Annotated in this window: 53 protein-coding genes (1 of these 53 only partly in view); 22 read left to right on the top strand and 31 right to left on the bottom strand. The window is 53.7% G+C overall.

All coding sequences use genetic code 11. The features are described from left to right. From folC to fabB, 7 genes are all read right to left on the bottom strand, one after another. Positions 1–914, bottom strand: the 5' portion of a protein-coding gene (gene folC, locus R3196_RS05335) for a bifunctional tetrahydrofolate synthase/dihydrofolate synthase (protein WP_318935623.1). The gene continues 376 nt to the left of window position 1, outside the view; 914 of the gene's 1290 nt are visible here — the first part of the coding sequence; its start codon is at positions 912–914; its stop codon lies off the left edge, out of view. Next, the gene (gene accD / locus R3196_RS05330) at positions 914–1777 is read right to left on the bottom strand and encodes an acetyl-CoA carboxylase, carboxyltransferase subunit beta (RefSeq protein WP_318935622.1); all 864 of its coding nucleotides are present in this window, start codon (positions 1775–1777) and stop codon (positions 914–916) included. Before accD ends, folC begins: the two co-directional genes overlap by 1 nt. 98 nt (positions 1778–1875) lie before the next feature. Next, positions 1876–2691 carry a tRNA pseudouridine(38-40) synthase TruA gene (gene truA, locus R3196_RS05325; RefSeq protein ID WP_318935621.1) on the bottom strand — a complete coding sequence of 272 codons (816 nt, stop codon included), beginning with the start codon at positions 2689–2691 and terminating at the stop codon, positions 1876–1878. After that, positions 2688–4595, bottom strand: coding sequence for a FimV/HubP family polar landmark protein (locus R3196_RS05320; protein WP_318935620.1), 1908 nt, complete (start codon positions 4593–4595; stop codon positions 2688–2690). Before R3196_RS05320 ends, truA begins: the two co-directional genes overlap by 4 nt. Positions 4596–4690: 95 nt before the next feature. After that, a complete protein-coding gene (locus R3196_RS05315) occupies positions 4691–5707 on the bottom strand; it encodes an aspartate-semialdehyde dehydrogenase (protein ID WP_318935619.1) in 1017 nt (338 codons plus the stop codon). After that, the gene (locus R3196_RS05310) at positions 5691–6881 is read right to left on the bottom strand and encodes a 4-phosphoerythronate dehydrogenase (protein WP_318935618.1); all 1191 of its coding nucleotides are present in this window, start codon (positions 6879–6881) and stop codon (positions 5691–5693) included. Before R3196_RS05310 ends, R3196_RS05315 begins: the two co-directional genes overlap by 17 nt. A 106-nt stretch (positions 6882–6987) precedes the next feature. Then, a complete protein-coding gene (fabB, locus tag R3196_RS05305) occupies positions 6988–8199 on the bottom strand; it encodes a beta-ketoacyl-ACP synthase I (protein ID WP_318935617.1) in 1212 nt (403 codons plus the stop codon). 151 nt (positions 8200–8350) lie between these two features. Between fabB and mnmC the strand changes: the two genes are divergently transcribed. Further along, the gene (gene mnmC, locus R3196_RS05300; RefSeq protein ID WP_318935616.1) at positions 8351–10216 is read left to right on the top strand and encodes a bifunctional tRNA (5-methylaminomethyl-2-thiouridine)(34)-methyltransferase MnmD/FAD-dependent 5-carboxymethylaminomethyl-2-thiouridine(34) oxidoreductase MnmC; all 1866 of its coding nucleotides are present in this window, start codon (positions 8351–8353) and stop codon (positions 10214–10216) included. Here the strand turns inward: mnmC and R3196_RS05295 are convergent. Next, entirely contained in the window at positions 10213–10575 is a 363-nt protein-coding gene (locus R3196_RS05295; RefSeq protein ID WP_318935615.1) for a YfcL family protein, read from the bottom strand. The two genes, mnmC and R3196_RS05295, sit on opposite strands and share 4 nt — an antisense overlap. A 17-nt stretch (positions 10576–10592) precedes the next feature. Between R3196_RS05295 and fldB the strand changes: the two genes are divergently transcribed. Then, entirely contained in the window at positions 10593–11129 is a 537-nt protein-coding gene (gene fldB, locus R3196_RS05290; RefSeq protein WP_318935614.1) for a flavodoxin FldB, read from the top strand. Here the strand turns inward: fldB and R3196_RS05285 are convergent. Then, entirely contained in the window at positions 11126–11599 is a 474-nt protein-coding gene (locus tag R3196_RS05285; protein WP_318935613.1) for an HIT domain-containing protein, read from the bottom strand. The genes fldB and R3196_RS05285 overlap by 4 nt on opposite strands. A 39-nt stretch (positions 11600–11638) precedes the next feature. Here R3196_RS05285 and R3196_RS05280 point away from each other — a divergent pair, with 39 nt between their 5' ends. Then, the gene (locus tag R3196_RS05280; RefSeq protein ID WP_318935612.1) at positions 11639–14035 is read left to right on the top strand and encodes a zinc-dependent metalloprotease; all 2397 of its coding nucleotides are present in this window, start codon (positions 11639–11641) and stop codon (positions 14033–14035) included. Here the strand turns inward: R3196_RS05280 and R3196_RS05275 are convergent. Next, positions 14024–15673, bottom strand: coding sequence for a M28 family metallopeptidase (locus R3196_RS05275; protein ID WP_318935611.1), 1650 nt, complete (start codon positions 15671–15673; stop codon positions 14024–14026). The two genes, R3196_RS05280 and R3196_RS05275, sit on opposite strands and share 12 nt — an antisense overlap. A gap of 180 nt (positions 15674–15853) precedes the next feature. On the opposite strand from R3196_RS05275, the gene R3196_RS05270 reads away from it, so the two are divergent. The 3 genes from R3196_RS05270 (at position 15854) to R3196_RS05260 (ending at position 20770) form a co-directional block, all read left to right on the top strand. Continuing rightward, the gene (locus R3196_RS05270) at positions 15854–17968 is read left to right on the top strand and encodes a TonB-dependent receptor (RefSeq protein ID WP_318935610.1); all 2115 of its coding nucleotides are present in this window, start codon (positions 15854–15856) and stop codon (positions 17966–17968) included. Between the two features lie 97 nt (positions 17969–18065). Further along, positions 18066–20324 carry a S9 family peptidase gene (locus R3196_RS05265; protein WP_318935609.1) on the top strand — a complete coding sequence of 753 codons (2259 nt, stop codon included), beginning with the start codon at positions 18066–18068 and terminating at the stop codon, positions 20322–20324. A gap of 47 nt (positions 20325–20371) precedes the next feature. Next, a complete protein-coding gene (locus tag R3196_RS05260) occupies positions 20372–20770 on the top strand; it encodes an acyl-CoA thioesterase (RefSeq protein ID WP_318935608.1) in 399 nt (132 codons plus the stop codon). 13 nt (positions 20771–20783) lie between these two features. Here R3196_RS05260 and R3196_RS05255 read toward each other — a convergent pair whose 3' ends face one another. Genes R3196_RS05255 through cysS form a run of 3 tightly spaced genes read right to left on the bottom strand, consistent with a single transcriptional unit; the run spans position 20784 to position 24641 of the window. After that, on the bottom strand, positions 20784–21656 hold the full coding sequence (locus R3196_RS05255; RefSeq protein WP_318935607.1) for an MBL fold metallo-hydrolase: 873 nt from the start codon (positions 21654–21656) through the stop codon (positions 20784–20786). Positions 21657–21693: 37 nt separating this feature from the next. Then, positions 21694–23229 (bottom strand): leucyl aminopeptidase family protein, encoded by a 1536-nt coding sequence (locus R3196_RS05250; protein ID WP_318935606.1) that lies wholly within the window; start codon positions 23227–23229, stop codon positions 21694–21696. Between the two features lie 14 nt (positions 23230–23243). After that, the gene (gene cysS / locus R3196_RS05245) at positions 23244–24641 is read right to left on the bottom strand and encodes a cysteine--tRNA ligase (protein ID WP_318935605.1); all 1398 of its coding nucleotides are present in this window, start codon (positions 24639–24641) and stop codon (positions 23244–23246) included. Positions 24642–24778: 137 nt separating this feature from the next. Here cysS and R3196_RS05240 point away from each other — a divergent pair, with 137 nt between their 5' ends. Both R3196_RS05240 and lpxH read left to right on the top strand, forming a co-directional pair. Continuing rightward, on the top strand, positions 24779–25276 hold the full coding sequence (locus R3196_RS05240) for a peptidylprolyl isomerase (RefSeq protein WP_318935604.1): 498 nt from the start codon (positions 24779–24781) through the stop codon (positions 25274–25276). 6 nt (positions 25277–25282) lie between these two features. Beyond that, complete coding sequence (gene lpxH, locus R3196_RS05235) at positions 25283–26014, top strand: UDP-2,3-diacylglucosamine diphosphatase (protein ID WP_318935603.1); 732 nt, start codon at positions 25283–25285, stop codon at positions 26012–26014. Here lpxH and miaE read toward each other — a convergent pair. Further along, positions 26009–26806: a tRNA isopentenyl-2-thiomethyl-A-37 hydroxylase MiaE gene (miaE, locus tag R3196_RS05230; RefSeq protein WP_318935602.1), complete on the bottom strand. Its 798-nt coding sequence runs from the start codon at positions 26804–26806 to the stop codon at positions 26009–26011. The genes lpxH and miaE overlap by 6 nt on opposite strands. 133 nt (positions 26807–26939) lie before the next feature. On the opposite strand from miaE, the gene R3196_RS05225 reads away from it, so the two are divergent. Then, positions 26940–27536, top strand: a complete 597-nt coding sequence (locus R3196_RS05225; protein WP_318935601.1) for a Yip1 family protein — start codon at positions 26940–26942, stop codon at positions 27534–27536. Positions 27537–27614: 78 nt separating this feature from the next. Continuing rightward, positions 27615–28916: a dicarboxylate/amino acid:cation symporter gene (locus R3196_RS05220; protein WP_318935600.1), complete on the top strand. Its 1302-nt coding sequence runs from the start codon at positions 27615–27617 to the stop codon at positions 28914–28916. 15 nt (positions 28917–28931) lie between these two features. Here the strand turns inward: R3196_RS05220 and R3196_RS05215 are convergent, their stop codons facing one another. From R3196_RS05215 to R3196_RS05200, 4 genes are all read right to left on the bottom strand, one after another. Next, on the bottom strand, positions 28932–29633 hold the full coding sequence (locus R3196_RS05215; RefSeq protein ID WP_318935599.1) for a hypothetical protein: 702 nt from the start codon (positions 29631–29633) through the stop codon (positions 28932–28934). A gap of 12 nt (positions 29634–29645) precedes the next feature. Then, positions 29646–30281: a DNA endonuclease SmrA gene (gene smrA, locus R3196_RS05210; RefSeq protein WP_318935598.1), complete on the bottom strand. Its 636-nt coding sequence runs from the start codon at positions 30279–30281 to the stop codon at positions 29646–29648. Further along, positions 30238–31233, bottom strand: a complete 996-nt coding sequence (gene sohB / locus R3196_RS05205; protein WP_318935597.1) for a protease SohB — start codon at positions 31231–31233, stop codon at positions 30238–30240. Before sohB ends, smrA begins: the two co-directional genes overlap by 44 nt. Before the next feature lie 108 nt (positions 31234–31341). Next, the gene (locus R3196_RS05200; RefSeq protein WP_318935596.1) at positions 31342–33729 is read right to left on the bottom strand and encodes a VolA/Pla-1 family phospholipase; all 2388 of its coding nucleotides are present in this window, start codon (positions 33727–33729) and stop codon (positions 31342–31344) included. A gap of 249 nt (positions 33730–33978) precedes the next feature. Between R3196_RS05200 and R3196_RS05195 the strand changes: the two genes are divergently transcribed. Together R3196_RS05195 and R3196_RS05190 are read left to right on the top strand one after the other, a co-directional pair. Beyond that, on the top strand, positions 33979–34716 hold the full coding sequence (locus tag R3196_RS05195; protein ID WP_318935641.1) for a YciK family oxidoreductase: 738 nt from the start codon (positions 33979–33981) through the stop codon (positions 34714–34716). 53 nt (positions 34717–34769) lie between these two features. Beyond that, the gene (locus tag R3196_RS05190; RefSeq protein ID WP_318935595.1) at positions 34770–35789 is read left to right on the top strand and encodes a hypothetical protein; all 1020 of its coding nucleotides are present in this window, start codon (positions 34770–34772) and stop codon (positions 35787–35789) included. On the opposite strand, the gene nqrM is transcribed toward R3196_RS05190, so the two are convergent. The 11 genes from nqrM to R3196_RS05135 form a co-directional block, all read right to left on the bottom strand. Further along, positions 35786–35998: a (Na+)-NQR maturation NqrM gene (gene nqrM, locus R3196_RS05185; protein WP_318935594.1), complete on the bottom strand. Its 213-nt coding sequence runs from the start codon at positions 35996–35998 to the stop codon at positions 35786–35788. The two genes, R3196_RS05190 and nqrM, sit on opposite strands and share 4 nt — an antisense overlap. Positions 35999–36014: 16 nt before the next feature. Beyond that, complete coding sequence (locus R3196_RS05180) at positions 36015–37037, bottom strand: FAD:protein FMN transferase (RefSeq protein WP_318935593.1); 1023 nt, start codon at positions 37035–37037, stop codon at positions 36015–36017. A gap of 6 nt (positions 37038–37043) precedes the next feature. Then, positions 37044–38270, bottom strand: coding sequence for an NADH:ubiquinone reductase (Na(+)-transporting) subunit F (gene nqrF / locus R3196_RS05175; RefSeq protein WP_318935592.1), 1227 nt, complete (start codon positions 38268–38270; stop codon positions 37044–37046). A gap of 42 nt (positions 38271–38312) precedes the next feature. Then, positions 38313–38921, bottom strand: a complete 609-nt coding sequence (gene nqrE, locus R3196_RS05170; RefSeq protein ID WP_318935591.1) for an NADH:ubiquinone reductase (Na(+)-transporting) subunit E — start codon at positions 38919–38921, stop codon at positions 38313–38315. 10 nt (positions 38922–38931) lie between these two features. After that, positions 38932–39564, bottom strand: coding sequence for an NADH:ubiquinone reductase (Na(+)-transporting) subunit D (locus R3196_RS05165; RefSeq protein ID WP_318935590.1), 633 nt, complete (start codon positions 39562–39564; stop codon positions 38932–38934). Beyond that, positions 39557–40336, bottom strand: coding sequence for a Na(+)-translocating NADH-quinone reductase subunit C (locus tag R3196_RS05160; protein ID WP_318935589.1), 780 nt, complete (start codon positions 40334–40336; stop codon positions 39557–39559). Before R3196_RS05160 ends, R3196_RS05165 begins: the two co-directional genes overlap by 8 nt. Next, on the bottom strand, positions 40329–41528 hold the full coding sequence (locus tag R3196_RS05155; protein WP_318935588.1) for an NADH:ubiquinone reductase (Na(+)-transporting) subunit B: 1200 nt from the start codon (positions 41526–41528) through the stop codon (positions 40329–40331). Before R3196_RS05155 ends, R3196_RS05160 begins: the two co-directional genes overlap by 8 nt. Positions 41529–41530: 2 nt before the next feature. Then, on the bottom strand, positions 41531–42871 hold the full coding sequence (locus R3196_RS05150) for a Na(+)-translocating NADH-quinone reductase subunit A (protein WP_318935587.1): 1341 nt from the start codon (positions 42869–42871) through the stop codon (positions 41531–41533). A 191-nt stretch (positions 42872–43062) separates the two neighbouring features. After that, positions 43063–44241: an enoyl-ACP reductase FabV gene (fabV, locus tag R3196_RS05145; RefSeq protein WP_318935586.1), complete on the bottom strand. Its 1179-nt coding sequence runs from the start codon at positions 44239–44241 to the stop codon at positions 43063–43065. Positions 44242–44337: 96 nt separating this feature from the next. Continuing rightward, positions 44338–44658 (bottom strand): BolA family protein, encoded by a 321-nt coding sequence (locus R3196_RS05140; protein ID WP_318935585.1) that lies wholly within the window; start codon positions 44656–44658, stop codon positions 44338–44340. Next, positions 44658–45122, bottom strand: a complete 465-nt coding sequence (locus R3196_RS05135; RefSeq protein ID WP_318935584.1) for a hypothetical protein — start codon at positions 45120–45122, stop codon at positions 44658–44660. Before R3196_RS05135 ends, R3196_RS05140 begins: the two co-directional genes overlap by 1 nt. A gap of 309 nt (positions 45123–45431) precedes the next feature. Between R3196_RS05135 and R3196_RS05130 the strand changes: the two genes are divergently transcribed. Next, positions 45432–46352, top strand: a complete 921-nt coding sequence (locus R3196_RS05130; protein WP_318935583.1) for a hypothetical protein — start codon at positions 45432–45434, stop codon at positions 46350–46352. Positions 46353–46627: 275 nt separating this feature from the next. Here R3196_RS05130 and R3196_RS05125 read toward each other — a convergent pair whose 3' ends face one another. After that, positions 46628–48439 (bottom strand): sodium:proton antiporter, encoded by a 1812-nt coding sequence (locus R3196_RS05125; protein WP_318935582.1) that lies wholly within the window; start codon positions 48437–48439, stop codon positions 46628–46630. Positions 48440–48604: 165 nt separating this feature from the next. On the opposite strand from R3196_RS05125, the gene R3196_RS05120 reads away from it, so the two are divergent. The 3 genes from R3196_RS05120 to R3196_RS05110 are packed head-to-tail and all read left to right on the top strand — an operon-like array spanning position 48605 to position 52384. Further along, positions 48605–49618: a Fe(3+) ABC transporter substrate-binding protein gene (locus tag R3196_RS05120; protein ID WP_318935581.1), complete on the top strand. Its 1014-nt coding sequence runs from the start codon at positions 48605–48607 to the stop codon at positions 49616–49618. After that, a complete protein-coding gene (locus R3196_RS05115) occupies positions 49618–51285 on the top strand; it encodes an iron ABC transporter permease (RefSeq protein ID WP_318935580.1) in 1668 nt (555 codons plus the stop codon). The genes R3196_RS05120 and R3196_RS05115 overlap by 1 nt, the downstream gene beginning before the upstream one ends. Then, positions 51272–52384, top strand: a complete 1113-nt coding sequence (locus R3196_RS05110; protein ID WP_318935639.1) for an ABC transporter ATP-binding protein — start codon at positions 51272–51274, stop codon at positions 52382–52384. The genes R3196_RS05115 and R3196_RS05110 overlap by 14 nt, the downstream gene beginning before the upstream one ends. Here R3196_RS05110 and R3196_RS05105 read toward each other — a convergent pair. After that, positions 52361–53323, bottom strand: coding sequence for a zinc transporter ZntB (locus tag R3196_RS05105; protein ID WP_318935579.1), 963 nt, complete (start codon positions 53321–53323; stop codon positions 52361–52363). The two genes, R3196_RS05110 and R3196_RS05105, sit on opposite strands and share 24 nt — an antisense overlap. A 120-nt stretch (positions 53324–53443) precedes the next feature. Here R3196_RS05105 and R3196_RS05100 point away from each other — a divergent pair, with 120 nt between their 5' ends. The 6 genes from R3196_RS05100 (at position 53444) to R3196_RS05075 (ending at position 57113) form a co-directional block, all read left to right on the top strand. Then, positions 53444–54415: a calcium/sodium antiporter gene (locus tag R3196_RS05100; RefSeq protein ID WP_318935578.1), complete on the top strand. Its 972-nt coding sequence runs from the start codon at positions 53444–53446 to the stop codon at positions 54413–54415. Next, entirely contained in the window at positions 54412–54843 is a 432-nt protein-coding gene (locus tag R3196_RS05095) for a DUF3429 domain-containing protein (protein WP_318935577.1), read from the top strand. Before R3196_RS05100 ends, R3196_RS05095 begins: the two co-directional genes overlap by 4 nt. 70 nt (positions 54844–54913) lie before the next feature. Further along, a complete protein-coding gene (locus R3196_RS05090) occupies positions 54914–55135 on the top strand; it encodes a bacterioferritin-associated ferredoxin (protein ID WP_318935576.1) in 222 nt (73 codons plus the stop codon). 37 nt (positions 55136–55172) lie between these two features. After that, the gene (gene bfr / locus R3196_RS05085) at positions 55173–55646 is read left to right on the top strand and encodes a bacterioferritin (protein ID WP_318935575.1); all 474 of its coding nucleotides are present in this window, start codon (positions 55173–55175) and stop codon (positions 55644–55646) included. A gap of 8 nt (positions 55647–55654) precedes the next feature. Further along, a complete protein-coding gene (gene bfr, locus R3196_RS05080; RefSeq protein ID WP_318935574.1) occupies positions 55655–56128 on the top strand; it encodes a bacterioferritin in 474 nt (157 codons plus the stop codon). A gap of 4 nt (positions 56129–56132) precedes the next feature. Further along, the gene (locus R3196_RS05075; protein ID WP_318935573.1) at positions 56133–57113 is read left to right on the top strand and encodes a mechanosensitive ion channel family protein; all 981 of its coding nucleotides are present in this window, start codon (positions 56133–56135) and stop codon (positions 57111–57113) included. Positions 57114–57246: the final 133 nt, after the last annotated feature.

Below are 57246 nucleotides of genomic sequence, written 5' to 3'. Positions count from 1 at the left end.
ACATCAAGCAGCGTATCAGGCTCGCCCTGCAAGAGCTGCAATCGCCCCGGTTCACGGGCCTCGCGCAAGCCCTTATCAATGGCTTCGCGACTGACTGGCAAGGGTAACTGCTGCAGCGCAGCCAGTGTGGTGGCGGCGTTTGGCAGCGGCAATTGCGGCAGAGGCAAAGCGCTCAGCTCTTTATCCTGGTCGCGCCAGAACCAGTCGCCCGTTTCAGTCATTCCATAGTCAAAATCAAAACCAACGCGCAGCAATTCAATGCCGCGTTGCTGTAATTCGTTGCGCACCACCTCAGGAAAATCAGGTTCGCCGCATACAGCTGGCCGCCCGGGGCGAAAAATACCGGCTTTTTCACGGGCAATGCCCGTGCGGTCCGGGCCGAGAAAGCCGATATGATCGATACCAACACTGGTCAATACGCCAACGTCGGCATCGATAATATTAACGGCATCCAGTCGTCCGCCCAGCCCAACTTCAAGTATCCAGACATCCAGTTGGTGCTGTTGCAGCAACCAGAAAGCCGCCAGGGTGCCAAATTCGAAGTAGGTCAGCGACACCTCGCCGCGAGCCGCTTCAATAGCGGCAAATGCATCGACATGGCGCGTCTCGTCAAGCTCGGCTCCGGCCACCCTAACCCGTTCCTCATAACGCTGCAGGTGCGGCGAGATATAAACACCGGTCTGATAGCCTGCCGCGCGCAGGATAGTCTCCAGATAGCGCACGGTGGAGCCCTTGCCGTTGGTGCCAGCAACGGTGATCACTTTGGCATCGGTGGTGGTCAGTTGCAGGCGTTCAGCCACCCGCTTAATGCGGTCGAGACCGAGTTCAATAGGTTTGTGGTGGAGCCGTTCAAGATAGCTCAGCCAGGCATCGAGCCCGGCTGACGGGTCAGGAGGAGTAACCGCTGTAGTCATTAAAATTCATCAGCAAGAGGGGCATGATGTTGAAATTTTGACAGCAGCGCGGCAATCCGGTTACGCAATTGGCGACGATCAACAATCATATCGATCGCCCCGTGATCCACCAGAAACTCAGCACGCTGGAAACCTTCGGGTAAGGTTTCGCGAACTGTCTGCTCGATGACTCGCGGGCCGGCGAAACCAATCAGCGCTTCAGGCTCGGCGATATTCACATCGCCAAGCATCGCAAGACTAGCTGAAACACCCCCCATAGTCGGGTCGGTCAGTACCGAAATATAAGGAATGCCTTCTTCACTCATGCGCGCCAGTGCGGCTGAGGTTTTCGCCATTTGCATCAGGGACATTAATGCTTCCTGCATCCGCGCCCCACCTGAGGCTGAGAAGCAAACCAGCGGGCAACGCTCACGCAGGCACTCTTCTACAGCTTTGACAAAGCGAGCGCCGACTACCGAAGCCATAGAGCCGCCCATAAATTCAAATTCAAAAGCAGCAACAACTATCGGCATTCCTTTAAGCTTGCCCTTTTGCACCACTAGTGCGTCTTTCTCACCGGTGGCTTTCTGAGCCGCCGCCAGCCGATCTTTATACTTTTTCGAGTCGCGGAATTTGAGGATATCTTTTGGCTCAAGCTCAGCGCCAATTTCCGTTGCTGAACCGGTATCCAGGAAGCTATCCAGTCGACGCCGCGCCGGCAGCCGCATATGATGATCACATTTAGGGCATACACCTAAACTGCGCTCCAGATCGGCGCCATAGAGAATGGCATCGCAACTCGTGCACTTTGACCAGACCCCCTCGGGTATATTGCGACGTTTACCGCTCTTGGGTTTTGCAAGAATCCGCTCAATCCAGCTCATAAAATCCCGTTATGTTGATAGTTGATTGCAGCTATTTCAGCCTGAACATACCTTATATTAAAGCATATCAGGCCAATTGAAGGGAGTAAAAAGTGGTCTTAACTGTGCTCCGACGCACCGGTTCCCGGTAACCATAAGGGCCCGGGTGGCATTACCGGGATGCTAAACTCATCAGGATAGTACACCTGTACCAGATACAGCCCGTGGGCTTTAGCTGTTGCCGCTGCCAGATTGCGATCCCGGCCAGCCAGCAGTTCACCGGGCCAGCTAACAGATTGCTCGCCTTTACCGACTTCCAGCAAGCTACCGACAATATTGCGCACCATATGGTGCAAAAATGCGTTAGCAGTAATATCCACGACCACATAATCGCCATAACGGCTCACGTTAAGTTTGGTTACGCAACGATTCGGCGAGTGCGATTGACACTGTGCAGCGCGAAAGGCACTGAAATCATGCTCGCCCAGCAGCGCCTGAGCTGCTGCATGCATGTTTCCTACCGCCAGCGGCTGATGGTAATGGCTGACGCCCCGTGCCAGAATCGCAGGCCGTAGGCGGGTATTACAGATAATATAGCGGTAGCGTCGGGCGGTTGCACTAAAGCGGGCGCTGAAGTTCTCACTGACGTGCTGAGCCCAGCGAACCGCAACACCATCAGGCAGATTACTGTTCACCCCCATCGTCCAGGCGGGCAGATTACGCGCTTCCGTAGTATCGAAGTGTACCACCTGACCAGTAGCATGCACTCCGGCGTCCGTACGCCCGGCGCAGGTTACTTGAACAGGGTGATTCGCTACCTTACTCAGCGCCCGTTCGAGCACTTCCTGCACACAGATAACTTCCCGTTGCCGCTGCCAACCGTAAAAACTGCTGCCGTCGTACTCAATACCGAGCGCTATGCGCGTACTACTCATCGACCTGCCTGACCGTCCAACTGTTGCAACAGCTGCTGTGCATCGCGCTGCGCTTCATCATCATCGGCTTTGACAATCTTTACCAGCAGATCACGGGCATCATCCAGTTCACCCATATCAATATATGCCTGGGCCAAATCCAGCATCGCCGCCGGCGATTTGCTTTCATCGGCAGAGGTTTCATCGTCATGGTCAGCACGGTCTTGCTGATCACTATCTTGCTGATCACTATCGATATCACCTAATGCATCGCTGACCCGTTGCGGATTATAAGGATCATCCTCATCGTCATCAGCCTCGCTCGCTTCTGCCTCATCAATGAGTTCATCAATAGACACATATCGACTGCCCGCTTCAGGCGCTTCTTCGTCTTCCAGCTTCAGTCCGCCGAAAGAATCCAGGCCAGCCAGATCGTCATCCAGCGAGGTTTCTTCCTTACTTGCGGTCTTATCTGTTGCTGCTGTTTCTTCCTCTGGCTCTGGCTCAGCCTCAGTCTCTGGCTCGATTTCAGCTTCCGGCTCTGATTCTGGCTCTGTTTGCAGCTCAACTTCGGCGACTGACTCTGCATCTATTTCAGGTTCAAGCTGAGTTTCAACCTCGGCATCCAGCTCAAAATCGCTTTCCAGATCTGCCAGTAGCTGTTCGTCAATATCTGCCGCCGGAACGTCTTCATCAGCCTTCAGCTGATGCTCACCGCGCGCTTCAACTTCAGCCACCGCGTCTGCTTCATCTTCCTGTGGCTCATCCTTAGCATCAATCTGGGGTTCACGGCTCTCTTCAACTTCAGCCACCGCGTCTGCGTCATCTTCCTGCGGTTGATCCTCAGCATAAATCGGGGGTTCACGGCTCTCTTCAACTTCAGCCACCGAATCCGCTTCAACTTCCGGCTCGTCCTCAGGCTCAGTTTGTACTTCCGTGTTTGTCGCCAGCGGTGCTGCCGCCGCTGCTGCCGGGCTCTCTTCTCTCGCACCACCAGACCGCTCGCGCGCTGCTGCTTCGACCGCGCGGTTATACGTCCCAGGGGTTTCACGGTTCAGCCGGCGCACATAAAGCAGATACCAGAAGATGACTGCCAGCAGCAAGGGGATCAACACCGTCAGCAATAGCTGAAATGGCTGCAGCAGCCAGTCAATAAAATCAGTGCTTACCGGGTCCTTAGCGGGTGGGGTCAGCGCCTCTTCCTCCACTGGCGCTGCTACCGGTTCACTAATTGCCTCGGTGGTCACTTCTGCAGCAGTCTCTGTGGCTGTCTCTGTTGCAGTCTCTTTTACCGGTGAGCCTGCAGTTTGAGACTGATCGGCAATCCGCTCTTCGGTTGCTTCTTTCTCCGGATAGTCTTTCTGAATCTCACTGGCCAGCGCCGCTATCTCGCGGTCGACCTCACGATCTTCATTGACCTGAGCTTTTAGTTGAGCCAGTTCAGCGGTTACCTGCTGCAGGCGATCCTGCAGGCTGGTATTTTGCGTTTGCAGTGTTTCGATCAGAGTAATGGAATCGGCCAGTTGATCCCTTAAAGCTGTTAATTCACCTACATCAAATTGCACCACACCTGGATCCGTTGCGGGCGCCACTGGCTGCGCAGCCGGGTCCGCAGCATCAGTGGTAGCTGCCGCCTTAGTCGCGTCGTCAGAAGCCGGTCCGCCGGGGATAGTCAGGTAATAGCCATTCATCATGCGATCAGGCTGATTATTAATAAACGCACGGGGGTTAGCGGCAACGATCGCGTCCATCATCTGATAAACGGTCATATCACGTTGCCGGCCATAATACGAAGCAATGCTCCATAAAGTATCAGATGACACTATGGGGCCAAAACGATCCAGCTGCCAGCGGGTGGTCACCTGCCCCTGGAACGCGAAGAGCGTGACCGCGCCCGCGTTGCTCGCCTGGGAATAGCCTGCCATACCACTGCCTGCAGCTAAGATTACGCTGATCAATGCTGTTTTTATTATCCTTATCATGATCCTGCTTCCATGGTGCATGGCCCGTGAAGTTAAATTTATATATAGTCTTTTATCAGATGTTCAGCAATTTGCACACTGTTGGTGGCCGCTCCCTTACGCACATTGTCACTGACAACCCACAGGTTCAGCCCCTGAGGATGCGAGATATCATTGCGTACCCGGCCGACAAAAACTTCATCGCGACCAGCAGCATTACCTACCTGTGTCGGGAAGTCATCGTTATTTTCCAGCAAGACCACCCCCGGCGCCTGGCGCAGCAGCTCTTTAGCCTGCTCCGCGTCAATCGGCTGTTGGGTTTCAATGTGTACCGCCTCGGCGTGACCAAAAAATACTGGTACCCGCACAGCTGTAGCATTTACCCGAATGCTGGTGTCACCAAAAATTTTCTGGGTTTCCCAGAACATCTTCATTTCTTCTTTGGTGTAATCGTTATCTAAAAACACATCAATCTGCGGAATACAGTTAAAGGCTATCTGCCGCGAGAAGGTTTCTACCTCCACCGGCCGGCCATTCAATAACGCCGCAGTCTGACGCGCCAGTTCATCAATGGCTTCTTTACCTGCCCCGGATACCGACTGATAGGTTGCCACATTGATCCGATCAATACCAACCGCATCATATATGGGTTTCAGCGCCACCAGCATTTGTATGGTCGAGCAATTCGGATTGGCAATAATATTCCGGTTACGGAAATCTGCCAGGGCGTGCGCGTTTACTTCCGGCACCACCAACGGAATATCCTCTTCATAACGAAATTCAGAGGTATTATCGATAACCACACAGCCGGCTTCAGCGGCACGTGGCGCGTAAATGCGTGAAATCGAGCCGCCTGCAGAGAAAAAGCCCAGTTCAACCTGTGTCCAGTCAAATTTCTCCGCATCCTGGACGGTGACATCTTCGCCGCGGAATTTTACAGTACCGCCGGCGGAACGACTGCTTGCCAATGGGAAAAGCTCACCTATCGGGAACTCACGTTTTTCCAGCAGCTCAATCATATGCTGACCGACCAGCCCTGTGGCACCCAAAACGGCGACATTAAAAGCTCGTGACATCGTTACTCCTCAAATTCAGTTGTTGCAGTCGTTGTTGCCAGAACGGCTCATTAATCCAGGCACCACCACTAACCAGTCCGGAGTTTAATTCGGCCCGGGGCTGATAGTTGCGCCGCAGCGCATCAAACGCTATTGGCGTAGGCGGCGCGGCCCGCAATTGTTTATCGTCTTGCCGTATATCATAAATGGCCAGTACCCAGGATGCCAGTGTTTGCCAGTCAGGCGCGTCGACAGAATAAAACTGCCGGTCGCCGGTTACCGTCGGCCACCGGTTTAACAGGGCGCTTAGCGGCGGTAGTTTATCCGGCCAACGCAGATGCGCGGCCAGCCGCGCGCAGAGCTGACGGGTTCCGCCGAGTTTGCCGGCCAGACTATGACCGGCGATATGCGGCGTAGCCAGTTCAATATAGGGTAGCAGATCTGCCGCTATCTGTGGTTCGCTCTCCCAAACATCCAGCACCCAGCGCAAAGCCGGCTGGTGCTGAATGGCACGGGCTATAGCCTGCTGCTCAATCACCGGCCCACGGCTGGCATTGATGATTAAGGTATCCGGGAGCAGCTGTTTTACCGCCTTATCATCCAGCAAATAGCGGGTCGGCCAGGGTCCGCTGGTTGTCAGGGGTACATGGCAGCTGATGACAGCCGAGCGGAGTACCCGTTGCCAGTCAGCATGCACCGGCACCATCGCGGTGCCACTGGCAACCAATGGCGGATCATAATAATGCACCTGCAAACCAAGCCCTTCCAGGCGCTGTCCTGCTGCTCTGCCGGTATGGCCAGCACCAATAATTGCGGCTTCCCCGGCGGGCAGTTGCCCGTGTCGAAGTGATACCGCAGCCACTGCACTGGCGACATAGTCACCAACGGCGTTAGCGTTGACGCCGGGGGTATGGGTAAAGGCGATCCCGGCGGCGGTCAAGGCCCCGGCATCCAGATGCTCAGTGCCAATAGTACCGCTACCAACCCAGCGTAACCGCGGCGCCTGTTGCAACAGCGCGCTGTCCACCTTGGTTACCGAACGTACCAGCATGGCTTCCGCAGCAGCCAGCTGCGCTGCCGGGGGTTGCCGGGTGCTGTACAGCTCGACAGTTGCCGTGCTGCAACCTGCGTCGCGGCAGAGCTGCTGGCAAAGTTCAGCAGCCAGAGGTAAATTTGCGTCGGCAAGTATATACATGATGTCCGGAATAGCGGCCAGGATTGGTCAGTCGAAAAGGTGAGCATACAAAAAGGTGCGCAAATGCGCACCTTTTTTATCAATCAAATCATCGTAAAATCAATGACTATTCGTATTTGCGCATTACCAGCGTCGCATTGGTTCCGCCAAAGCCGAAGCTGTTCGACATCACCGTTGTCAGCTTGGTTTCTTTCATTGCAGTGACAATGTTCATGCCTTCAGCTGCCGGATCCAGATTTTCAACGTTGATAGAAGGAGCGACAAAGTTATTCTCCAGCATCAGCAATGAATAAATGGCTTCGTGCACGCCCGCCGCACCCAGCGCATGCCCGGTCATCGACTTGGTTGAACTCATCATCGGCGGTTTGTCGCCAAATACTATATTGACGGCTTCAAGCTCCTTGGCATCACCTACCGGGGTACTGGTGCCGTGCGTATTCAGATAATCAATCGGACCATCGACGGTTTCCATCGCCATCTGCATGCAACGCACCGCGCCTTCGCCCGATGGTGCGACCATGTCGTACCCATCTGAAGTCGCGCCATAGCCGACGATTTCACCGTAAATTTTCGCGCCCCGTGCCAATGCGGTTTCCAGTTCTTCAATAACCAGAATGCCACCGCCGCCGGCTGGTACAAAGCCATCGCGATCGACATCATAGGTACGCGAAGCGCGCTCAGGGGTGTCATTGTATTTGGTGCTCAGCGCACCCATGGCGTCAAATTCCATGCCCAGCGTCCAGTGCAGTTCTTCACCGCCACCAGCGAACACACGATCCTGCTTACCAAACTGAATCAGCTCCATGGCGTGGCCAATACAGTGAGCTGATGTTGCGCAAGCTGAACTGATGGAATAGTTAACACCCTTAATCTGGAATGGCGTTGCCAGGCATGCGGAAGTCGTCGACGCCATACAGCGTGGCACCATATAAGGACCAACCCGCTTCACGCCTTTTTCCCGCAGCAAGTCAGCAGCAGCTACCTGGTGCTCGCCTGAGGCGCCACCTGAACCCACAACCAGGCCAGTACGCGGATTAGAGACTTCTGCGTCACTCAGACCAGCGTCTTCAATCGCCTGCGCCATTGCCATATAAGCATAGGCAGCCGAATCGCCCATAAAGCGCAAGGCTTTGCGGTCGATGTGGTCCGCCGGGTTGGTGCGGACAGGTCCCCAGACCTTGCACCGCAAACCCATATCGGCAAATTCCTGAGAAAACTCGATGCCCGAACGCCCGTTTTTAAGCGATTCCAACACCTCTTGTTTGTTCACGCCGATACTCGACACAATGCCAAGTCCGGTAATCACTACTCTTCTCATTCTGATTTCCTGTCTTGCTGAGCGCCCGACTATGGTAGCCCACTTCCGTTAAAAAGTGGTCTGCTTTCCGCTTTTTTTAACAAAATATTGTTACACTAGCGTGTAATTAACCTTGTTTCGTTATCCCTATAGTCAAAGCGAGTTAAATGACGTGGCTACCCCAATTCCTGCACAAGTTACTTTTAACGAATTTGGTTTGCCGGTATCAACCGCCTTTGATGATATCTATTTTACCAATGACAATGGTTTAGACGAAAGCCAATACGTGTTTCTTCAGCATAACGATCTCCCCGAGCGCTGGCAAACCCATCCGGGGTCCCGGTTTGTTATTGCTGAAAGTGGTTTTGGCACCGGTCTGAATCTGCTGGCCACCTGGCAACTGCTGTTGCAGCACGCGCCATCATCGCTACAACTGCATTTTATTAGCTTTGAAAAATATCCCCTGCGCCCTGAGGATCTGGCGCGCGCGCTTCGTCATTTCAATGCATTAAAACCCCTCGCCGACGAATTGCTCGCGGTTTATCCGGCAGCCGGCCCAGGCTGCCACCGGTGCCTGTTGGCCGACGGCCGGATCACCCTGGATCTGTGGTTCGGTGATATTCATGAACAGTTACCGCAGTGGCTGCCCGGCGCCGTCAATCAGGTGGATGCCTGGTTTTTAGATGGCTTTGCGCCGGATAAAAATCCGCAGATGTGGCAACAGAATCTTTATGACGCTATGGCCCGCAGTGCCGCACCGGGTAGCACTTTTGCCACCTTTACGGCCGCCGGAGCCGTACGCCGTGGCTTGCAACAAGCTGGCTATAGCGTAAGCAAGGTCGCTGGTTTTGGCCGCAAGCGTGAAATGCTCAGAGGCTACTTTCCGACCGGCGCAACGTCGCCCGGCACCGCGCCGGCCGCAAGTGACGAGCCGGTACTAATTATCGGCGGAGGTATCGCTGCCGCCACCATGGCACACGCCCTAACCCGGCGTCACCGCAAGGTTAAAGTACTCACCGCCGGCCTCGCTGATGGCGCCTCAGGAAATCCACAGGGCGCTGTTTACCCTTTATTACATGCCGAATTAAGTCCGCTTAGTGAGCTTTTCCTGAGCGCATTCAGCTACGCCCAGCAGTTTTATCAGCGCTACTGCCCCACGGCCTGGCATCCCTGCGGCGTGCTGCAACTGGCTTATAACGACGAGCGTGCGAACCGCGCCGCCCGCATCGCCGGTGGCGAGCAGCCGCTATACAGCAAGGCTACGGTACGCTGGCTCAGCCCTGATCAGACCCGGGCCTACTGGCACCAGTTACCTGCATGCCCGGCCCTGCTTTACCCTGATGCGGGCTGGCTGTCACCACCCACTGTAGTCAGGCAACTGCTGGAGGGCATAGATACCGAATGCGCAGCTGAACTCGAACGGATTGAAAAGCTGTCCGGTGGCCGCTGGCAGCTACATTTTAGTGATGGCAGCAGGCGCCAGTCCGGGCAGGTGGTGCTGGCTATGGGAGCTGGCCTGAATACGCTGATAGAACCCTTTGGTGTTTCACTACAGAATGTCCGTGGCCAGGTGACCCAGGTTGCCAGCACGGCAGCCAGCGAATCTTGTCCGTCGGTGATTTGTTACAAAGGCTATTTTACCCCCGCAGCGGATGGCCAGCATTGTGTCGGCGCCACCTATGCCCGTCAGTTCAGCGCCGCTGAAGCACAGCAGAATCGTAGTCAGGATGAGCAGGAAAACCTCGCCAACTTGCAGGATAACCTGCAACAGGATTGGACCAGGGGGCTGACACCGACAGCCAATCGCACCTCGCTACGCAACACCACCCGTGACCATATGCCGCTCGCCGGATTTTTGGATACCGGGCTGCTGGTGTTTGGCGGACTGGGTTCACGGGGCTTTACCAGCGCACCACTGTTAGCCGAACTGCTGGCGGCAGAGTTGCTGGCCAGCACCGGCACCGCTGAGCCATTACCGCTGGGCGCTGACCTGCGCCGCCGACTGGCGCCGGCGCGCTTACAGCCTAAACCTGATTAACTGGCGGCATCCAGCTGGCCCATCATCGCCTTGATATGGGCTTGATCCGCCGGTGCCAGCTCATGCCGGGTTTGTTCAACCGCAGCATAAAGTGCCGGCATAATGGCTTCCGGCTGCCGTTGCTCCTGCAGCTCCAGTTGCGCCACCACTAAATCAAAATGCCCACGCAGATAACCGCTGGCAAATAACTCATCATCAGTACCATCAACGACCGCACGATCGAATACCTGTTCCAGGCGCGCTACCAACTGATCAAACTCAAGCTGTGCAGACATCACTAAAAGACCCTTTTCTGCTCCGTAATTTGGCCGCGCAGCATACCATAAGCCGACCGCTTTCTGGTACACTAAGGCTAACATTCACCCTGGTTCGTGTTATGACAAAACCAATCGGATTATTTTACGGCTCAACCACCTGCTATACCGAAATTGCCGCAGAAAAAATTCAGGCGCAGTTTCCTCCGGGGCGGGTCGAACTATTTAATATAAAAGATGTGCCGCTGGCCGACAGTGAGCAGTTTGATGTGGTAATTTTTGGTCTGTCGACCTGGGATTTTGGCGAAATCCAGGAGGACTGGGAAAGCCGCTGGGACGAGATCAGTCAGTTAAATCTACAGGACAAGATCGTCGCGCTCTTTGGTATGGGCGATCAGGTCGGCTACACCGACTGGTTCCAGGATGCGCTGGGCATGCTGCATGATGAGCTGGCCGCCGGCGCCAATACCGCCGGTTGCACCCGCATCGGTTTCTGGCCCAATCAGGGTTATGACTTTATGGCTTCAAAAGCGCTGACCCCTGACGGAGAATTCTTTGTCGGACTGGCACTGGATGAAGACAGCCAGTACGAACTGAGTGATGAACGCATTAACCAGTGGTGCGCGCAGTTGCAGCAGGAGCTTCGCGAACTCAGCTAAGCCTGAAGTGGCAGCCGGTGCAGCCAGCGGTCGGCGATTTCCGCCTGCTCATAATCAGGATAACGAACCGCCGGTGAATGTCCCCATACCGGACCTGGCCAGGCCGGGTCCTGGTCGTGGCGCAGCAGCAAATGCACATGCAGCTGCTGCACTACATTACCCAGCGCACCAACATTCAGTTTATTACCGCGACCGTGCACTTTCAGCACAGCAGCAGTCTGTTGCACTTCGCGCGCCAGCTGTTGTTGCTGCGCCGCTGATAAGTCCAGAAATTCCACAGCGCCCGCTACAGCCGGCACCAGAATCAACCAGTCATAACGCGCATCATTGAACAACAACACGTCACATAGCTCCAGCCGGCCAAGATAAATACTGTCAAGCATCAGCCGCTGATCCAGGCTGAATACTTCGCGATCGCCATCGCCTGTGTTACTTTCGGGCTTAGATTTGCTATAACCGCTGTTTGTCATTTGAACTCCTGTTACCAAAATAACAATGGATAAACCTACATGAGAGCTTTCATCACAATCCTGCTGCTGGCCGGCCTGAGCTGGGCTCAGGCCGCGCCCGCCGCCACTGGCCAGGCCACCTCACTGGCTGAGTTTACCGCCGGCATGACCGCCCACCAGGGCTTCTTTACTTTTTACCATGCGCCCGATAAAGGCAGCTATTACCTGAAGATCCCGCGTCAGTCAGAACCTTTTATCTTTCAGACTAGTCTGCCCTGGGGCTTAGGCTCTAACGACATCGGTCTGGACCGCGGTCAGCTTGGCGCCACGCGGCTGGCCAGCTTCCACATTGAAGGCAATAAGGTGCTGTTGCAACAGCACAATACCTATTACCGGGCCACCAGTGACAACCCGGCAGAACGCGCCAGCGTCAGCGAAGCCTTTGCCGGGTCAGTGATCGCCGGCTTTGCGGTGGTCGCGGCCAATGACCAGTACGTACTGGTGGATTATACGCCTTTTCTGCTCAGCGATACCCATGGCGTTATTCAGCGTCTGCAACAAACTGAGCAGGGCAGCTACCGTATCGCTGCCGATCGCTCAGTGATTTATCCGGCCCGCAGCAAAGCTTTCCCGGATAACACTGAACTGGAAGCCAAAATCACCTTCACTGGTGAAGCGAAAGGTCAGTATGTACGCAGTGTCGCCGCGGATCCAGATCATCTGACCATGCATCTGCACCATTCGTTTATCCGGCTGCCAGACGCTGGCTACGAGCCCCGCAAGTTCCATCCTAACAGTGGTTTCTGGGCTGAAAATCACATGGATTACGCAGCCCCGCTGGGCAAGCCCATGCTGGTGCAATATATTCCGCGCCACCGGTTAAAAAAACAGAATCCCGCCGCCGCCGTCAGCAAACCGGTAAAGCCTATCGTTTATTACCTTGATCCGGGCGTGCCCGAGCCTGTCCGCAGCGCGCTGCTCGATGGCGGGCGCTGGTGGGATCAAGCCTTCCGGGCGATAGGCTACGAAGACGCTTTTCAGGTTCGCGAGCTGCCGGCCGACGCCGATCCGATGGATGTACGCTACAACGTCATCCAATGGGTTCACCGCTCCACCCGGGGCTGGTCTTATGGTGCTTCCATTACCGATCCGCGCACGGGAGAAATCATAAAGGGGCATGTGACTTTAGGATCACTGCGGGTGCGCCAGGATATGCTTATCGCCCAGGGTCTGCTGACACCTTTTGCCGAACAGCTCAGTGAAAAACAACAGCAGCAGCTGATGCAGCAGGTCGAGGAAATGGCGCTGGCCCGCATTCGCCAGCTATCGGCCCATGAAATTGGCCATACCCTGGGTATCGCCCATAACTTCGCTGCCAGTGCCCGCGACCGGGCCTCGGTGATGGATTATCCGCACCCGCTGGTTAGTCTGTCCACCGATCACGACGGCCTCACCTTAGCCGAAGCCTATACCAATGAATTGGGCCTGTGGGACAAACAGGTGATTGCGTATGGCTATGGCGATGCCGCGCCGGAAACCATTATCGAGCGCAATAAGCAGCTGGGACTGGAATTTATTTCTGACCGGGATGCCCGCGCCGCTGGTGGCGCCCATCCTGACGCCCATCTGTGGGATAGTGGCAGTGATGCCGTGACTGAACTGGAGCGGGTACTGGCGGTGCGCCGCACTGCCCTCAGCCGCTTTGGCCTGGATAATCTGCCGGCCGGAGTGCCCCTCAGCCGCCTGAATCAGGTGCTGGTGCCGATGTATCTGCTGCATCGCTATCAGGTGGAAGCCGCGGTGAAAATGCTCGCCGGCGTGCACTACAGCTATTACATAACTGCTGAGGATGACCCGGATTACCGGCCGGTTAACGCCCAGCAGCAGCAACGGGCGCTGCAACAGTTAACGCAAACCCTGACCGCTGAGCAACTGGCGCTGCCGGAATCCATCAAGGTATTGCTGGTACCGACAGCGTACGGCGAGCCTGCCAGCCGCGAAACCTTTAGCGGCCTGACCGGTCTGATCCCGGATGCCGATTCGATGGCTGCCAGCGCCGCCCGCTTCACCCTTGAGCTGATGTTGCATCCGCAGCGACTGGAACGGCTGCAGCAACAACAGCAGCAGGACGCTGACATTCCTGATGTGTATCAGGTGCTGAAGCATATTGAGCAACAGGCCATCGCGCCGGCCTACCAGCCAGATGCCAGCAGCCTGGAGCAGCGCCTGGCGTTCGAATCGCTGACGGCTATCGTGCAAACTTATATGAATGAGCAACTAAGCAGTACCGCCAAGGCGCCGCTTTATAGCTTCCTGCAGGCCCAGCAACAGGCCTGGGAAAGCGCTGCCGTCAGTGACCACCGGCAATTTGCCCTGGCGGCCCTGAGGCAGCTGTTTACGGAACAGAGCTGGCCCCTTAAACCGGCACCAGCCCTGCCACCGGGCTCACCGATCTGATGAGTCGTTCAGTTGACCAAAGAATGAATCAGGCAACCAGCGCGGGCGTTCGTCCGCGTTGGCAATTTGCTGACCGATAGCGAAGTTGATATTGGTAAATACCACGCCCGCCTCATAGTTGATTGGCAAATCCGGACTATCACTTGGCCGGTGATAGTGCTTTTCAAAGAACTCTCCCCAGATTTCCCCACCGTTTTTATCCTCGTCTTTAGCGGTAAAACCGGTCATTAAAAATACTGCTGGTACGCCCTGTTTCACAAAAGCATAGTGGTCCGAGCGGGTAAATATAGCCTGTTCTGGCATCGGATCTCCACTCAGCTCAATACCAAAACTGCCGGCCGCCTCAGCCACCGTATCGCCCAGCGTCGAATGGGTTGAACCAAAGGCGATGATGTCCGCAAAATCATAGAGCAGCACGGGCATATCAAGGTTCACGTTCGCCACGATCTGATTAATCGGCACCGTCGGATAATGAGCATAGTAATCCGCGCCCAGCAAGCCGCGCTCTTCTGCGGTGACCGCAAGGAAGAGCACCGAGCGTTTTGGCCGCTGTGCTGATTCGGCGAACATCCGCGCTGTTTCCAGCATCACCGATACCCCCGAAGCGTTATCCATAGCACCATTATTGATGTGATCATCCTGACTCAGGTCTCTGGTCACGCCAACATGATCAGAATGTGCGGTATAGAGCACATATTCATCTTTGAGTTGGTCATCGGTGCCGGGCAGAACGGCTGCAACATTAGGGCTTGAGATCGCTTCATGCACAGATTCTTTCGCCAGGGTTACACTGGCGTTAAGCGCAAAGCCGCGCGGGCTCTCGTCGTTTTCTGTTTGTAACAGCAAAGTTGGCAGGTCAACCGGAGCCTTGCGGAACAGATTTTCGGCTGCTTTAGTATCCACTGACCCCAGGTTAGTGAATCCTTTGTAGATCTGGTTTGGCTCGCCATCGGCATTCAGCCAGACCAGATTAGGCGCACGCTGATACAGTGCCGACACCTTAAATGGCCGCACTTTTTCCCGCGCCGGGGTATGGATACTGAGCATGCCAACGGCACCACGTTCGGCAGCATATTTTGCTTTATTGCGGTTCAGATGCGCGCCCTCTTCGCTGGGCAGAAATTCCGGCCGGCCGGCCAGGGTCACTACCACTTTGCCGCTGACATCCAGGCCATCATAGTCGTTGATATCAAAGGCCTCAGAAACCAGGCCATAACCGACGAATACCATAGGGGCGGTGACATTAACCTGTTCATGATAAGCGCTCGGTGCGGTCAGAAATTCCTTCGGATAATTCAGCTCAACAACGTCATCGCCGTAGCTAATCGCCAACCTGGCGGTGTTCTCTTTTAAGGTGCTGCTGCGAAAATTGATGCGCTGAAAATAAGTGCCATCATCGCCGGCGGGTTCCAGCCCCAGCTGTTTAAATTCACTGGCGATATACAGGGATGCTATTTCGTGACCCCGGCTGCCGGTATCACGACCGCGCAATTCATCACTGGCCAGAAACTCGAGGTGTCCGCGCAACGCACTGGCCTCTGCACTGAGGGCTGAGTTTTCGTCGCTCCCGGCAGCACCACCGCAGCCAATTAGCGACATGACAACGAGCGAAAAGCTTATGACTGAAGGTAAACGCATACTATCTGATGTCCGTTCTTAGGGTGTTGGTAGTGCGTTAGTCTATCCAACCCCGTCGCGGCAAACCAGCTTTTCGTCGCAATCCGTGTGCGTATCAGCGAACTCAGGCTTGTCTGCTTTAATGTTATATTATAACATTACATTACTTTGATCGTACTTAACTGAAACCGGAGTTGTCAGATGTTCCGTAAAACCCCACTAGCCGTATTTGTTGCTGCGTTGATGCCAGTCACTGCTATGAGTGCCCCCGATGCGCAGGAGCAACAACATGAACATCAGGATACTGAGGTACTCACTATCACGGCGACGCCCCTGAGTCGTACCCAGCTGAACTCGGCTCAGCCGGTCAGCGTGGTGGCCGGTGACGAACTGCGTGAGCAGCAGGCTCATACCCTGGGCGAAACCCTGCAGAACGAACCTGGCATCAGTGCCACTCACTTTGCCGGCGTTGCCAGCAGTCCGATCATCCGTGGTCTGGATGGCCCCCGGGTTAAAATCACCCAGAATGGTCTGGACACCGGTGATGTGTCGCGCGGCAGCCCGGATCACGCGGTGACGACCGAAACATCCGTCGCCCAGCAAATTGAAATCCTGCGCGGTCCGGCTACCCTACTCTACGGTAGCGGCGCTATCGGCGGTGTGGTCAATGTGGTCGATCAGCGCATTCCCAGCGAGTTTGTCGGCGGTAGCCGAGGCTTCTACGGTATTAATGCGGACAGCGCCAGTAACCTGCGCGACGCCAGCGCCGGCTTCACTGCCGACCATGAACAGACGGTGTGGCATGCGGACGGTTTTATCCGCCGCAGCGAAGACTACAGTGTGCCCCGTTTCACCAACGATGAAGGTGAAACCGCAACTGAAGTCGAGAACAGCTTTATCGATGCGCAAGGCGCTAACATCGGCGTCAGCTATATTTTTGACCAGGGCTACCTGGGTGCTTCCTACGGTCGTCTGGAGCAGGAATACGGTATTCCCGGCCATGCCCATGGCGAAGAACATACAGAAGAAGCAGGTCCATTTGCCAACCTGAACCAAAACCGCATTCAGGTGCACGGCGGCTGGCTGGCACCGTACCAGGGAATTGAAAAACTGGAACTGCGCTATGGTTTTACCGACTACCAGCACCAGGAAATTGAGGACGAGATTCCGGCGACCACCTTCACCAATGAACAGCATGAACTCCGGTTAACGGCTACCCACGCACCACTGGCCGGCTGGAACGGTGCCTTCGGTTACCACCTGTTCGACCAACAACAAAACGCCGTGGGTGAAGAAGCCTATACGCCTGCTTCTGACGCTGTCCGGCATGGTCTGTTCTGGCTGTTGGAGCAACAGTTCGGCCAGTTTAACTGGCAAGCCGGTGCTCGCTACGAGCGGGTTGACGTTGAAGCTCCCACCCTTACCGACCTGCGTTATGCGGAACTGGATTTCGACCCGGTATCGGCTTCAGTCGGTTTCACTTATCAGTTCGCCCCGGAATTGCGTTTCGCAGTTAACTTCAGCCATGCCCGGCGCGCTCCTGCCGCTAATGAACTGTTCTCTAACGGCGAGCACCTGGCAACCCAAACTTATGAACTGGGACTGGTCTATGAGGCCCACGAAGAAGGTGATCATGAGTACCATATCGAACCGGCTGATCGCTCGCCGGTAGTCGAGAAATCCAATAACCTGGATGTCGGCTTCCATATTGAACAGGCCAACTCACATATGGATTTCACGATATTCTACAACCGTATCAATAACTACGTGTTCAGTGAATTCACTGGCATCAACAGCGAAGATCTGCATCAGGAAGGCGATGATGGCCACGCCGATGGCGGCCATGACCACGCTGAAGGCTTACCGGTTGTCGCCTTTACCCAGCGCGATGTCGAGCTGTTCGGCTATGAGCTGAGCGGTGCCTGGCAGTTCACGCCAAATTGGGAAGTAACGGGCTTCAGCGACTACATTCGCGGTCGCTCTACTGACGGAGCGGGCGACCTGCCGCGCATGCCGGGCCAGCGCATCGGCACCTCCCTGCGTTATAATAAGGGTAACTGGGAAGCTAAAGCCGGCTATATCTGGCACGCCAAACAAACTCAGGTAGCAGCTAACGAAGAGCCAACCGCAGGTTACGGCTTGCTGAACGCGCAGCTGAACTTCTTCCCGCAGGCCTTCGCGGCACAGAATCTCAGTATCTACCTGAAGGCCGATAACCTGACCGACGAATTGGCGTTTCCACATACCTCGTTTCTGAAAGAAGACGCGCCCCTGCGCGGCCGTAACTTCGGTATTGGCATACGCGGCGAATTTTAGCGCATTAGTTACGCGCTTGGTCGCAGCCTGAAAACCTTTGCAACCTGCTTTGTTACACTATCCCGGTGAGCTCACTGAATACAGGAACAAAGCAGGTATGCGATTTTTAGGTGCATTGACGGCAGGTTTATTAGGCTTGGGGCTTTGTTGGCCGCTGACCGCCGCTGCGCAAACTGAAATAACCTCCGAACCCGCTGCACTCACTATTGAGCGGATTTTTTCCGCTCCCGATTTAACTACCGTAGCGCCGCAGCAACTCCGCTTCGCTCCGCGCGGTAACCATATCTCCTATCTTAAAGGCTCTGTCACACAGCCGGATGTCTACGATCTCTGGCTATACAGTATTCGCGACGACAAGCACCGGCTACTGGTCGCAGCAAAGGAGCTAACCCAGGATCCTTCGCAGGTTTCGGCCGCCGAGCAGGCCCGCCGTGAACGCCAGCGCATCCGCGCTGACGGCATCGTCGAATACCACTGGTCGCCCGACGGCCAGTCCCTGCTATTTCCGTTAGCCGGCCAGCTCTATCTTTATAATATTGCAACAGCGACCACCACCACCCTGACCTCCAGCACTATGAGCGCCACCGATGCCCGGTTTTCGCCCGCTGGCAGCTACGTCAGCTTTATTCACGAGCATAATCTCTGGTTAGTCGACCTGCCGACCACCAGCTTACGTCAACTGACCACTGACGGATCGCTTGATCAGATGTACGGCACCGCTGAATTTGTCGCCCAGGAAGAGATGAAGCGCATGACCGGTTACTGGTGGAGCCCGGACGAACAGCGTATTGCCCTTACCCGGGTCGATAAAACCCCCATCGCCACAACAGTACGGGCTGATGTTAGCGGCACCGGACTGGTGCAACAGCGCTACCCCTATGCCGGCAGTGCCAATGCCCTTGTCGACCTGGGCATCCTCACAGTGCCAGATGCGGCAGAGAAAACCACGGTGACCTGGCTGAATTTAGCTGAACACCATGGCGATGGTTATCTGGCGCGGGTTGACTGGGTTACTGACAGTAAGCGGCTTGGTTATCAGTGGCAGAATCGCAGCCAGAATCAGTTAGGTCTGTACCTGCTTGATGCTGAGCAGCCGGTTGCTGGTCACAACCTCGTGCTGCAGGAATCAGCGCCAACCTGGGTTAACCTGCATGATGATCTGATTTTTCTGAACGATGCCCGCCATTTCATCTGGGCTTCTGAGCGCAGTGGTTATAAGCACCTGTATCTGTACCGGCTTGACGGTAGCCTGATCCGTCAGTTAACCAGTGGCGACTGGATGGTTGATCAGGTAAGTCGGGTAGATGAAACCACCGGCTATATCTATTTTACCGGCCGCAAAGATACGCCGCTGGAGCGACACCTGTATCGCGCCAGCATGAATACCAGTAATCCCAGCCAGCCAACCCGGCTCAGCGACCGCGATGGGATGCACGAGATCACCTTCGGTGCCGACGCCCGCAGCTACATTGACTATTTTTCGAGCAGCACGCAGCCGCCCCAGGTCAGTCTGCATGGCCCGACCGGCGAACGCATCAGCTGGCTGCATCAGAACCAGCTCGACAACAGCCACCCGTTGGCGCCGTATCTCACTAACTGGCAATTCCCTGAATTCGGTCACCTGACCGCTGCGGATGGTCAACGCCTTTATTACCGGCTCACGCGCCCGACTCAATTTGTCGATAATCAGCGCTACCCGGTTATTGTGATGGTCTATGGCGGGCCCCGCGCCCAGCGCGTGACCAATAGCTGGGGGCATTATTTCAGCCAGTACCTGGCTCAGCAGGGCTATGTTGTTTTCCAGCTGGATAATCGCGGCAGTGGTAACCGTGGTCGGCAGTTTGAGACGGGTATCTATCGCCAGCTGGCCATGCTGGAAGTTGAGGATCAACGCCGCGGCGCCGAGTTCGTTCGGCAACTGCCCTTTGTTGATCCCGACCGGGTAGGGGTATTCGGACACAGTTACGGTGGTTACCTGGCGCTGCATCTGATCCTGCGCGCCGACGATTTATTTTCTGCTGCCGTGGCCGGGGCCCCGGTAACAGACTGGAGCCTCTATGATACCCATTATACTGAGCGCTACCTGGGTACGCCGCAAAACAATGCCGAGGGGTACCAGCAGGCCTCAGTGCTTACTTACAGCGATCAGCTGAAGAAGCCATTGCTGATTTATCACGGCCTGGCTGATGATAATGTGTTGTTCGAACATAGCGGTAAGTTGTTCAAAGCCTTCCAGGATAAAGCACTGCCCTTTGAAATGATGGCTTATCCCGGCAAACAGCACGGTCTGAGTGGACGCGCCACCAGCATCCACCGCTACCAACTGATTGCAGACTTTTTTGCCCGGCACCTGTGATCAGCTATACTGAGGCCAACATTCTCATTCGCTGGAGATAATAGGTAATGCATTTTCTATCACGCCGACTGGTCATGCCTAATGACCTGAACTTTGCCGGCTCGCTGTTTGGTGGCCGCATCTTAGAATGGATCGACGAAGAAGCATATATTTTTGCTGCCTGTCAGCTCGATGCCAAGAGCCTGGTAACCAAGCATATCGGTGCTATTAGTTTTGAAACCTCGGCCTATCAGGGTGATGTCGTTGAATTCGGGCTCGGCGTTAAAGCGGCGGGTACCAGTTCACTGACGGTAACCTGCGTGGTCCGTAACAAGCAAACCAAACAGACTATCTGTGTGGCCGACGATATTGTGTTCGTCCATATCGATGCTGAAACCCGTAAGCCCTTGCCGCACGGACGAACAAAAGAAGAATTAGATGCGATAAAAATAGAAACGCCGACTTAATGTCGGCGTTTTTTTACATATCCTGATAAAGCGTCTTTATCCATCGCTCTTCAGTAATAAAGCCCCATGACCAGTCGGCCCAGCGATCACTGAGGCCGCGGGCAACCGCTTGCTCAACCGTAAGACCTTCAACCTGCATCAGCCGCACTTCTTCGCGGGTGATGGCAATCATCGATATCAGTCGCTGCCAGTCGTCTTTATCGGATAACCCGCCATGGCCGGGGATGATTTTGGTATTATCATCAAGCTGCGCGATCACTGCGCTGACATTATCTATGTAGCCCTGCACACTGCCGCCAGCGTTTAAATCAATAAACGGAAAGCGATCGACAAAGAATAAATCTCCGGCGTGAATAACATTGGTGTCAGCGAACCACACCACCACATCGCCATCGGTATGCCCCCGGGGATAATGTTGCAGTCTGAGGGCGGCGTCACCGGTGTTTAGTTGCAGCGATTCACCGAAGGTCACCGAGGGAATACCCGCCTTATCAAAGTCGGCGTTCTGCGCCAGCCGTGCGGCGACATTGTGCTGTGCAATCACGGTGACACCCTGACGCGCGAAAGCCGCATTGCCGTCAGTATGGTCACCGTGGAAATGGGTATTGATCAGAGTCGTCAGCTGCTGCTCGGTCAGGCTGCCAATTGCCGCGCTGATTTTCTCCGCGAGCGGGGCATATTGCGCATCAACCATATAAACACTGTCGTCGCCGAGGTAAACGCCAATATTGCCACCCGCGCCGGTGAGCATATAGACCCGATCACTTAACTGCACCGCCTTGATTTCAACATCGTCGAACCGGGACTGAGCCTGAGCAGCGGCACTCAGGCCTGCCGTCAGGCTAAGCACTGTCAGTGCCGCTAACCATATCTTAATATTACGCATCTTCACCATGCTCCAATAGGGGGCTGACCCCGAATCACTAGCGATGCAGATAACAGCCTGCAAAGCATGTGACCGGGGTAGCGGTTGGCTTGCCATGTTGCCAGTCACCGCCTTCTACACCGCTGCCGGCGATATCCACGTGCACGTAAGGGAGCGGTTGCTCACTGTCGGTACCATGCTTATCAAGGCCGGCTGCGATACTTAAAAATGCCATCGGGAATTGGTGTCCGCGCGGGGTTGTGGCGGACGGACCGTTATTACTCGACAACACATCATCTGACCTGGTCCGGGGCCGGACAAACGAGAAATCTTCGCGGCGCGACCAGGAAATTTCCGTCGGATCGCCGTAGACCTCGCCCGCTTCCCATAAGCGGTCAGTTATCTTATCTACGCGTGCTGGTCCGTTCGGGATCAGCGCCGTATAAGGGCCTTTTGCCAGCGCCGCGTGCCCGGTCAGGGTCGCCACCGAGAATAGCTGCGGCCGCGGGTAATCCCCTGCTTCAGCACGCAGATGGCTCAGCAGGTCAGCCAGTAACAACCGGCCTTCAGCATCGGTATTACCAATCCGCACCCGGACGCCGCTATGCCCGGTAATAATTTCGTCAGCGACAAAGGCATCGGCACCCACGGAGTTGCGCACAATACCGAGTTCAGCCACCACGTTAACTGTTTCCGGGCGCATCTCTGCTACCGTCTTCAGAAAACCAGCAACGCCAGCCGCGCCGCCTTTATCCCGGCTCATACCGGCCATGTGGCCACCGACTTTCAAATCAACACCGCCGGTATCATAAACAATACCTTTACCAGCCATCATCAGGGTCTGCTCCGCCGCCGGTGCCTTGTATTCCAGCCGCACCACACAGGGCCAGTGACGCTCAACACCGAGCGAAGCACGGGCTACGGCCATCAGCAACGGATACTCGTGCTGTAATTGCTGAATATCATCAATAACAGTTACCCGCACCGGTGATTGCGCAAAGGTTTGCTGGCAATATTCGGCAAAGCGTGGCGCCGCCATTCGCTCTGGCTCGGTACCACAAAGGTCCCGGGCGACCCGTTTGCCAGCTTCAACGGCCTCCAGCCAGCCTTCGTTTACCACGCCGACCAACCCGACTTCAGTAACGGTTTCGATTTGGTCTTCACCCAGGGCTTCGCGTGCTTCCAGCGGCTGATACAGCGCCTGACAAAAGCCCCAGTAGGCGACCGCTTCAGCCTGCCCGTAACGGCCCTCTTCTTCAGGCACGCCGAATACCACCAGCAATGGCTTGCGGCAACCGGCTTCGGCGGCGATGCGGGCACCAGCCGCTGCGGCGTCAGCGATTTGTCGTACATCATCATAATCACGGGTCAAAGGACCAGTTGGTGCTGTAATCAGGCGGCCGCCAGCCACTTCACAGGTAACCAGTAATGCCTGCTCGCCAACCCGGCGGTCAAATTGCCGGGCGCGTTCAATGTGAGATGAAAAATCTTCAGGAATATGCTGCTGGTAATCGCCAATTAAAATGACAGCATCGTAGCCACCACCTGCGGCAGCACTGTAGTTATTTACCACGGTCAGTTTCGGGTATGCCATAATCGTGTTACTCCTCAGACGCGCCGCCAGCGCGTACCTTGTGGGGTATCTTCAAGCTCGATACCTAATTCAGTCAGTTTATCCCGGGCCGCATCGGCGCGGCTCCAGTCTCTTGCTTTACGGGCTTCATTACGCTCAACAATCAATGCTTCAATCTCAGCCACATCGTCGCCGACGCCTGCCCCACTTTGTAAAAATGCTTCCGGTTGCTGTTGTAACAGCCCCAGGATCTCGCCCAGTGTCCGCAGCTGTGCAGCATATACCGCCGCCTTCGCCGGTTCAGTGGCAAGCGTCCGGTTAATATCCCGGGCCAACTCAAAAAGTACCGGTAAGGCCTCAGGCACATTGAAATCTTCCTGCATGGCTGCATGAAACCGCTGCACCTGTGTTTGTGTCAATTCTTCTTCAACACCGTCATGGCCAAAAGGCTCAGGCGCGTCCCTCAAGGCCGTGTACAGACGTTCAAGCCCGGCGCGCGCTTGATCAAGATTATCTTTAGAATAGTTCAACTGGGAACGATAGTGGCTGGATAACAGGAAATAACGTACGGTTTCGGCGTCATATTCCTTAAGTACTTCACGAATAGTGAAAAAGTTACCCAGTGATTTGGACATCTTCACTTCGTCGACCTGCACCATGCCACTGTGCATCCAGTAGTTCACATACTTAGACTGGTTGGCACAACAGCTTTGTGCGACTTCATTTTCGTGATGGGGAAAAATCAGATCCGAACCGCCGCCGTGAATGTCAAAGTGCGCGCCCAGATGTCGCTTGTTCATTGCCGAGCACTCAATGTGCCAGCCCGGACGACCCGCGCCCCAGGGCGACGGCCAGCTCGGCTCACCTGCCTTGGCTTGCTTCCACAATACGAAGTCGAGCGGGTCCTGCTTATTGTCCGCGATATCTACCCGGGCCCCAGACTGCAGTTGTTCCAGGTCCTGCCGGCTCAATTTGCCGTAGGGCTCAAAAGTGCTGACGTCGAACAGCACATCACCATCGGCGGCCTCGTAGGCATGACCTTTAGCAATCAGGCTATCAATCATGCTGATGATATCGTCCATATGATCCGTTACCGTCGGCTCGATATCGGGACGCAGCAGGTTGAGCGCGTCAAAATCTTCGTGCATGGCGTTGGTAAAGCGGTCCGTAACCGCCTCGATGCTTTCTTCGTTTTCAGCCGCGCGCCGGATAATTTTATCGTCTACATCCGTTATATTGCGGACATAAGTAACCTGATAACCGCGCGAACGCAAATAGCGCACAATCACGTCAAAAGCCACGTAAGTACGGGCATGCCCAATATGACAGTAGTCGTAAATCGTTACTCCGCACACGTAGAGTTTGACCTCGCCCGGGGTTACCGGCACAAATTCTTCCCGGGTACGGGTGAGCGTATTAAAAATGGTTAACATTGCAGGTTACAACTCCTGTCAGACGGCTCTGTGGTTCGTTCATAGAGCCTAATCATAACGCATGCTGTAGCCTGGTAACAAACGGTGGTAAACTGATTCAGTAAATTTCTTAATTAACAGAAAACGGAGTATTAGTAATGAAGGTGACTTTACATACCAATCATGGCGATATCACCATGAAGCTCTTTGCAGACGAAGCGCCCAAAACTGTTGAGAATTTTCTGCGCTACGCCCGTGAAGGGTTCTACGACAACACCTTATTTCACCGTGTAATTAAGGGTTTTATGATTCAGGGTGGCGGCTTCAACCTCGAAATGGTTCAGAAAGAAACCCATGAACCGATCAATAACGAAGCTGACAATGGCCTGAAGAATAAAAAAGGCACTGTAGCCATGGCCCGTACCCAGGATCCACATTCAGCCAGTTCGCAGTTCTTTATCAACTGTGCGGATAACGACTTTCTGGATTTCAAAAACAAGAGCGTTGGTGGCTGGGGCTACTGTGTATTTGCTGAAGTCACTGACGGTATGACCGTGGTCAATGATATTGAGCAGATGCGTACCGAAGGTGCTGGCTGGCATCAGGACGTTCCGGTTGATGACGTGATTATCGAACGAGTCAGCATAGACGACTAAGTCATTATGACCAGCTGGTTCATTTCTGATCTCCATCTGAGCCCGGCGCGGCCTGATATCACCCGTCTGTTTCTGGAATTCTTGCAGGAACAGGCGGTGCATGCCGATGCCCTTTATATCCTCGGCGATCTTTTTGACGCCTGGATTGGTGATGATGATACCAGCGACTTCGCCGCCGCGCTGCAGGGAGCGTTGCGGCAAGTGACCCAACAGGGCGTGCCGGTTTATTTTATTGCCGGTAACCGTGATTTCCTGGTCGGACCCCGGTTCGCCAGAATGACCGGGGTGCGGCTGTTAAATGAACCTGCAGTCATTGATCTGTACGGTACGCCCACCCTGCTGCTGCACGGCGACAGCCTCTGTACCGCCGATCGCAGCTACCAGCGCTTCCGCCGGATTATACGCCAACCCTGGCTGGTCAAAATACTGTTAGCATTGCCGCTTAGTATGCGAATGCGCATCGCCAATAAACTGCGGGCATCCAGCGCCACCCAGCAGCCGCTGTCGGCGGAGCAATTGGCCATTATGGATGTCACCGACACTGCCGTTATCGATTTATTTGTCCGTTACGATGTTGGCCAGATGATTCATGGTCATACCCACCGCCCGGCTATTCATGAACATCAGCTGCCCGATGGCAATACCGCCGAACGCATAGTCCTCGGTGACTGGTATGAGCAAGGCAGTTTACTTCGGGTTACCCGCACTGAACGCCAATTAATTAGTCAGCCACTATAGCGCTGGCCGGCCGCTGTGAAAGCGGAACTCGCTATCAGCTGATTCAATCAGTTCCGCTTCAACCGCCCCAAAAAAGTGCACCCGTTCGCTGATATCGCCGCCGGCAATTTGCTCAGCCAACTCCAGATAGTCCTCAAAGTGGCGTGCTTCCGAACGCAGCAGACTAATATAGAAGCGGGCCAGATCGGCATCCACATGGGGCGCCAATGCAGCAAAACGCTCACAGGAGCGCGCCTCAATATAGGCACCGCAAATGAGTTTATCAATCAGGGTTTCCGGTTCGTAAGTTCGCACATGGCGCAATAAGCCGCTGGCATAGCGCCCGGAGGTAATATTCCGGTAGGCAACCTGCCGTTTATCCATAACCTCCAGTACCTGATAAAAATGGTGCAATTCTTCTTTTATCAGCATCACCATCTTGTCGATAAGTTCCTGGCTATAAGGTGTCGGTTTGCGCGGCAGCATGGTCTTCGCAAGGCCGCCAGCGCGACCGAGTTCACGCCAGTCGCCCTGGCGGCGATAAGCAAAATCTTCATAAGGCTTGAGCCATGCCAACAACGCGGTGCCACTGGCTTCATCGACGGCATATTTACGGATCAGATACATGGCCGATTGCGCCGCTTTCAGCTCGCAAATCAGATGATCAATAAGGACCAGCTCGAGATGTTCGGGCTTAGTCGCTTCAGTAACCCAGGCAGCGGGCGTCTGGCAATGCAAAAAACGATGTATGGGCGCAAGTAAGGTCTGCAAAATCTGGGTTCCCTCAGGTTTTGTCCGGCGGCTGCCGATCATGCCATAAATGCATGCTACAGGGCAGGAAAAACCCTTGACTACCGTCAAAAACTGACCAATATAGAGAGTAAGCCGAAAAAATATCCGGCGCTAACTATAATAAAATAAGAATCACACAGAACAGAGGCCAGTCATGATCCTGAACCATATATGGGGGTTATACGCCCATCCGCTAGAAGAATGGAAAACCATAGACTCACGCCATGAGAGCATGACGTTCGCATTAAGCCACATTCTGCTTATTGCTTTAATCCCCTGCGCTGCCGCCTATTACGCGTCTGCCTACCTGGGCTGGAGTATAGGGGCCCGCGAAGCGACTTTTTTAACTAAAAGCAGTGCAATGACCATGGCCGTCGCCATGTACCTCGGCATCATCGTGGCGGTTTTCGCGCTCGCCTATCTGATCCACTGGATGGCGAAAACCTTCGGCGCCAGCCCCACCTTCACCCAGTCCATGGAACTTGCCGCTTATACCGCGACTCCGGCAATTATGTCCGGCATCGCAGCACTGTATCCGGAGCTGTGGTTTGTCACCATGGCATTCCTGGCCGGTATATCCTACTCGGTTTATCTGCTTTACTCCGGGGTGCCGATACTGATGCACATTCCTGAAGAACGTGGCTTTATTTACGCCAGTTCAGTCGTAACGGCTGGCCTCATTATGCTGGTCGTGCTGATGGTCGTTTCGGCCATACTCTGGACCAATGGTCTCGGCCCCGCGTACATTTAACGCCTCTGACTATGGCCTTGAGCTGGAATCTGATAGGCTTAGCAGGTTCCAGCTCAACTTGACTCTACAGGACTACAAATGAGTGACAAAAATAAAAAACTAAGCCTCACCACCCGCATTGTTATCGGCATGTTCGCCGGTATTGTGGTCGGCGCCCTACTGCAAATCCTTTTCAAAGACAGCACAATTGTTGAAAATTACCTGACTAACGGTCTGTTCTTTGTGATCGGCCAAATCTTCATCGCATCCTTGCAGATGCTGGTCGTTCCCCTGGTTTTCGTGTCGTTGGTACTGGGTACCTGTGCACTCAGTGACCCGGCCAAGCTGGGCCGACTCGGTGGTAAGGCTGTGGGTCTGTACCTGGTGACTACCGCAATCGCTATCAGCCTGGCCATTGCGGCCGCTGTTATTGTTCAGCCGGGCTCCGGGCTGGAACTTGAAACCGAAGCGGTATTTGAAGCAAAAGAAGCGCCCAGCCTGGCGCAGGTCATCATCGACCTGTTCCCGACTAACCCTTTTGATGCGTTCGCCAATGGCAACATGCTGCAGATCATTGTCTTTGCGCTACTGTTCGGTATTGCTACCGCACTGGTCGGCGGTAAGCCCGGCGAGCGGGTCAAAGCCCTGTTTGAAGACTTTAACGAAGTGATTATGAAGCTGGTCATTATTCTGATGAATCTGGCTCCTTATGGTGTTTTTGCCCTGATGGCCAAACTGTTCAGCGAAACCGAGTTCAGCGCTATTACCAGTCTGGGCACCTACTTCGTACTGGTCATCGCGGTGTTGCTGACTCATGCATTAATTACCTATCCGATCATTCTGAAGGCACTTAGTCGCATGAATCCGATCATGTTCCTGAGAAAAATGCGTGAAGTGCAGATTTTCGGTTTCAGTACCGCCAGCAGTAACGCGACCATGCCAGTGACCCTGGAAACTGTTACCAAGCGGTTGGGCGTGCACAACAGTGTCGGTTCATTCACCGTGCCGCTCGGAGCCACTATCAATATGGACGGCACCGCCATTATGCAGGGGGTCGCAACCGTCTTTATAGCCCAGGTTTACCTGGTTGACCTGAGCATAGCTGATTATCTGATGGTGGTGCTTACCGCGACGCTTGCGTCAATCGGTACCGCAGGTGTGCCCGGCGTGGGTATGATCATGCTGGCTATGGTATTAGGTCAGGTTGGCCTGCCAGTGGAAGGAATTGGCCTGATTATCGGGGTTGACCGCTTGCTGGATATGACCCGCACCGCGGTGAACGTGACCGGGGATGCCATGGTCAGTGTTATTGTAGCGAAAAGCGAAGGTGCGCTGGATGAAGATGTCTTCAACGATGCCGACGCCGACGTTAAAGAACGGGACGTAGCGGATCAAATCTGATCCGCTTCACCACTTTTACATCAGTGCCTCACGCCACATAAATCGCATCAGGCGTGAGGTATCCACTGCCGCATTCAGTTCGCCGTTGAGGATCTGCTGCTGAACCTGGTTGAGTAAAGGCACCAGTACTTTAGCGATATAATCGTCAGCGCTATCCGTTGACGCCATCGGCGGCAACCTCAGGGCCTCCAACTGCACACTTAAAATCGGCAGACCGCTGTCGAACAGGTTCACTACCACGTTATTCAGCTGTACCTCTCCCAGTTTCCAGATCAGTCGTTCTGACGCCTTATAAACGGGTTGCTGTGCCATATAGGCATCGTAAAGCGCATGCAGGTTTGACTTACCCTTACCATAGTAGGCAATCGTCAGCTGCGCATCGTTCGCTACCACTTCATCCAGTATCAGCTGGTTTTTGGTAGGCGTCAGCCAGTCACCGTGAATCAGCACTTGCTCTGTCCGCAGTACCTGATTGAGGCCGGCGTCGAGCTCGCTAACCCGCGTCGTCAGGCGGACATCTGTCGCCATCAGCTCCGCCGTGAGGGTGTTCAGGTCAAATAACTCATACTTCAGATCCGCGCCCAGGCGCTGTTCGACCTGTTGCTGTATCAACCCGCCGACGCGCTCCGACAGCGTTTGTTCGCTATGTGCTGCGCCGGCAAAAACCGCCAATGCTGTTAACACGGCTGCGGCCGTCAGTTGTGCAAAGTGTTTCATAAGGCTCCTGTACTAACGTTTCTGATGCCGTTCACGGTTAAAAGCTTTTTGTTCCGGATTCTTACGCAACATGACGTACATAGAGCCGACGCCACCATGTTGTCGCTGGGCACTGTGAAAGGCCATTACCGGCTCGAGCTGCCGCAGCCACTTATTAACGTAGCTCTTCAGCAAAGCCGGGTGTGGTTTAGAAAACTTGCCGATACCGTGTACCACGATGGCGGTACGTACACCCCGCCGGTGACACAACTGGATAAAGTCAAACAAGGCTTTACGGGCCTGGCGCAAACTGTGGTGATGTAAATCAAGAGCCGCTTCAATCTCATAGCGGCCCATACGCAACTGCTTGTAAACACCGTGCTGGACACCGTCACGGCGGAACTCGAGTACATCCTCAGGCGCGACCCGATCGACGAACTCCATCGACAGATAGTTCAGATCGTCTTCAGCTTGCTGTTCAGCCGCCTTACGCCGCTCGATCTGAGCCAGGGTTGGTGTAAATGCGGTGCGCACGTCCGCCACATCGTCACCTTCCAAAGGCGTCACGCCAGTCATTTCGCGGCGAAACAGCTCAAACTCATCGCTCACAACTGCTCTCCTCTCACTACGACTTACTGATAAACTCCCGCAAACTGCTGAGTACCGCATTCATATTGCGGCCAATACGCTCGCCCAATGGCTTCTTAGTACTATACCTTACCCCGAAAATAGCGTGATCACTGGTACGTTCCAGTAGCCAGGCATCACTAGTCGTCAGGTTATCCACCAGCCCAAGTTCCTGTGCCTGCTGCGCGGTCCAGTACTCACCGGTGGCAACCTTATCGATATCCAGCCCGGGCCGGTATTTCTTCACATGAGTTTTAAATTGCTCATGTATGTTTTCCATCTCTTCTTTAAATTTCTGCCGGCCTTCGTCAGTATTCGGGCCAAACAAAGTAAGCGTGCGCTTATACTCACCCGCGGTAATCTGTTCAAAGTCCACGTCATGTTTCTTAAGCCAGCGATGAAAGTTTGGCATCTGGGCCAGTACGCCAATCGAACCTATAATGGCAAAGGGGGCTGCCTGAATACTATTGGCCACACAGGCCATCATATAACCACCACTGGCCGCTACCTTATCGACACTGACAATCAGCTCAAGTTCCGCATCACGCAGCCTTTGCAGTTGCGCCGCGCCAAGTCCGTAGCCGTGCACAACGCCGCCACCGCTCTCCAGTCTGACCATCACTTTATCGCCCTTACTGGCAACCGCAACCACCGCGTTCACTTCGCGACGCAGCTGATCGACTTCTTTGGCATCCATACTGCCGTTAAAGTCCAGTACGAAAAGTTTTGGCCAATCGCTTTCTTTCGTCGCCTTCTTGCGTTGTTTCTTCAACGCCTTCTCCGCTTTCTTCCGCTCAGCCCGATCCAGCAGCTCAAGCTTCAGGTCGTTCGCGGTATCTCGCAGATCGTCAGAAAGCCGCTCAACATGCAACTCACCTTTCTGTTTGCGTTGGCGTTGTGCCGCATTGGCGATAACCCCGACCACCAGCACGATAGCGATAACAATAATCGCCGCCTTTGAGGTAAATTCCGCAAGGTTAAGTAAAAACTCCATAGCAACTCCTGTGCTTTTCGTACGTTTCAAAAGAGACGGTAAAATAAAGCGATAAAAAAAGGCTGCGAGAACGCAGCCTTTTTATTCTAACGTATTTCCGGTCGGGCGTTATTGCTTAATAACAGCCGGGTTAAACACCGGGATAGCCGTTGCGCCGGTGCTGAACCAGCCAGCGGCCTGCATCTGCATTTCTATCGTTGCCGCAACTGAAGCCGCCGGGCTCACGATAGAGCTATGGTTGCCTTCAGTAAAGCGCACCGCACCAGATACTGTTGTACCGTCAGCACTGGCAGTCGTTTGCGTTATAGCTTGCAGCTCCATCTGTGCGATTAACGGCTCAGTACCCGCCAGCGGTTTGCCTGGCACACTATTCGGTACCACCTGGTCAGGCAGCGAATCGCCGTTGCCAACAACTTCAATCAGGTGGATAGGACTTTCAGTGGCAATAATATTGCGGGCATAGTTAATCGGGTCAGCTGAATCGATAACAGTCTGCGCAGCGAAGGCAAACTGCTCGAACAAGCCATTAACCTGAGCACGCTGGCTGTCATTCAGACCGCTCAGGAACTGATTGTAAACCTGAATCAATAAACCCTGGAACCCCGGATCGCTTGGTGAAATACCAGCATTCTGCGCCGCCTGATTCACTGCCGCAGCGAAGTCTTCATTGGCAGCGTACAGCAGCTGGCTCTTAATGACCGGACCGAAAGTCGGAGAACCCAACAGCAGGTTAGCGATACTGCCGCCTGGTGCCATAAGGCTGCTGGCCTCAACATTGAACAAGCCTGAAGCGGGTTGCAGAGCGCCGCTCATTTCAGTATTACCCATCGCGGTAAATACGGTGCCGGTAATACCACCTAACGAGTGGCCGACCAGGAATACCCGTGAGCCGTCAACGTCTGCACCCTGCGCCGCGTTCAGGCTTAAACGCAGGCCCAGCATGTCAGAAATTGACTGACGGATGTTGTCCCGCGCGGTCAACAGGCTACCCAGATTCATGTAAGCAGTGGCAGAACCTGTGGTTGCGTTAATTGCACCAAAACCACGGTCGCCGTGCAGTGGATGGTCAATAGCTACAGTTGCAAAACCTGAAACTGCCAGAGTTCCTGCAATACCAAACGAATTGGTTTTAGCACCGGTAATGCCGTGCTGGAAGATCACCACCGGCCAGCCATTGGCAGGTTTGCTAATAGGTGCCAGGCCTTGCGCTGTCCGTACCTGGTTAACCGCGGCTTCATCCGGTACCGCCATGACCACAGGGATGTTTGCCTGCATGGTGGTAGCCGGGAATGGGTTGTATTTGGTCAGGTGACGCTCAGGGTCAATGCCCGGGAAGTCATAGCAGTTGTTCGGTGGCAGTAACAGTGCCGGATTTTGCAGCGCCGCAGGGTCGATACCGGCCGCCGCAGGGTCAAGCGCACCGGCCTGAATCGCACCCAGAATCGAAGCCGGGCTGTCACACATTGCCATCCAGCGACCCGTAAGCGGTGCACGTGGATTTTCAGCAGTCGGAACCGGCAGGTAGTATGGCAGGGTTACCTGACCCTGGTACAAGCTGGCGGTACTTGCGGCGGCATAAGCCGGATTAGTCGGATCGGCTGGCAGCTGACCGGCGCCCACTAAGGCGTCAGCAACGGAAATGCCAGTATCCTGAACGCCCAGAGCTGGTGATCCGGTAGACATGAACTGCTGTGTCATCAGGCCTTTGATGGCGACAAACACATCAGCGGTCGACTGCGTCGTATAATTTGAGGTGTAAATAATGGACTCTTTGTTCACCCCAAATGCCTGTAAGGCATTCTCATAGCTATTGATCAGACGTTGCAGACCAACCGCTGAAGCACTGGATGAGACCGGGTGGGTATCAGCATCACGCTTCATCAGCGCATAGGTCTGTGAAGGTTCAACGTCACGCCCCAGTGAATCCTGAATATTGTCAGTTAACACAATCAGATAGCCGGTTTTCGGCTTCAACGGCTGCAGCGGCACTACGGCAACACCAGCAGGGCCGGTGGCGCGGACCATAAAATCAACACCATGAGTTAATTCAGCAACGACCGCACAGGTCGCGGCCGGGCTTGCCGCGGCACATTCCGCACTGACTGCGCTGCCACCCATAATCGCTTCGAATACGCGTATTGAACCGGCGGCTTCCAGACTGGCACTATTAACTGTCACCTGATCGCCATCAGCATCCAGCGGCAAAGAGAAACTGAAGGTAGAGGTTGAGTGCGTACCCCATCCATCCAGACCGTTCAGGGCCACTGTCGGGTTTGCGCCATCAGTTGCATCGGCGACCGGAATGTTTAATGTTCCGTCAACAGTACCGCTCAACAAAATGTTGGATGGTACTGGTACAGCGCCATTAGCCGGGTCAAACAGCACCCGCGTCGAATTAACCTGAGTTTCTGTTTCGGTTACCGGTGCTTCATCACCGCTACCACAAGCGACTAGCAGCGCGCTGCTAATTGCGGTTACAAGCAAGAGTTTTTTCATGAGGCTTCCCCAATCCGTGTTCGTGTTGTTATCTGTTGAGCACCTGCAGATGCTTTTCTAAAGTATCGCCCTATCATCGCCTTTTCTAACTGGTAGGACAAGACAATCAATTAACAAAATTTTATACACCGCCAGCAGCCAACATTAAAGTATTTTTCGAGATTTTCTTTATGCTGGCTGAGAAATGATAAAAAAACCAGTACACTTGCAGCTACGTATTTCATCTAGTGTAAGCCTAAAATGACCTCAATGCACAACTACCCTATAACGGACTCAACTCTGGCCGGTAAAATCATCCTTGTTACCGGCGCCGGCGATGGCATCGGACGCGAAGCGGCACTGACTTATGCCGGTGCCGGTGCCACTGTCATTCTGCTCGGTCGCACCGTTAGTAAGCTCGAAGCCGTCTACGACGAGATTGTCGCCGCGGGCGGTCCGGAACCAGCCATAGTGCCAATGGATCTTAAGGGCGCGACAAAAAGCCATTATCAGGGCCTTGGCGCCACTATTATCGACCAGTTCGGCAGGCTCGACGGCTTATTGCACAATGCGGGCCTGTTAGGGGTTCTGTCGCCCTTTGAGCATATCGATCATGACAGCTGGAATGATGTTATGCAGGTGAACGTAACCGCCCAGTTCATGATGACTCAGGCGCTGATGCCCGCGCTGAAGCAATCGGCAGCGGCCAGTATTGTCTTCACCTCCTCCGGGGTTGGTCGCAAAGGTCGCGCATTCTGGGGGCCTTACGCAGTAAGCAAGTTTGCGACTGAAGGCCTGGCGCAGGTTATAGCCGACGAATACGAAGGCAGTACTATCCGCGTTAATGTGATTAATCCGGGAGCGACCCGCACCAGCATGCGCGGCCGGGCCTATCCGGCCGAAGATGCTCAGAAACTAAAAACGCCAGCGGATCACATGCCCCTTTATGTGTACCTGATGAGTGACGACAGCCGATCCGTTCACGGCGAATCGTTGGACGCACAATAATCGGACGTTTCTGTTACACTCAGTGCTAACTAATTTTCCATAGCGAGAGTTTAATGACGCTGCGTGCCTTCGCCCTGTTAGCTGCCATGGGTTTAACGTCCAGTATTGAAGCCGCCGTACCCCTTGAGGTATTGCCGGCGCGAACTGACATCAACTGGATTGGCATCAGTACTCCCAGTGCTGATGTGATCTGGCTCAGCGGTTCCTCCTCTACTATTGGCCGCAGTGTCGATGGTGGCGCCAGTTGGGATTATTTCCAGCCGGCTTCCGCCGATCTGGAGTTTCGCGACATTGAAGCGACCAGCGCCTCCGAGGCCTATGCGCTGAGCATTGGTAAAGGTGGCGCGTCCCGTATTTATCATACCGGTGATGGCGGCCGCAACTGGCAGCTACACTATCGCGCTGGTTCCAACCAGTTTCTGAATTGTATGGCGATGTCTGAAACGGGCGAGGCCTGGGTTTATGGCGATAGCGTCGATAGCCTCTGGAGCATGGTTCGTGGGGCCGATGGCCGCAATTGGCTGACCGCGCGTAACGTGGTCGATAGCAAGCCCTTACCTGGTGAAGGCGGGCTGGCCGCAAGCGGTAGTTGTATCCGCTATAAAAATAACGTCTGGGTGATTGGTACCGCCAACGCGACGACCGCCCGGCTATTAATCAAACGTGACTTTGGTATCCGCTTCAAGGCTATTGATAGCCCCTTACCTGCTGGTCCCTCCGCCGGTATTGCCAGCGTCTGGCCGTTCAGCCAGCGCCATGCACTGTTGGCGGGTGGCGATTTGAATAATAGCGAAGCAAGACCACGCCTGGTGCGTTATGAAGACGGTGAATTCACGCCCCTGAGCGAGCCGCCACTGGCAGGCGCTTTATATAGTCTGACAGTATTACCTGACGGGGCAATTCTGGTGAGCAACCCGGATGGCGCGGCGCTGTTACCCGCGGCTAATGAGGCCTGGTTGCGCCTTAGTGAAGAAAATATCTGGAATAGTGCCTGCGTGGCAGGCCACTGTTACCTGGCAGGAAAAAGCGGCTATGTAGCGAAATTCAGCTGGCCAGCCGCTGCAACGGATTAATGAATACGGTTGTCCTGCCACTGTTTTTCCTTTGCCATGCGCGCTTTCTTATCGTCGCACGGGTCATCACAGTCACAGGCTTTATCCATTCCGAGGTTAGCGATACCACCGCAACTGCCGGAGATCGCTTTATTCTGAAAAATAACCCCGACCGCCATGGCTAATACCACGATCAGAAAGGTGGCAAATACTGCTAAAAATAAACCCACGGGTTACCTCCGACTTTCACTGCTCAAAACGTTTAAATGCAGTACTAGTATACTCTTTAAAGGCATCATTTTCACGGGTTATCAATAGCACCGCCAGTTGCTTCTGCTCAGCAAAAGCCAGGGCCCGCTCCGGTCCCATTACCGTCAGCGCTGTAGCGTATGCGTCGGCATCCATTGCCGTGTCCGTCAGTACGGTAACCGACACCAGGTTATGCTGAATCGGCTCACCGGTAGTCGGATCGATAATATGGGAATAACGCCGCCCCTGCTCTTCGTAATAATTACGATAGTCGCCCGAGGTGGCTATCGCCTGATTACCCGGCTCGATGGTACGTTGCACAGCACGTTCGGTTGTCACCGGCTTTTCTACCGCGATACGCCATGGCTGATCGCCAGGCTTATCGCCTTTCGTGCGCATTTCGCCGCCAATTTCGACCAGATAGTTGTGAATATCCATCTGCTCAAGTAGTAGCGCCACCCGGTCAACGCCATAGCCCTTAGCAATAGTTGAAAGATCAACGTAGAGATCCGGTATGGCTTTAATCAGTTGGTGGTTATCCACCTGCAGGTACTGATAGCCCACTTTTGCGCGAACATCAGCCAGCTCGGCCTGGGTCGGAATCACGTTAGGCCGGGCTTGCGGACCAAAACCCCACAGGTTTACCAGGGGGCCGACGGTAATATCCAGCAGCCCGTCAGTCTCTTCAGCCACTTCCAGCGCCCGCCGCACAACTTGCTCCAGCGCTCGCGATATCACTACCGGCTCGGTGGTCCGTCGCTGATTAAACTGCGACAGCTCTGACTCTGGATCATAAGTCGACATCTGGCTATTGATCTGGGCCAGCACGCCATCCACCCGCTCTTTAATATTCTCAGTGCTGTGCCTTGGGTTACCCGAAACGTAGCGGATATTGTAGGTGGTTCCCATAGTCTGGCCGTTAATGGCCCGTAGCTCAGGAGCCTGACTACATGAAACGAAAAAGGCCAGCCCCAAAAGGGCCAGCCAGATTCGCAGGATTGATGAAAATGTCAGCTGCATGGCGTATTAACCACCAAAGTCATCCAGCATAATATTTTCTTCCTCTACACCCAGGTCACGTAGCATGTTGATAACCGCCGCGTTCATCACAGGTGGTCCACACATGTAGTATTCACAATCTTCCGGCGCTTCATGATCCTTTAGATAGTTCTTATAAAGTACGTTGTGGATAAAGCCGGTGTCACCTTCCCAGTCATCTTCCGGTTGCGGATCAGACAGGGCGATGTGCCATTCGAAATTGTCGTTTTCTTTGGCCAGCATGTCGAAGTCTTCAACGTAGAACATTTCTTTTTTAGACCGCGCGCCGTACCAGAAGCTAATCTTACGATCGGTGTTAATCCGACGCAGCTGATCAAAGATATGTGAGCGCATTGGCGCCATACCGGCACCCCCGCCGATAAAGACCATCTCAGCATCGGTATCTTTGGCATAGAACTCACCAAACGGACCAGCGATAGTCACTTTGTCGCCCGGGCGCAGACTCCAGATATACGACGACATCTTACCGGCCGGCAGACTCAGGTTGTTTGGTGGCGGTGTCGCGATGCGCACGTTCAACATGATAATGCCTTTCTCTTCCGGATAGTTCGCCATTGAGTACGCGCGGGTTACTTCTTCATCAACCCGTGACTCAATATCAAAGAAGCCGAAACGCTCCCAGTCGCCATGGAATTTCGACGGGATATCAAAGTCTTTGTAGCGCACATGGTGAGGTGGTGCCTCAATCTGAATATAGCCGCCAGCTTTAAAAGGCACTTCTTCACCTTCCGGCAGCTGCACGATAAATTCTTTGATAAAGGTCGCAACGTTTTCGTTTGATTTGACCACGCACTCCCACTTGCTGACGCCGAATACTTCTTCCGGCACCTCAATTTCCATGTCTTGCTTGACGTTAACCTGGCACGACAGACGAACCCCTTCACGGGCTTCTTTACGGTTAATATGGTCTTTCTCAGTTGGCAGAATATCACCGCCGCCTTCTTTCACCTTGACCGTACACTGACCACAAGAACCACCACCGCCACAGGCTGAGGACACATAGATGCCCGCATTCGCCAACGCGGTTAAAAGCTTGGTTCCCGGTTGGGTGGTGATTTTATTGTCTTCGTCTTCGTTAATCGTAATCTGAACATCACCCTGAGGAACCAGTTTTGATTTGGCGAACATAATGATCGCAACCAAAACCAGCACTATAAAGGTGAATGTGCCTACGCCGAGAATAATCTCTTGCATCGACTGTACCTCTTGTTAACCCGTTACTACCGTTACCGGTGCTTAAAGCGATACGCCGGAAAACGACATAAAGCCCAATCCAATGAGACCAGTGGAAATAAATGTGATGCCCAGACCACGTAATCCATCCGGAACGTCCGCATACTTCAGTTTTTCACGTACCGCTGCCAGCGCGACAATTGCCAACGCCCAGCCCACACCGCTACCAATACCGAAGACCACACTTTCAGTGAAGTTATAATCACGCTCAACCATGAAGGCAACGCCACCAAAGATTGCACAGTTTACTGTGATGAGGGGAAGGAAAATCCCCAGCGCGTTATACAGCGCAGGAACATATTTATCTAAAGTCATTTCCAGAATCTGTACCAACGCCGCGATCACCCCAATAAAGGTTACGAAGCGCAGAAAGCTCAGATCCGCATCAGGAAAACCAGCCCAGGCCAGTGCGCCCGGTGCCAGCAGATTATGATAAATGATGTTGTTGGCCGGCACCGATAAACCCAGTACCACGATAACGGCAACACCTAAACCAAAGGCTGTAGAGACTTTCTTTGAAACCGCCAGGAAGGTACACATCCCGAGGAAGAATGACAGCGCCAGGTTTTCTACGAAAACCGCTTTTACAAATAAACTAACATAGGCTTCCATGGTCTGCTCCTTAATCCTTCGGCTCGACTTGTTCCGGACGGTAGGTACGCAGTACCCAGATAAAGCCGCCGATAATAAAGAACGCGCTTGGTGGCAACACTAACAGGCCGATTGGCTGATACCAGCCGCCTTCCGAAGCCAGTTGCAGAATCTGGTAACCGAACAGGCTACCTGAGCCGAACAGCTCACGGATGAAACCAACAATCAGCAGTACCACCGAGTAGCCCAGACCGTTACCAATACCGTCCAGGAACGACATTCCTGGTGGGCTCTTCATCGCGTAGGCTTCAGCGCGGCCCATAACGATACAGTTGGTGATGATCAGACCAACGAATACCGACAGCTCTTTAGCAATGCTGTAGGCATAGGCACGCAGTACCTCGTCAACAACAATAACCAAACTGGCGATAATCGTCATTTGCACGATAATCCGGACATTCGAGGGAATGTGATTGCGGATCAACGAAATAAAAAAGTTCGAGAAGGCTGTTACCAGGGTCAGTGCAATACACATAACCACAGTGTTTTCCATTTTCGATGTCACCGCCAGCGCGGAGCAGATTCCCAGAATCTGCAGCGCGATCGGGTTATTCGCGAAAATAGGTCCAAACAGGACTTCTTTTATCTCCTTTGCACTAACCATTGGTCAGCTCCCCCTTACGAATTTTTTCTAACAGCGGGCCGTAACCCATGTCACCGAACCAGAACTGAATCAGATACTCAACCCCGTTACTGGTCAGGGTTGCACCAGACAGCGCATCAATATCATGGGCTTCGCTAGTGACGTTCTTGGTCACGTCAATCTGTACTTGTTCCAGTTCGTCGCCGTAGATTTCCTTGCCTTGCCAGGTCTGAACCCAGCGCGGGTTGGTGATTTCACCACCTAAACCAGGCGTTTCAGAGTGCTCGTAAAAGTTAATACCGCGGACAGTATTCAAATCAGGTTGCAGCGCAATCAAGCCATACATAGTACCCCACAGACCATAACCACGGATGTGCAGTACCAGCGTCTCGAGGTTGCCTTGCTCATCATTAATGAAGTAAACCTTGGTGATATCTTCACGACGACCAATACCGGCTGGATCTTCTGATTTACTCAGCTTGGTGCTGAGCTCAGGATCCCGCGCCGCGGCAATCGGGTCAAACGCAACCACATCACGATCTTCAACAACTTCCAGCGTGTTCAGGTTAACCAGTTTGGTCTCAACCCGCTCTTCAAAAACCGCGACCACATCGGTACCCGGTTCCAGCAGGCCAGCCGCATCAAGTACGTTACGCTGCATGTCCAAAGCGGCGTTCTTTTTCTGCAGTGGTTTCAGGCCGACTGCCGCCCCTGATACGATTACTGCACACACTAAACACAGTGAAACAATAACGATCAGCGTCTTTTTCAGAGAGTCATTATTACTAGCCATGACGTGCCAGCCTCCGCTTTATGTTCGCCTGTACAACAAAGTGGTCAAACAGAGGGGCGAAAACGTTAGCAAACAGAATTGCCAACATAATGCCTTCCGGATATGCCGGGTTTACCACGCGAATCAGCACTGTCAGAGCACCGATCAAAAAGCCGTAAGCAAATTTCGCTTTTGATGTGAACGAAGCCGATACCGGATCCGTCGCCATAAACATCATGGCAAAGGCAAAGCCACCAGTGACCAGGTGCCAGTACCACGGCATATGGAACAGGACATTGGTATCGCTGCCGATAAAATTAAACAGCGAAGCCAGCGCCACCATGCCCAGGAATACCCCTGTTACAATCAGCCAGGAGGCGATACGGAAATAAATCAGGGCCAGGCCACCAACCAGAATAAGTAAGGTCGATACTTCACCAACAGAACCCTGGATGTTGCCCAGGAAGGCGTCCCACCACAGCGTCATATCGCCGAAGAAGTTAACACCGTTGGCCGCCTGACCAAGCAGTGTGGCGCCCGAGAAACCATCTACCGCGGTCCAGACCTGGTCACCGGAAATCTGTGCCGGAAACGCAAAATAAAGGAACGCCCGACCGGTCAGAGCTGGGTTAAGGAAGTTCCGGCCAGTACCGCCAAATATTTCCTTACCGATAACCACACCAAACGAGATACCCAGAGCCACCTGCCACAGCGGAATAGTCGCTGGCAGAATCAGGGCAAACAGTACCGAGGTAACGAAGAAGCCTTCGTTAACTTCATGCTTACGCACACTGGCAAAAACGACTTCCCAGAAGCCGCCGACAATAAAGGTCACGGCATAAATGGGCAGGAACCAACAGGCGCCGTACCACATTTTGGTACCCCAGCCGGCGTCAGCGAAATCGCCACCGAGCAGATGGAACAAACCAACCTGCCAGGCGCCTGATAATTCGTAGCCGTTCGCCAGTGCCATGGCGGCCTGGTTTCCGACGTTGTACATACCCCAGAACATGGCCGGGAATGTCATCAGCCAGACCAGGATCATGATCCGTTTCAAATCAACGTTATCTTTTACGTGCGTAGGCCCTTTAGTTACTTTGCCAGGGGTGTACAGAATGGTCGCCACCGCTTCATACAGCGGATACCACTTCTCGTACTTGCCACCTTTCTCAAAGTCCGGCTCAATCCGCTCAATGTAATTTTTTAAGCCCATGATCAACCCTCTTTCTCAATCGTGGTCAGCATATTACGCAGTTCCGGACCGTACTCGTATTTGCCGGGGCAAACATAGGTGCAAAGCGCCAGATCTTCTTCATCCAGTTCCAGAACACCCAACTTACGGGCTTGTTCCATATCACCAGACAAAATGTCACGTAACAGAATAGTCGGCAGGATATCTAACGGCATCACCCGCTCGTAGTTGCCGATTGGTACCATGGCCCGGCGCGAGCCATTGGTGGAGGTCGTCATTTTAAATTCATTACCAGGCACGATATGCCCGGCAAAGGCACGGGTTACTGAGTGTTGTTTTACACCAGGTTTCAGCCAGCCAAGAAATTCTTTTTCATGTCCTTCCGGCAGCACACTAACCTGATTGTGGAAACGGCCCAGCCACTGGTGGGCATTATCAACGGTATGACCATTGAGCACCGAACCTGAAATAATACGTTGCTGGTTATTAAGCAGTTCATCTTTAGTCAGATCGACCAGGTTTGCGCCCATGCGGGTGCGCAGCAAACGCGGATTCTTCGCGCCAGGCCCGCCAATTGCCACCACCCGATCGGTAAAGATTTCACCGGTGGTGAATAATTTACCGTAAGCAATAACGTCCTGATAACCGATATGCCAGACTTGCTTTTCGAAGCTTACCGGCTGCAGAAAATGGATATGGGTGCCGACCAGACCTGCAGGATGCGGGCCAGAGAAGCTCTCAATCTGAACCTTAGCATCGCCGGTATCGATGCTGGCATCACCTGCCTTCGATACGAAAACTTTACCTTCCGTCAGAGTCGTCAGCACCTTCAGGCCGTCGATAAATGCCTGTTGCTGTTCTTCGATGATCGTGATCGGGTTGGCCGCCAGTGGATTGGTATCCATCACGCTGACAAAAATCGCTTCCGGCTTGTCGTCAAGCTTAGGCGAACGGCTGTAAGGCCGGGCACGTAACGCCACCCACTGCCCTGAATTGTTCAGCTGCTCAACCACTTTTTCGCGATCGAGATCGGCCAGCTTATCGCTGTCATAAGATTCAAAGGTTTCCTGCTCGTCGCCATCTGTCTCGATAACAACAGCTTGCAGGACACGCCGCTCGCCGCGCAGTATGTCTTTGACGACACCAGCAGCAGGCGCAGTGAACTTAACCCCGGGGTTTTTCTTATCTTCGAAAAGTACCTGGCCTTTTTTGACGCGATCGTCGGCCTTTACATGCATGGTAGGACGCATGCCTATATACTCTTCACCCAGGACAGCAACGGTGGTGATGGACGAGCCATCTTCGATGGTTTGCTGGGGAGCTCCCTTAATCGGAATATCCAGCCCTTTCTTGATCGTTATCATACGCGTTTGCACTACTCGTTAGGGAAGATTAATCTCTTTTCAGCAACAGTATCAATCAACTCAAATAACGTGCTGAAACCTGATAAATCAAATAGAAATTCTGTTCGTATACGTCACGGGCCGGCATTTTAGCATTTTTATACCGCGCGTTACCACCTCGCGCGGTACAAAAATTACAGACTCAATTTTGCTTACCAACGAACCTGCGGGTCAACATCGGCGTCGTAGTCGACCTCATCGAGACCAAACCCGAACAGCTTGAGAAAGTCGGCATGGTAGCCTTCGTAATCAGCCAGCTGGTGGAAGTTATCCTGCTTAATCTGATCCCAGAGTGCCGTCACCTTAGCCTGAGTCGCTTCATTCGTTTCTTTGGCATCCATCCGCAACCGGCCGGCTTCATCCAGCTCAGGATTATCCGCGTAGAGGCCTTCAGTAAACAGGCGGTAAATCTGCTCAATACAACCCTCATGGGTACCTTCTTCTTTCATCACCCCATAAATCAGGGAGATATACAGTGGCATCACCGGAATCGCTGAGCTGGCCTGAGTAACCAGTGCTTTTAATGAGGAAACATAAGCTTCCAGATTCAGATCAGAATAGCGCGCCCGTAACGCTGAAGCGGCGCGATCCAGGTCTTCTTTCGCCCGGCCGATAGTGGCGTGACCATAGATTGGCCAGGTCAGTTGCTTACCAATATAAGTATAAGCAGTGGTTTTACAGTTCTCTGCCAGCACGCCTGCATCGTTAAGCGCTGCAATCCACAGTTCCCAGTCTTCACCGCCCATAACCTTCACCGTGTTCTGGATTTCGTCTTCACTGGCAGGTTCCAGCGTGATCTCTTTCACTTCATCACGATCGGTATCATAGGTTTTGGTGGTATAAGCCTTGCCAACCGGCTTCAGGGTTGAACTATAGACTTCACCGGTAATCGGATCCTGCCGTTTTGGGGAGGCCAGACTATAAACAACCAGGTCGACCTGGCCCAGGTCTTCTTTTATGCGCGCAATTGTCGCTTCTTTAATCTCGTTAGAAAAAGCGTCACCGTTGATGGTGTGGGCATACAGGCCGGCATCTTCAGCCGCTTCATGAAAGGCTGCAGTGTTATACCAACCGGCGGTACCAGTACGTTTTTCGGTGGGCTCTTTTTCAAAACAGACGCCTAAGGTTTTAGCACCGCCGCCAAAAGCAGCAGTAATACGCGATGCCAGGCCATAACCCGTGGAGCTGCCGATAACCAGCACCCGCTTGGGCGCGTCATCCAGCGGCGGCTGCTGACGAATGTAATCAATTTGCTGCTGCACATGCACCGCACAGCCAACCGGGTGGGCATTGGTACAAATAAAACCACGGATTTTCGGGTGAATTACCATAATAAAGAATCCTGTCTGTAGTCCTGAAGGAGATAGTAACTTAGCGATAGTAACCTAAGTGTAACTGAGGCCCGGACGAAAACACATCAGAGTAGTTTAGCCGGTTTCGTGCTTACTGCCACCGCGACAGGCAGGCGATTCAGGCACCGTCGACGACCGCCATTCGGCGGGGCTATATAAATGTAATGACAGCGCATGCACCGGCCCGGCCAGTTCAGTGGCCAGAATCTTATTAACCAGCCGATGGCGCTGCAGTAGCCGTTGCGATTCAAACGCGCTGCTTACCGCCACCACTTTAAAGTGGGAATCATCACTTTGAGTACCATGTAAATGGCTCTCGTTCATGACCTCGATATGCTCTGGGTTTAACTCTTCACGAAGCTTATTGAGAATAGAAGTCGTAAGATTTGTTGTCATCAGTTCGGTTCCAGTGCGCTAAAGCATACGCGACGGTCCCGGCCAATCCGGGCGAGCGCGTTAAATACATTGCCGCCATTCTGATCAGCAGGAACGGCGACCCGATAAAATTGTGAACTGACGGTGCCGGATAATTGCCAGAGCAATACATCGTACTCTTTATAAAAGTCAGCCAGAATTTCGAGCCCTTCGATGCGCCGCGACGGCATAGCAGTAACTTCACCAACTACCCGCCAACGGCGCAGCTCCTCGCGCTCCGCAAGCAGGGCATCGTTAATGCGATCACGACAAAAGCTCAGCTGTAGCACCCCACTGGATAATTCCCACTGGTCATTCGGTAGCAGTGACAGATCAATTTGCCGCACAGTCTGCAGCGCCGGATTTGCCGTAGCATCCTCAGTAGCAGGCTGACAGCCTGCCAGGCTCAGCAAAATAATCAGCACCGGAACAAGTCGAATTTGCATTGGCATTCAGTATCCGAAAGTTCAGTTCAGGGAGTACGAAGCATACCATAAGGGTATAGGGCAGTTACATCCTTACCTCTCACTCGGCATGCCCCCACTTAACCCGCCAGGAGCACAATAAATTTACAACAAAATGACATAACAAATAATTTAAAAAAGCAGGCCCAACTCCGTTGACTAGCGATCACTTTTTGACCTATAACAATTTACGGGCCTTCCTTCAGTCTTCTTGAGCGTCGATGTAATATGCCAAAACGTGTCTGGGGCTCCCAATAACATATGTTTAACTCAACTTTAGGATATACCCCAATGAAAAATTTCAACTCCTATTGCGTGGCAGCGCTGACTGCACTCTTCATACTGGCCAGCTCTGCTGTTCAGGCTCAGAACGGTAATAATTCGTTTTACAACGGCCAGCCGTTCAAGCAATTAAAGTCGGCAATTGAGGCTAATAGCGCAGCTATTGCTGAACTCAATGCAGATTTGGCGGCTCTGCAAACTGAACTGGCTGAAGTGCAGACAGATATCGGCGGAATTGAGCAGCAAATCGCTGATAGCGAGGCCGCGATTGCCGATTTGCAGGCAGCCACCGGTGATTTAGAAACGGACCTTGCCAGTCTGTTAGCGCAACATCAAAGCGACGTGGCAGCTATCTATACAGCGATAGCGAACACAGAAGCGCAGATCGCTGCGTTACAGGCAAATGTTCAGGCTGAAATCGCTGCACTGAACGCGCTGGTCACGACACTTTCAACAACTGTCGATGCCGATATATCAGCCTTGCTGGCGCAAACCACCAGTATGCTGGCACAAATAGTTTCGCTGAATGCACAACTGTCTGTTCATACTCAGCAATTAGCTGCCTTTGACTCGGCATTAGCCTCAGTTGAGAGCGACATTTCTGCCCTTTACGACACGGTGTCAACCATTGATGGTCGGGTAACTACGCTGGAAAGTTATCACAGTGTACTGATTACCGTCGAAGGCGAAGCCTATGGTCACCATGGCGCTTGCAGTGGATTTAACGGTTGTGTAGATGCTGCGACCTGCGCGCAAGCCGCCTGCGAAGTGAACGGTTACTCAAATTTGGTTTCCTTCGGCGAAGTGAAGCCTTGTACCGAGTTTGCTAACTGTAACCTGTTCTACTCGCTCGACCCGCTGAATATTGACATGAACTGGGGCAACTGGTGCCCGGTAGCAGGTGTAACCGAGATCCGTTGCTCGAACTAACTGCTGAGGCGTTGCCGGATTAAGCATCGGCAACGCACCAATCGCCGTAGGGTTGTACTCCTGCGGCGATTTTTTTATGGTAAAAAATCAGCAGCTCTGAGACGGCGTGGGTTTGAATAGTAACGACGGAAAAGCGGAGGAAGAGGAACATCCGTGTTCAGGTGAAGTTGTTCAAATCCCTGATGCAACTTCATACTCCATGGCCATCAACTTATATCAAAAAATTTAATAATTCAATTACATTTTTGACACATACATATAAAGGTTTAATTTCCCTAGGAATTTTCTGAAACGTCGTCACCGGTATTGACGACCAGTGAAATCAGCTGCCAGCCAGCTGTCGGCTCAAATTCCTGATCGCCGGTAAATACCCGGCACAAGTCCTGATCATCGACGGCAAAAAGTGGTGTTGCGCGATCTTCGTGTCGCTCCTGGTAGTCCTGATAGGTGAAGGACTCCGTGAGCGCGGTGGTTTTAACCTGCGCGCCCTGGAACACCAGGCTGGCCAGTTTTGAAAATGAAATTCCTTTGCCGAATAGCTTCAACCGGTTGCGGTAGTTCTCCGGCAACTGGTGCCGTTTCGGCGCATCATGTTCGGTCGTTTCCAGGCCAAATACCTTATTACGACCGAACAAATCGAGAAAATGCAGCGCGACAACCGGGTTCAACTGCCGGTAAGGCGAAATAATCAGCGCCCGTCCAATACCCGTCAGATCCATATTCTCTTCCGCGTGTTTCGACGTAGGATTACCAAAATAAGCCGGCAGATTTTCCATTCGCGCCTGGGCAATATGCTCCCAGTTGGTATCCGCAATCAGCACATCAATGCCCTGGTCTTGCAGAGCTTTGGCTATTTTCCGGGCAGCTGGGTTGGCACCGAAAATCAGGAAGCCCGCCGCCGGCGGCTCACGCAATGTCAGCGCCTGGGCCACGGGTTTGGCGGTCAGGCTCTGCACCACCACGGTACTGAGGATCACTGCGAACACCAGCGGCACCAGTATGCCGGCATCTTCCCAGCCGGCCTGTTGCAATTTCAGGGCAAACAATGCCGAGATGGCTGCCGCCACGATACCGCGGGGCGCAATCCAGGACACCAGCAACTTCTCTTTGAAGGTCAGATCCGTGCCTATCGCCGATAGCCAGACGCTCACCGGCCGCACTACAAATATGACCGTCGCCAACAGAAATACCGTGGGCCAGCCCATGGCGAAGAATGCCGCGGCATCAATTCGCGCCGCCAGAATAATGAAGAGGGCCGAAATCAGCAGAACACTCAGGGTTTCTTTAAACTCGAGAATCTCATCCAGCTCCAGCCCTTTAATGTTAGCCATTACTATGCCCATTACAGTGACGGTCAGCAGCCCGGACTCGTGCTGAATTGCATTGGACAGCGCAAACACGCCGATGACAATAGTCAGGGTGGCGACACTTTGCAGATAACGGGGAAACAAGCCTTTTTTGAATGCATACGCCAGCAGTCGGGCCGCTACGTAACCTAAAATGAACCCGATAAGCACTGTCAGTCCGAATGCCTGCAGCGAAGTAAGCCAGCCTTCTGCCTGAGACGATGCCAGAATAAATTCAAACACCAGTACCGCCAGCACCGCACCGATGGGATCAATAAGAATCCCTTCCCAGCGCAGAATATTCGACAGCTTGGTGGTCGGCCGCACGGAGCGCAACATGGGTTTCACCACCGTTGGTCCGGTAACCACGATCAGAGCACCAAATAAAGCAGCCAGTTGAATACTAAAACCAATGAAATACAGTGCTGCCGCGGCCGAGCCGATCCAGGTCACCAGCACCCCAATACTGAGCAGATGGGTCACCATACGGCCATGTTCGCGAATCTCATCAAAACGCAGGGTCAGCGACCCTTCAAACAGAATGATCGCCACCGATAATGAAATAAAGGGGAACAGAATATCGCCAAATACCGCGTCGGGCTGCAACACGCCCATGCCCGGCCCCAGCAACAGGCCAACCAGGATCAACGGAAGAATCGCGGGTATTCGCAGTCGCCACGCCGCCCATTGACACAGAATGGACATGACACCTATTAACGCCATTATCGATAGGTTAGACATAGAGTTAGCACACTCCCATTATTTTTGTAGGCCCTTAAACCTAGACCACAATTACCCAAAAGGTCTAATTTTTATAAGGAAATATAGGTATTACTATTGATAACCATTCTCATTTGAGCCAAACTAATTGTATCCAAACATCCGCCAACCAGAGGTTGTTTTATCATGCGTAAACTACTTGTATTAAGTACTCTTATCCTGGCTTCGTTCACTACGGCAGTAAGCGCCGCTCAGGTTAATGTCTATTCCGCGCGTAAAGAAGCGTTGATTAAACCCCTGCTCGATCAGTTCACTGCTGACACCGGCATCCAGGTGCGTCTGCTGACTGGTAGTGGTGATGCCCTGCTGGCCCGGCTGACCAGCGAAGGTGAGAATACCCCTGCTGATTTATTCCTGACCGTTGATGCCGGTAATCTGTACCGTGCCTCGGAAGCCGGAGCCTTCCAGGCTTTGGGCTCAGAGCAAGCGCTGGCCGCAGTTCCTGAACAATGGCAAGGAGCCGACGGTGAGTGGGTTGCCTTAAGCCTGCGCGCACGGCCAATTTTTTATGCCCCGGATCGGGTCGACCCAAGCCAGCTGAGTGGCTACGGCGATTTAGCGGATGCGCGCTGGGATAACGAAGTTTGTATCCGCTCGTCAGACAACATTTATAACCAGTCTCTGGTTGCGGCCCTGATTGAGCACTGGGGCGTGGAAAAAACCGAAGCCTGGGCCAAGGGCCTGGTTGAAAACTTTGCCCGCTCGCCGGTTGGCGGTGACCGTGACCAGATCAAAGCCGTCGCTGCTGGCGTCTGTGATCTGGCGGTAGCGAATACGTACTATCTGGGTCAGATGGAAGCCAGTGATGATGTACAGGAGCGCACCGCCGCTGAGCAGGTAGCGATTTTCTGGCCGAACCAGGATAGCTTTGGTACCCATGTAAATGTTTCTGGTATAGGCCTGACCAAATATGCCAAAAATGTTGGTCCTGCCCGCCAGTTGGTGGAGTTTCTGCTGTCTGAAGAAGCCCAGCAGTGGTATGCCAGAACCAATGCCGAATATCCGGCTGTTCCGGGGGTGCCGTGGAGCGAACGCCTGCAGAACTGGGGTGAGTTTAAGATGGACAAACTGCCTATGAAGCACCTGGGCGAAAACAACGCAGAAGCCGTTAAGCTGATGAACCGGGCTGGCTGGCGTTAATGCAATCCCCTTGGCGACAAGGTTCCTTAATACTGACGGCAGCCCTGCTGGGGCTGCCCTTATTCGTTATTTGCTGGGTCGGTCTGCAACTACTCTGGACCGGTGATACCAGCACCCTCAGCCATCTGTGGCAAACCGTTGTTCCAGAATATATCCGCCACTCGCTGTGGCTGATGATCGGCGTAGCCTGCGGCGTTATTCTGATCGGTGTCAGCACCGCCTGGCTGACAACCTGTTGCCGCTTTCCCGGCCAGCGTATTCTGAGCTGGGCGTTACTGTTACCCCTGGCAATGCCGGCCTATATTACCGCCTACACCTATACCGGCATGCTGGATTTCAGCGGCCCGGTGCAGCGCACCCTGCGGGATTTGACCGGCTGGGGCTACGGCGATTACTGGTTCCCGGAAATTCGCAGTCTGGGTGGAGCCGTTCTGGTGCTTAGTCTGGTGCTGTTTCCTTATGTTTATCTGATTACCCGCGCGACTTTCCTGCAGCAATCGGCGACCACCATAGAAGCCGGTCGCAGCCTGGGCTTAAGCCCGTGGGCATGTTTTCTGCGGCTGGCACTGCCATTGGCGCGCCCCGCTATTGTCACCGGCACCACCCTGGCGCTGATGGAAACCCTGGCCGACTACGGCACCGTACAGTATTTCGGCGTGACCACCTTCACCACCGGGATCTTCCGCACCTGGTATGGCCTGGGCGACCTCGCCGGTGCCCTGCAACTGGCCGGCATGCTGCTGGTAGCCGTGGTCGCCCTGATCCTGATTGAACGCTGGTCGCGCAGTCAGGCTCGCTACGATCAAGCCCGTAGCCGTTCGGCCTTACCCTTTATGCTGAGAGGCTGGCGCGCCTGGACAGCCAGCGCCTTATGCTGGCTGCCGCTGCTGGCCGGTTTTATTCTGCCGGCACTGCAACTGGCCAGCTGGTCGCTGGACCGCTGGCAAGTCTGGATCCAGCCAGCGTTCTGGGAACTGGCCTTTAATAGCTTTGGGCTGGCACTGGCAGCCGCACTTATTGTGGTCATTCTGGCACTATGGCTGGCGTATGGCCGCCGTCAGCTGCCAACCCCACTGGTGCGATTCAGCGTCGGCTTTGCCGGCCTTGGCTATGCCATCCCGGGGCTGGTCATTGCCGTTGGCCTGATGCTGCCACTGACTCAGCTGGATAGCTGGATCATCAGTCTCAGCAAGGCCTGGTTTGACTACAATCCGGGTTTATTATTATCCGGCACCCTGTTTGCCCTGTTATTTGCTTACACGGTTCGGTTTTTGAGCGTATCCCTGCAGACGATCAACGCCGGCCTGACCGAAATCCGCCCGAGCATGGATGAAGCAGCCCGCATTCATGGCTATTCACCGTTGCAGGTGTTGGCGCGAGTCCATTTACCCTTGCTCCGCCCAAGTGTTATAACCGCCCTGCTGCTGGTCGGTGTCGATGTACTTAAAGAACTGCCCGCGACGCTGGTGCTGCGCCCCTTCGACTTTAACACCCTGGCCGTGCGGGCATATGAAATGGCGGGCGACGAGCGACTCGCTGACGCGGGGCCGCCCGCGTTGATGATGGTCATGGTTGGCTTAATTCCGGTTATTTTATTGTCCCGTGCCATGCTAAAATCCCAGCAATCCGCACTCAAGGAGCAAGATTTTGTCCCTGTTACAGCTTGAGAATATTCAGGTAAGCTTTGGCACTCAGCCAATAGTACAGAGCGTCAGCCTGCAGCTCGCTGCTGGTGAAATCGGCTGCCTGCTTGGTCCCAGCGGCTGCGGCAAAACCACCTTATTGCGGAGTATCGCAGGCTTTCAGGCCATTCAGAATGGTCGTATCAGTATTAACGGTATTGAGATGTCCGCGGGCGGCCTGCAAATCCCGGCCGAACAACGCGGCGTGGGCATGGTCTTTCAGGATATCGCCCTGTTCCCGCACCTGACCGTCGCCGAAAATATCTGCTTTGGTATGCGCAAAACCAGCGCCAGCGCGAAACGCGAGCGGGTGGCAGAATTACTTGACCGCATTGGCCTGCCAGGCTATCAGAAGCGTTATCCCCATGAACTTTCCGGCGGCCAGCAACAACGCGTAGCCCTGGCCCGGGCACTGGCGCCGAAGCCGCGCCTGCTGTTACTCGATGAACCTTTCTCCAGCCTCGACGCCGAGCTGCGCGAAAAACTCGCCATAGAAGTGCGCCAGCTGCTGAAGCAAGAGCAAATCACCGCGCTGCTGGTTACTCATGACCAGCAGGAAGCCTTTGCCATGGCCGATAAGGCCGGAGTGATGTATCAGGGTGAATTACTGCAATGGGAAACGCCCTATCAGCTTTACCATACACCGCGCCATCAGTTGGTTGCCGATTTTATCGGCCATGGGGTACTGCTGCAGGGAACGATCAATGCCAAGGGATCGCTGGCGTCGCCCTTAGGCATGCTGGAACACGCGAGCCTGGAGCACATTGCCCCGGGCACCCCAGTCAGCTTTCTGGTGCGCCCCGATGATATCGTTCCGGATCCCCGGGCTAAATTAAAAGGTCGCATTAAAGCGCGCGGATTCCGCGGCGCTTTTAATCTGTACAGTGTGGAGTTGCCAAGCGGTATTGAGGTGCTTACCCTCAGCCCCTCTCATGAGCAGCTTGAAGTTGGCGCTACCATAGGCTTGCGGGCTGAGTTTGATCACCTGGTGGTGTTCGCTTCAGATCATTGCGAACTGCCAGGGCTGGAGCAACAAGCGCCGGCAAACAGGCCGATGCGGTTACCAGAAGCGCAGTCGGCGTAATAAAAGAAACTCGAAGAAAGCAATAACCACCATCACCCCCGAGAAAATCCAGAAGGCATTGTCGTTATCGACCCCCGGCATACCGCCGATATTAATACCGAAAACACCGGACAAAAAGGTAATCGGCAGGAAAATACCAGCCACCATCGACAGCCAGTAGGTATTGCGATTCATCTTCTGCGCCACTTCCTGCTGCAAATGCTCACGTAGCATCCAAACCTGCTCCAGTAACATCTCCAGTGACTCCAGTACCCGATGCGCCGTGTCCCGCTCGTTCGTCAGCCATTGCATTAACTCCGGGTCAAGCCAGCGGTGGCTTTCCGCAGACAAGCGTTCCAGCGCTGTCAGCTGTGGTCGCACGAAACGGGTTAACCGCAACATCCGCCGGTGCAATATGGTCAGTTCCCGCTGACGGTCAGCGGTAACGCCGTGTTCATCGTCTTCGAGGGCTTCCATCTGATCTTCAACGGTTGCCATTAATTCTTCCAGGCGATTGTTCATTTCCTCTATCAACATAACCAGAAAATCGTGCAGGCTCTCGGGACCTGAGCCTTGGTTAAGTTTTTCACGGATAATCTGGATCGAACGGATAGGCCGCCGCCGGAAACTGTACAGGTTACCTTTGTAATAGAGGATCCGGACACTGACCATATCTTCAGGCCGGGCGCCCTCGCCCAGATTAACCCCGCGCAGTATCAGCAGAAAACCATCTTCCATGCGCTCAAACCGCGGCCGGGTATCTTCTGCCAGCACGGCGTCAATCAGGGGCTCAGGAATGTGCGACCGCCGCAACCAGTCATCAATACCGGGTAAATCCCGTTGGAAGTGAAACCAGCTTTGCAGCGCTTCATGCTCGCCTTCGGTAATCTTACGCGCCGGATGCTGACTGAAATCCCATTTATCGATAATAAAATCGTCATTTAACTGACTGGCTACCATGCTGATTATCCTGTTTTCCGGTTTATCCCTAGTCTAGCCCCGAAAACCCGCTGTTCACAAGTGAAAGCATTTAGCGCTAAAATAGCCGCCACTTTTTTGATAACCGTATCAAGGGATTTTATGTTACTCCCAGTACTAGCAATCCTGTTTGGTCTTGCTCTTTTGGTCTGGAGCGCCGATCGCTTCGTTGATGGCGCTGCCGCTACTGCCGGCCATCTGGGCATGCCACCTTTACTTATCGGTATGTTGATTATCGGCTTCGGCACCTCAGCTCCGGAACTGGTCGTCTCGGTGCTCGCATCAATGCAGGGAAGCCCTGCTCTGGCCCTGGGTAACGCTTACGGCTCCAATATTACCAATATCGGCCTGGTGCTCGGTTTGACCGCGGTACTGGCACCCATTGCGGTCAGCAGCCAGGTACTGAAGCGCGAAATGCCGCTACTGATTCTGGTTACCCTGGTGGCAATGTTTCCTCTACTGGACTTTCAGATCACCACCCTTGAGGCCTGGTTCCTGCTGGCGGTATTTGCCACCTACTTTGGCTGGAGCATTTACCAGGGCATGCGCGGTGAAGCCGATATCATGACCGCTGAGGTCGATGTAGAATTAAAAGCCCACGCCATGCCCCTTGGCCGCGCCATAGTCTGGCTGCTGATTGGTCTGGTGCTGTTAATTATCAGTTCACGCATGCTGGTGTGGGGCGCAGTCGATATCGCCACGGCCCTTGGCGTCAGTGATCTGGTTATCGGGCTAACGGTGGTTGCGGTGGGTACGTCACTGCCGGAACTGGCCTCAGCGATTGCCGCTGTGCGGAAAAATGAGCACGATCTGGCCATCGGCAACGTGATCGGTTCAAATATGTTCAACACCCTGGCAGTGGTCGGCCTGGCGGGGATTATTAATCCAATTCCGCTGGAACCTCTGGTGCTTTACCGCGACTGGATCGCCATTGCCATCCTCACCGTGCTACTGGCCGTATTTGGTTTCCGGCCGGGCCGGCCGGGCCGCATTAACCGGGTGCACGGCGGTATCTTCTTGTTATGCTATATTGGTTACACCATTTACCTGTTACAAACCGGATTTATGCAATGAATCTGAACTCCCAGCATAGCGCACAGCGTCTCGGTTACCTTGGCCTGCTGCCGTTTCTGATCCTGGCTGTCGCTGGCCTGCTCGATATTTATGGCGCGCGGGCCACCGAACTCTTCATCCAGTACAGCGCGGTGATTCTGGGATTTTTAGGTGGCGTGCACTGGGGTATGGCCATGCGCACCGGTGAAGCCGAATCCCGCCGCCTTGGCTGGGGGGTGGTACCGGCACTGGTCGGCTTCATCGCGTTATTGCTGAGCTACTGGCTATCAGTACTGGCCGTTTTAACCATCCTGACGCTGATGCACCTGTTCTGGCTCAATTATGAGAAACGCCATCTGTCTCAGCTGATCTGGTACCTGGAATTGCGTAGCCGGCTGACTTTCACCGTCGTGGCGCTGCATATCATCCTGATTATCATATCGATTTAAATCCTTACCTGTGATTGCAAATCGTTCGCATTTGCGTTAGTATTTTTATAACTACTAACGGAGCGAACTTATGTACGTTTGTTTATGCAAAAGCGTAACTGATCACACCATTCGGCGTGCTGTCGATAATGGTCTCAGTTCCATGCGTGAACTCCGCCAGGAATATGGTGTAGCCTCGCAGTGCGGTTGCTGTAAACAATGTGCCAAAGAAGTCCTCAGTGAAGCCGTTCAGAAGCGCAATGCCCGCTTTGCCGATCAAAGTATGTTGCCAACCACGGTGTGCTACACTTAAGCTACGATTTCGACGTATCGCTTAAGGAGTAGCTCAGATGAAAGGAAATGCTAAAGTTCTGCAAGAACTGAACCGCATTCTTACCCGCAAGCTCACCGCCATTAACCAGTATTTTCTGCATGCCCGCATGTATAAAAATTGGGGTTTCCATGTGCTTAATTCCAACGTTTACAAAGCCTCTATCGAAGAAATGAAGCACGCCGATGTTATTATCGAGCGTATTCTGTTCCTCGAAGGGCTGCCTAACCTGCAGGATTTAGGCAAACTCTATATCGGTGAAGATCCGCACGAGATGCTGGAACTGGATCACAAAGTTCAGCACGCCGATGTAGTTGCTATCCGCGAAGCCATTGAAGTTTGTGAAAAAGCGCAGGACTACGTCACCCGTAATCAGTTGGCCGCGATCCTGGATGCCCAGGAAGAACATCTTGACTGGCTGGAAACCCAGCTTGAATTAGTCAATAAACTTGGTACCAGCGTTTACCTGCAAACCAAACTCGAAACGGAGTAGACCCGGTTATGAGCTTAAATACCGAAAAAATTGTCGAACAACTGAACCGTTTACTGGCCTTCGAGCTGACCTCAATTGACCAGTACACGTCCCATTCGCGCCAGTATGAAGATATGGGGCTGGATAAGCTCTATACCCGCATTAATCAGGAAATTGACGACGAGCGCGGCCATGCAGATTTGCTGATCCGCCGCATTCTGTTCTTAGGCGGCCAGCCCGACATGAACACCCGTGAACCACATCAGATTGCCCACAATGTGCCACAAATGCTGCGCAATGACCTGGAACTCGAGCACAATAATGCCCGTACCCTGCGTGAAGTCATCGACTTTTGCGAAGAAGCAGGCGACTTTGTCAGTCGCACCATGCTGGTTGGCATTCTTCAGGATACTGAAGAAGACCACGCCTACTGGCTGCGGCAACAACTGGGCTTAATCGACCGTTTAGGTCTGGAACTATACCTGCAGGCACAAATGGGCTGAATGCGTGGAAGAAACACTCAATAATGCACTGGCAAGTGCCAAGTCCGCTTTTGGCTGGTTAGAGACCGAGCTATTTAGTGCGGGTGAAACCGCAGTAACTTACGGCTCTATCGTGAAGTTTCTGCTGATTGTCATCGTGACCTATATCGTGTCGCGACTGATCCAGAACGCCCTTGGCCGCTTTGCCGATTACCGCGGCACCATGACTCAGTCGTCGGTGTATGCGCTGAAGCGTATCACCCACTACCTGATCATGGTGATCGGCTTTTTAATCGCCGTTGCGTCTATAGGTATCGACCTTACTAAGTTCGCCATCTTCGCCAGTGCCCTTGGTATTGGTGTCGGTTTTGGCTTACAGAACCTGATCAGCAACTTTACCGCCGGCATCATGCTGCTGTTTGATAAAACGCTTAAGGTTGGTGATTTCGTTGAACTCGAATCCGGCGTCACCGGTGAAGTACAGGCAATTAATATTCGCAGTACGGTGATTACCACGAACGACAATATCGACATTGTGGTGCCTAACTCCGAGTTTGTGAACGGCCGCGTGACCAACTGGACCATGCGCGACACCTACCGCCGTATCCACGTCAAATTTGGCGTCGCGTATGGCTCGGACAAAGAAAAGGTTCGCAAAGCGGTGCTTGAAGCTGCTGACCGGGTCCCTTACACCCTGAGCGGCACCAGCCACCGCCCACCACAAGTGTGGCTGAACGAATTCGGCGACAGCGCCCTGAATTTTGAACTGGTGGTGTGGCTCAAACCTGAAGCAGTTAACCGCCCTGGTGCGGTGCATGCAGCCTTTATGTGGGAAATTCATTCCTCACTGATGGAATACGAAATCGAAATTCCATTCCCGCAACGCGACATTCATGTGCGTAGCTGGATCAAAGATGAAGAAATGGAAGCAGCGGTCAGTAAGCAAAAAGAAGCGTCGGGCAAACAAAAAAAACACCCAGACAATGACGCTGCTGATGACATTTAAGTCGTTGAACCCGCCGCAAAAGCGGTTGACGGAATGGCCGTAATTCCCTATGATGGCGCGCGTTTTACGGAGAGGTGTCCGAGTGGCTGAAGGAGCACGCCTGGAAAGTGTGTATACGGCAACGTATCGAGGG

Source organism: Pseudidiomarina sp. (genome assembly GCF_033722695.1).
Classification (GTDB): Bacteria; Pseudomonadota; Gammaproteobacteria; order Enterobacterales; family Alteromonadaceae; genus Pseudidiomarina.
This window is presented reverse-complemented; position numbering and strand designations above follow the sequence as displayed.

Excerpts from the sequence above, each read along its gene's own strand:
- R3196_RS05125 (WP_318935582.1), bottom strand. The coding sequence starts at position 48,439 with ATGTCTAACCTATCGATAATGGCGTTAATAGGTGTCATGTCCATTCTG.
- R3196_RS05120 (WP_318935581.1), top strand. The coding sequence starts at position 48,605 with ATGCGTAAACTACTTGTATTAAGTACTCTTATCCTGGCTTCGTTCACT.
- fabB (WP_318935617.1), bottom strand. The coding sequence starts at position 8,199 with ATGAGAAGAGTAGTGATTACCGGACTTGGCATTGTGTCGAGTATCGGC.
- R3196_RS05180 (WP_318935593.1), bottom strand. The coding sequence starts at position 37,037 with ATGCAGCTGACATTTTCATCAATCCTGCGAATCTGGCTGGCCCTTTTG.
- miaE (WP_318935602.1), bottom strand. The coding sequence starts at position 26,806 with ATGATCGGCAGCCGCCGGACAAAACCTGAGGGAACCCAGATTTTGCAG.
- R3196_RS05310 (WP_318935618.1), bottom strand. The coding sequence starts at position 6,881 with ATGTATATACTTGCCGACGCAAATTTACCTCTGGCTGCTGAACTTTGC.
- R3196_RS05255 (WP_318935607.1), bottom strand. The coding sequence starts at position 21,656 with ATGCGTAATATTAAGATATGGTTAGCGGCACTGACAGTGCTTAGCCTG.
- R3196_RS05165 (WP_318935590.1), bottom strand. The coding sequence starts at position 39,564 with ATGGTTAGTGCAAAGGAGATAAAAGAAGTCCTGTTTGGACCTATTTTC.
- R3196_RS05270 (WP_318935610.1), top strand. The coding sequence starts at position 15,854 with ATGTTCCGTAAAACCCCACTAGCCGTATTTGTTGCTGCGTTGATGCCA.
- R3196_RS05140 (WP_318935585.1), bottom strand. The coding sequence starts at position 44,658 with ATGACAACAAATCTTACGACTTCTATTCTCAATAAGCTTCGTGAAGAG.
- nqrE (WP_318935591.1), bottom strand. The coding sequence starts at position 38,921 with ATGGAAGCCTATGTTAGTTTATTTGTAAAAGCGGTTTTCGTAGAAAAC.
- R3196_RS05115 (WP_318935580.1), top strand. The coding sequence starts at position 49,618 with ATGCAATCCCCTTGGCGACAAGGTTCCTTAATACTGACGGCAGCCCTG.
- bfr (WP_318935574.1), top strand. The coding sequence starts at position 55,655 with ATGAGCTTAAATACCGAAAAAATTGTCGAACAACTGAACCGTTTACTG.
- truA (WP_318935621.1), bottom strand. The coding sequence starts at position 2,691 with ATGAGTAGTACGCGCATAGCGCTCGGTATTGAGTACGACGGCAGCAGT.
- R3196_RS05320 (WP_318935620.1), bottom strand. The coding sequence starts at position 4,595 with ATGGCAGGCTATTCCCAGGCGAGCAACGCGGGCGCGGTCACGCTCTTC.
- fldB (WP_318935614.1), top strand. The coding sequence starts at position 10,593 with ATGACAAAACCAATCGGATTATTTTACGGCTCAACCACCTGCTATACC.
- R3196_RS05280 (WP_318935612.1), top strand. The coding sequence starts at position 11,639 with ATGAGAGCTTTCATCACAATCCTGCTGCTGGCCGGCCTGAGCTGGGCT.
- R3196_RS05195 (WP_318935641.1), top strand. The coding sequence starts at position 33,979 with ATGCACAACTACCCTATAACGGACTCAACTCTGGCCGGTAAAATCATC.
- R3196_RS05095 (WP_318935577.1), top strand. The coding sequence starts at position 54,412 with ATGAATCTGAACTCCCAGCATAGCGCACAGCGTCTCGGTTACCTTGGC.
- R3196_RS05135 (WP_318935584.1), bottom strand. The coding sequence starts at position 45,122 with ATGCAAATTCGACTTGTTCCGGTGCTGATTATTTTGCTGAGCCTGGCA.
- R3196_RS05190 (WP_318935595.1), top strand. The coding sequence starts at position 34,770 with ATGACGCTGCGTGCCTTCGCCCTGTTAGCTGCCATGGGTTTAACGTCC.
- R3196_RS05200 (WP_318935596.1), bottom strand. The coding sequence starts at position 33,729 with ATGAAAAAACTCTTGCTTGTAACCGCAATTAGCAGCGCGCTGCTAGTC.
- accD (WP_318935622.1), bottom strand. The coding sequence starts at position 1,777 with ATGAGCTGGATTGAGCGGATTCTTGCAAAACCCAAGAGCGGTAAACGT.
- R3196_RS05225 (WP_318935601.1), top strand. The coding sequence starts at position 26,940 with ATGATCCTGAACCATATATGGGGGTTATACGCCCATCCGCTAGAAGAA.
- R3196_RS05240 (WP_318935604.1), top strand. The coding sequence starts at position 24,779 with ATGAAGGTGACTTTACATACCAATCATGGCGATATCACCATGAAGCTC.
- smrA (WP_318935598.1), bottom strand. The coding sequence starts at position 30,281 with ATGCGGTACTCAGCAGTTTGCGGGAGTTTATCAGTAAGTCGTAGTGAG.
- R3196_RS05275 (WP_318935611.1), bottom strand. The coding sequence starts at position 15,673 with ATGCGTTTACCTTCAGTCATAAGCTTTTCGCTCGTTGTCATGTCGCTA.
- R3196_RS05105 (WP_318935579.1), bottom strand. The coding sequence starts at position 53,323 with ATGGTAGCCAGTCAGTTAAATGACGATTTTATTATCGATAAATGGGAT.
- R3196_RS05265 (WP_318935609.1), top strand. The coding sequence starts at position 18,066 with ATGCGATTTTTAGGTGCATTGACGGCAGGTTTATTAGGCTTGGGGCTT.
- fabV (WP_318935586.1), bottom strand. The coding sequence starts at position 44,241 with ATGGTAATTCACCCGAAAATCCGTGGTTTTATTTGTACCAATGCCCAC.
- R3196_RS05315 (WP_318935619.1), bottom strand. The coding sequence starts at position 5,707 with ATGTCACGAGCTTTTAATGTCGCCGTTTTGGGTGCCACAGGGCTGGTC.
- R3196_RS05160 (WP_318935589.1), bottom strand. The coding sequence starts at position 40,336 with ATGGCTAGTAATAATGACTCTCTGAAAAAGACGCTGATCGTTATTGTT.
- R3196_RS05295 (WP_318935615.1), bottom strand. The coding sequence starts at position 10,575 with ATGTTAGCCTTAGTGTACCAGAAAGCGGTCGGCTTATGGTATGCTGCG.
- cysS (WP_318935605.1), bottom strand. The coding sequence starts at position 24,641 with ATGTTAACCATTTTTAATACGCTCACCCGTACCCGGGAAGAATTTGTG.
- R3196_RS05260 (WP_318935608.1), top strand. The coding sequence starts at position 20,372 with ATGCATTTTCTATCACGCCGACTGGTCATGCCTAATGACCTGAACTTT.
- R3196_RS05150 (WP_318935587.1), bottom strand. The coding sequence starts at position 42,871 with ATGATAACGATCAAGAAAGGGCTGGATATTCCGATTAAGGGAGCTCCC.
- R3196_RS05130 (WP_318935583.1), top strand. The coding sequence starts at position 45,432 with ATGAAAAATTTCAACTCCTATTGCGTGGCAGCGCTGACTGCACTCTTC.
- R3196_RS05285 (WP_318935613.1), bottom strand. The coding sequence starts at position 11,599 with ATGACAAACAGCGGTTATAGCAAATCTAAGCCCGAAAGTAACACAGGC.
- R3196_RS05215 (WP_318935599.1), bottom strand. The coding sequence starts at position 29,633 with ATGAAACACTTTGCACAACTGACGGCCGCAGCCGTGTTAACAGCATTG.
- R3196_RS05100 (WP_318935578.1), top strand. The coding sequence starts at position 53,444 with ATGTTACTCCCAGTACTAGCAATCCTGTTTGGTCTTGCTCTTTTGGTC.
- nqrF (WP_318935592.1), bottom strand. The coding sequence starts at position 38,270 with ATGCAAGAGATTATTCTCGGCGTAGGCACATTCACCTTTATAGTGCTG.
- R3196_RS05250 (WP_318935606.1), bottom strand. The coding sequence starts at position 23,229 with ATGGCATACCCGAAACTGACCGTGGTAAATAACTACAGTGCTGCCGCA.
- R3196_RS05220 (WP_318935600.1), top strand. The coding sequence starts at position 27,615 with ATGAGTGACAAAAATAAAAAACTAAGCCTCACCACCCGCATTGTTATC.
- lpxH (WP_318935603.1), top strand. The coding sequence starts at position 25,283 with ATGACCAGCTGGTTCATTTCTGATCTCCATCTGAGCCCGGCGCGGCCT.
- sohB (WP_318935597.1), bottom strand. The coding sequence starts at position 31,233 with ATGGAGTTTTTACTTAACCTTGCGGAATTTACCTCAAAGGCGGCGATT.
- bfr (WP_318935575.1), top strand. The coding sequence starts at position 55,173 with ATGAAAGGAAATGCTAAAGTTCTGCAAGAACTGAACCGCATTCTTACC.
- R3196_RS05090 (WP_318935576.1), top strand. The coding sequence starts at position 54,914 with ATGTACGTTTGTTTATGCAAAAGCGTAACTGATCACACCATTCGGCGT.
- R3196_RS05155 (WP_318935588.1), bottom strand. The coding sequence starts at position 41,528 with ATGGGCTTAAAAAATTACATTGAGCGGATTGAGCCGGACTTTGAGAAA.